Origin of the sequence: Acinetobacter sp. YH12211 (genome assembly GCF_013418015.1) — a bacterium.
GTDB lineage: Bacteria > Pseudomonadota > Gammaproteobacteria > Pseudomonadales > Moraxellaceae > Acinetobacter > Acinetobacter towneri.
Genome location: NZ_VPCW01000010.1, coordinates 1 through 57671 on the forward strand (window position 1 = coordinate 1; position 57671 = coordinate 57671).

The window sequence follows — 57671 nt, forward strand, 5'->3', positions numbered from 1 at the left end:
CGGTCTTCCGCTGTACCATCCGTCTTTTTCCTGAGTTCTGCTTCTATGGCATACAGTTTCTGAATCAGCACTAATGCCTGTTCAGCGACCTGACTTTTCCCGGTCACATGCAGTTCATGGAATTTACGACGTGCATGGGCCATGCAGCCCACCTCAATGACCTGGCCTGATTTGAAGCGTGCTTTATAACCACTGTAATCATCACAGACTAGATAGCCCTGCCAGCCTTTCAAGAACTCTGTCAACGGCAATTTAAAACTGACCCCTTTGATCTCGTATTAAGTTTCAACCTGTGGCTGAATCCCTATTCTTTTTTTATCCTTCAAACGATAACTCTCACCCGATGGAATTTAAAACTTTAAAGCCAGCATTAAAAAGTTTTATTGGTACTTTATTTGAAGATAATCCGTATCAATTCCAACCTGTTTTTCGAGGTTTTTATTTTACCAGTGCTTTACAGGAATGCAGCATCGAAAGCCCGATGACAGAAAGTATTGCACAAGAATTTCAACTGCAGCAGCTTGCAAGCCCTTTTCAGGACGAAGAAAAAAGTTCGATTGCCCCAAATCATGGTTATTTTTTACAAGGTTTGTTTTCCAATGTGATTTTGCGTGATCAACATTTGGTGAAACAACATATTAATCCTGCGAAAAAACGTCAGCGATATATGGCGTTTACTGCTGCATTACTTGGTGTTGGATTGTTGCTCAGTGTTTGGGTGTGGTCATATCGTCATAACCAACAACTCATTGCCGATGTTCAGGCAGACTTAGATCAAGTTATACGACTGGAAAAAACTTTTGGACAGGTTTTATCCACACAACTCGAAAGCTTATTAATTTTACAAGCACGTCTGCAACAGTTGGATGGGTTTTCCGAACAACGTCCACTTAAGTTCAGTTTTGGCTTATATCAGGGCAAGAAGTTACGCGAACAGCTCAAAGTTGAATATCTAAAAGGCGTTCAGCAGATTGTATTGTTGCCAACCCAGCAAAATATCGCGCAATACTTACAGCGTGTCCAACAAGATGCGGCAACACTCAAAGCGCATCATATACATGCAAAAACGCAGCAAGTTGCGAAAACTCAACCATATTTAGAGCCTTCCGTGCAAAATCCGCAAGATGCTTATAATGCGTTAAAGGCTTATTTAATGCTGACGAATCCTGAATATCGGGAGAGCAGTCATTTAAGTGATCAGATTTCACGTTTTTGGCGCACTTGGTTGGATGCCCATCGTGGAGAAATGCCACGTACGGACATGATTCAGCAGGCAGAAAAAATCCTGTCTTATGCCATGACACTCGCTCATCAGGACGATTTTCCTGTACTGGAAAGCGATGCACAAATGGTCGATCAAACTCGTCAAGTGCTGTTGTCGGTCATTCAGGGAATGCCTGCACGAGATCGGGTATATAACGAAATAAAAATGCGTGCAGCAGTACGTTTTCCTGCACTTACGGTCAGTCAAATTGTGGGGGAGCAACACAGTCGCATTGTTTTAGGCAGTCATGCTTTGCCTGGTATTTTTACGCAGCAGGCGTGGAATGAATATGTCGAACAAGCCATTGATCAGGTAGCCAATCAGCCAACGGACAGCAAAGATTGGGTGCTCAATAGTCATCAGTCGGATGATCTAACTTTTTCAGGAAGTCCTGAACAAATCCGTAAACAATTGCTGAGCTTGTATCAGCAAGAATATGTGAGTGAATGGAAGAAATTTCTAAATGGCATCCATTATGCAAAAACAGATCAGTTCAATCAGCAAGTGAAACAGCTTGATCTGTTGGGAGAGCCGCAAAACTCGCCAATTCGTAAGTTATTGTAACGTATTGCAGTGGAAACCAATTGGGATAATCCAATTGTGCAAGCTGAACTTGCTGTGCCTGAACAAGGATTTATGGCGTGGTTTAAAGACAAAGTGCTGCGTCAGTCTAATGACAAAGCTGCAGCACAGGCGACCCTAAAAGCGCAAGGTGCGATTTCCCAAGAATACCAAATGTTTTATCAATTGCTGCGTAAACGTGATGATTTACAGGATCAATCTCTGTTTGATGTGTATATGAACAACCTTGCACAGGTACGCAGCAAGTTAAATGATCTCCAAACGGCAGGGGAAATTGGACCAAGTGCAATGGCATTGTTCAAACAAACCATCCATGATCAAAACTCGGTCTTTAATACAACGCAAAAATATGTCGATGAAAAAATGATGGTGGGTTTAAAAGAGGCTGACCAACAATTATTACAAAAACTGTTGATGACACCGCTAACTCAATCTTTTGCAAGTTTAATTGTACCGACACAAGATGAAATTAATAAATTATGGCGTATTCAAGCCTATCAACCGTTTGCAACACATTTAGGTCAGAAATATCCATTTCATTCAGGGGGGACTTTACAGGCAACCAGTCAGGAAATGGGACAAATTTTTGGTGAAACAGGAAGTATTGCTGGCTTTGTCAAAGACACTTTAGATCCGTTGTTGATTCGTCGTGGTTATGTCTTAACTTCAAAAACATGGAAAGATTTAGGCTTAAATTTAAATCCTCAGTTTGTGATGGCATTTCCGCAATATGTTGCGCCAATTCATGGTATGGCAACAGGACGTTTAGATCAGCCTGCAACATCTGCTGTTTCAAATCAATCCAATTTCCAATTTTATCCATTACAGCACCCACAATTTTTATCGTATAGCATCGATATTGATGGTAAGCGAATTCAGTTTGAAAATGGAATTCAACAATGGGTCAACTTTGTGTGGCCCAATCCAGGCGCAATTCCCGGCGTGCGTATTAGTGCACTCGATTTAAAAGGTCAGTCGCATACTATTTTTGAAGCACCGGGCGAATATGGCATTAACCGTTTAATTGATGCTGCACAGCGCAAAGAGCAAAACGGTCACTTTGAAATGACTTGGGTCAGTAAAACGGAACCATCTTTATCTTTAAAAGTGAATTTCCGACTCATTAGCGGACATAGCTCGGGCAATATTGGTTCAAGTCGTGGTTATGTGGGGTTGCAGTTGGTCGATCAAGTCACCACGACCAAAGCACTTCTTGTGGTTGCTGCACAAACGACAGCAATGAGTCCCGCACAAACAGCGGCTACGCAGTCTAAAACTACAATGTCTGCACAAGTGGGAGGCGTTCCGCAATGATCAAGAGAAATAACACTTGGCAAAAGGCGTGGTGGGTATGCAAGCAGTAAAAACCGTACCTTTATATTATGGAAAAATACCTGCCCGTGGTGATTTTATAAAGTCTAAAGGGCAATCGGAACTCATTCAGCAGCTCGATCAGTGGATTAGTAATGCAATGGAACATGCCATGCAGAGCGCAGATTTTAAACAGCGTTATGCAACTTTGCCTGCTTTAGATTTTTTGATTGCCCATCCAGCAGAACCAATGTTTTTAGCTGTTAATTTAAAGGCGAGCCAAGATAGCTCGGGGCGGGCATTTCCAATGCTACTGGGTCAGTTGTTTGAGGTCGGAAATCCCAGTCAAAATTTGTTATTTGCGCCATTTTCTTACAAAGCTATTTGGACTGATTTATTGCAACGCAATCAGGTCTTAAGCAATATCTGTGATCCCAATATGTCATTTGAACTGTTGAATCAATTGCCGAATAGGGTTCAACTTTTGAGTGCAGAAGAATACCAAGACTTTTATGAAAAACACAGCACGCATTCATTGGCACAATTAATGAAAATCAGTGTCAATGACTTGGCTCAGAGTATGATTGGGTTGGGACTTTTACTGCAACCCGTCCTCAAAAATGGCACTCGTCGTTTAAACAAAGTGATGATTTTACCGCTGAATCATCCGCGATATTGCTTTGAAATCGCAGCATTTTGGATGGGCATGATCGGGCGGTTTTTAGGCGCGCATCATACTGAAATTTTGCTGGGGATACTACATTTTGAGGCACCCATTTTGATCATTGATTTTCAGGGGGCTGATGTCATGACGCTGCGCGATCTATTTATTCAAAATATGCAGGGTGAACATTGGGTTTCTTTAATTCAAGCCACTTGGATTGATGCTTATTTAGAACAAAATGCAGGTCTTGCAACATTGGAACAATTACTTTGTCAGCGGCAGTTAAATCTTAACCAAGCCTTGAAGCTGTTTAGGCAAACTTTTTTAGATAAATAAATATGAAAAATAATCAAAAACGTATTCGCGTAAGTCTACTTATTGGCTTGTGTTTTTTAGTCCAAAGTCATTTGATCTATGCAGCGCCCATTGTTATAGAAGGTGTGGTGCCAAACGAAGCAAGTAAACAAGCCATTTTGGCGAAAATGCAAGCTGTGTATGGTGAATCGCAGGTGTTAGATAAAATTCAAGTCCGTGCAGTTGCTGCACCGAATGGTTGGGATGATTCAGTCACTCGTATGATTACAGCAGAGTTAAAAAAGATTTCTCAAGGGCAGTTACGTGTGAAAGGGACTCAAGTTGATTTGAAAGGAAAAGTGAATGCTGCTCATCAAATTCAAGCCACGACAGCAAATTTTCAGGCTTTGGTACAGCAGCCTTATCGTTTGAACACACAGCTTTCGGGGAGTCAGTATGAACAAAAAATGCTGGATGCTGCGCTCAAAAACAGGATTGTTGAGTTTGAATCGGGCAGTGCAATTTTGACTGACGTAGGGCAAAAAATTCTGGATGAAATGGCTGTGGCATTGAAGCAAGTTGGCACCAAAAAAGTGAAAATTGTTGGACATACAGACAGTTCGGGCGATGCGCATAAAAATATAGTGTTAAGCCAATCACGTGCAGGCGCGGTAAAAAATTATTTGATCGATAAAGGTATTGCGATAACGCATTTAAGCACCGAAGGTCAAGGTTCTAATCAGCCTGTCGCAGACAATACAACGCCACAAGGACGTAAGAAAAATCGACGTATTGAATTTGAGGTGCTTTGATTAGTTGATATTGAGCAAGGCGGAAGTTGAGCGTCATGTCCTGATCTTTAGAGCATCTGTGTGTAAACAGATGGCATAGAAAATAAAAACAGCATCAATCATTCAGTAATTTCCACAGTGAGAGTGCTTTGTGCAATTTAAAGCACGAATCTTGAATACATTGATCTGAAATAGAGGCTTTAAATCAACATTCGGAAGTTTTACTGCCGAAACGCGCCAAGAAAACCATTTTCCATCTAGCTGATTATGGCATTTCACAGTAGAATATGCGCTCTCTTCAAGTCACATTGTGGCATGGTCCAAAAGATCAGCCCGTGGAGCCAAAATCAGCATGTTTATCGTTGCCGGTGCACCTGCACATTCATCTTTTAAGAAAACTCAACTCTTAAACCGTTTAGCGTCAATGAGTTCTGTTCAATCTTTCGATAGCCAATGGGTTTATTTATTTGACCAAGCGCTCGACGAGCAACAACAGCAATCTGCTTTACAGCTTTTAAACGATGGTGCATCTTTTGAATTACGCCAAGCTGCAAGTGATGAAGTTCAAATTTTAGTGACACCACGTGTGGGCACAATTTCTCCTTGGTCATCAAAAGCAACCGATATTTTTGCCAACTGTAATACGCCTGTACACCGCCTAGAACGCGGTGTTTTGTTTACCTTAAAAGGTATTACAGACGTTTCAAACGAAGTAAAACAAGTATTGCATGACCGCATGACCGAAAGTGTGTTTAACCACATTAACGATGCTGCAGCGTTATTTGTTGAAACTGAACCAAAACCTTTAAATAGCATTGATATTTTGGGTGAAGGCAAAGCGGCATTGGTAAAAGCCAACAGTGAGTTTGGTTTTGCCTTGTCTGATGAAGAAATTGATTATTTAACCGAAGCATTTATCAAGTTAGGCCGTAATCCGCATGACATTGAATTGATGATGTTTGCACAAGCCAACTCTGAGCACTGCCGTCACAAAATCTTTGGTTCTGAATGGACAATTGATGGCGAAGTACAGCCATTGTCATTGTTCCAAATGATCAAAAATACTTATAAAGAATCACCAACAGACGTATTGTCGGCTTACAAAGACAACGCTTCGGTGATTGTTGGTTTTGATACGCAGCGTTTCTATCCGAAAAAAGATGCTGCAACAGGTCACTACGTTTATAAATATAAGAGCCAAGCTGCCCACATTCTTATGAAAGTGGAAACACACAACCACCCAACTGCAATTGCACCATTTGCAGGTGCTGCGACAGGTTCGGGTGGTGAAATCCGTGATGAAGGCGCGACAGGTCGTGGTGGTAAACCAAAAGCAGGTTTAACAGGCTTTACAGTATCGAATTTAAATATTCCTGGTTTTGAACAGCCTTGGGAAGAAAACTATGGCAAGCCTTCACGTATGGCATCGCCATTACAAATTATGATTGAAGGCCCATTGGGCGGTGCAGCGTTTAACAACGAATTTGGTCGTCCTGCGTTAAATGGTTACTTCCGTACTTTCGAGCAAAACGTGAATGGTGAAGTAAAAGGCTTCCATAAACCAATCATGATTGCAGGTGGTTACGGCAACATTCGTCCAGACCATGTCGAAAAAGACCCAATTCAGCCAGGCGATTTATTAATCGTTTTAGGCGGCCCTGCGATGTTGATCGGTTTAGGCGGTGGCGCTGCATCTTCTGTAGATAGCGGAACCATGGGTGAAAATCTTGACTTCGCTTCAGTACAACGTGAAAACCCAGAAATGGAACGCCGTTGCCAAGAAGTGATTGATACATGCTGGCGTTTGGAAGATGCTAACCCAATCGTATCAGTGCATGACGTGGGTGCAGGTGGTATTTCGAACGCAATGCCTGAGTTGGTGAATGATCACGAACTAGGTGCTGTACTTGATTTGCGTAAGATTCCATCTTTAGAACCAGGCATGTCACCAATGGAAATTTGGTCAAACGAAGCGCAAGAGCGTTATGTATTGGCCATCCGTCCAAGTTCTTTAGAATTATTTGAATCAATCTGTGCGCGTGAGCGTTGTCCGTTTGCAGTATTGGGTGAAGCGACAGAAGCGCGTCATTTAACGGTTGAAGATCCACTGTTCAATAACAAAGCTGTAGATATGCCAATGCAGGTCTTGTTAGGTGGTACGCCACGCATGAGCCGTTCTTATGAAAGCATTGAGCGTCAAGGTGATGATTTTGATGCAGCTCAAGTTACTGATCTGAAAGATGCGATTTACCGTGTCATCAAGAATCCAACTGTTGCGTCCAAATCATTCCTAATCACGATTGGTGACCGTTCAATTACAGGTATGGTTGCACGTGATCAGTTGGTTGGCCCATGGCAGGTGCCTGTTGCAGATGCAGCAGTAACCACTACCAGCTTGCAAGGCTTTACAGGTGAAGCAATGGCGATGGGTGAACGTCCACCTGTAGCTTTATTAAACCCTGCAGCATCTGCGCGTTTGGCAGTGGCAGAATCTATTTCCAATATCATGTCAGCCAAAATTGACCAGATCAGCGACATTAAATTATCTGCAAACTGGATGGCAGCAGCAGGTCAAAAAGGCGAAGACCAAGCTTTGTTTGAAGGTGTAAAAGCCATTGGTATGGAAATGTGTCCTGCGCTAGGAATTGCAATTCCAGTAGGTAAAGACTCATTGTCTATGCGTACCACTTGGAATGACGAAGGTGTTGATAAATCTGTAACTTCACCAATGTCAGGTGTAATTACTGCATTTGCACCAGTGACCGATGTACGTAAAACACTAACCCCTGAATTGAAAAATACCGATTCAGTATTGGTACGTATTGACTTGTCTAAAGGTCAGTTCCGTTTAGGCGGTTCAATTTTAGCGCAAGTGTATAAAGCTATTGGTTCAGTAACACCAGATGTCGATAACTTTGACGAATTCAAAGCATTCTTTGCTTTGGTACAAGACTGGAATAACCGTGGCTTGATTCAAGCTTATCACGACATTGGTGATGGTGGTTTATTGGCAACTGTAACAGAAATGATGTTCGCTTCACGTTTAGGTGTGGCGTTAGAAGATCAATCTGTTGCGGCATTGTTTGCTGAAGAAATTGGTGCAGTACTACAAATCTCTAAAGCAGACTGGGCTAACTTAGCTGCTGAAGTTGCTGCATCTACTTTGAAAGATGCGATTTCGGTAGTCGGTACAGTTAATAGCACAGACCAACTTGCTGTAAATGGCTTGGTGCTTGAACGTGCCGATTTGCAAGCGGCTTGGAGTGAAGTATCACACCAAATCCAGCGTTTACGTGACAACTCAGAAACTGCTGATCAAGAATTTGCTTTGATCACAGACAAAAACCACAAAGGCTTAATTGCTCAACCGACATTTGACTTAAATGAGCCAGTTGAAGCGCCATACATCAACACACGTCGTCCTAACATGGTGATTTTACGTGAACAAGGCGTAAACGGTCATGTAGAAATGGCGGCAGCATTTGACAAAGTCGGCTTTAACACCGTTGACGTACACATGAGTGACTTGCTTGCAGGGCGTGTCGATTTAGACGACTTTGAAGGCTTAGTGGCGTGTGGTGGTTTCTCTTACGGTGACGTATTAGGTGCTGGCGGTGGCTGGGCGAAGTCAGTCTTGTTCAACCCGAAATTACGCGACCAGTTTGAGAAATTCTTTAACCGTCAAGAAACGTTCTCACTGGGTATCTGTAACGGTTGTCAAATGTTGTCACAATTAGCACCACTCATTCCAGGTGCAGAAGCGTGGCCACGTTTCCATCGCAATACTTCAGAAGTGTTTGAAGCGCGTAGCGTTAACGTCCGTGTGGAAAAATCAAACTCTGTATTATTGCAAGATATGGAAGGCTCGATTTTACCAATCGCAGTGGCACATGGTGAAGGTCGCGTCGTTGCACCAGAAGCTAATTTGGCAGCCTTGAACGCAGGCAACCAAGTGATTTTACGTTATGTCGATAGCCACGGAAATGCGACTCAACATTATCCAATGAACCCGAATGGTTCGCCAGAAGGTATTTCAGGCGTAACTTCAAAAGATGGTCGTGCAACAATTATGATGCCGCACCCTGAACGTAATTTCCGTGCGCTTCAACATTCTTGGAAACCTGAAGAATGGACTGAAGATGGTGCATGGTTACGTATGTTCCGCAATGCGCGTAAATTTATTGGTTAAGATTTAACTCGCTTAATCTATAGCAGTCAGCCACCTTCGGGTGGCTGATTTTTTTGCTGTGAATATGCAACTTTTATATAGACGTGCATGTTTCCACCTAAATGAATCGTCGGCTTGCTGTTCAACAATTCTGCATTAATCTCAACAATCATAGTCATCCTAGACAACTCAAGCTATCATAAACAAGCAAACACACATGGGATGGCGTTATGAAAATCATTGCAGATGAAAATCTGGCATATACCGATTATTTCTTTGCAGATTTGGCAGAAATAGAGCACAAGGCTGGACGCTGTCTAACGCATCAAGATGTGCAAGATGCTGATGCGCTGCTAGTTCGTTCCGTCACCCAAGTGAATGCAGCATTGATTCAACAGACCGCGCTTCAATTTATTGGCAGCGCGACCATTGGCACAGACCACCTTGATATCCCAGCCATCGAGCAGCAGGGCATTGCATGGTCAAATGCGGCAGGTTGTAATGCGCAGGCGGTGAGTGAGTATGTGATTACCGCATTGCTTCATCTCGAGCCTGAATTACTACATGCCAATCAAAACTTTAAACTTGGCATTATTGGACTGGGCAATGTCGGCTCGCGCTTGGTCAAAATGGCACAATTATTAGGTTGGGATGTCATCGCATACGATCCATTTGTGCAGTTGCCCAATGTGCAGCAATGTGACTTAGATGCACTATTACAACAGGCAGATGCAATTTCCATTCATGTGCCATTAACAGAAACTGGTGAACATCCTACTCATCATTTAATTAATGCAGCGCGTTTGGCATGTATGAAGCCTCAAGCCATTCTGATTAATTCAGCGCGTGGGCCAGTGGTAGAAGAAGCGGCTTTAATGCAGGATATTCAACATACTCAGCGTTTAGTGGTATTAGATGTTTTTGAATATGAACCTGAAATCTCTGCAGAATTATTGGACTTACTTGCTTTAGCAACCCCGCATATTGCAGGGTATAGTCTAGAAGGCAAGGCACGTGGCACACAAATGATTTATCAGGCTTTTTGTGAAAAGTTTGGTTTAGATGCAACAAAACAATTTGAAACTCAATTGCCAAGCTGTACGCAATACTTCCAAACACAAGATTTGAAAAATAGTCTGCATGCACATTTAAGCCAAATTTATGACATTGCACAGGATGATGCCAATTTACGTGCCTGTGTCAAAGCGGGCAAAGTTGAGCAGCAGGCTTTTGATCATTTAAGAAAAACCTATCCTCTGCGTCGTGAATGGGCAGCGCACGGAGGCCCGCACGCATGAGTTCAAATCTGCAATATCAGCCAACTTGCAACTTAAACAGTATGCGTGCACGTGCGCAATTGTATGCACAGATACGCCAGTTTTTTGCTGAACGTGAGGTACTTGAAGTTGAAACGCCAATTTTGTCACAGGCAGGAGTGACAGATGTGCATTTGGCTTCAGTGCAAGCACAGCGCCATGTGCAGGGCAAATTGCATACGCACTATTTACAGACCTCACCTGAATTTGCCATGAAGCGTTTATTGGCCAGTGGTAGTGGTGCTATTTATCAAATTTGCAAAGTCTTTCGTGATGATGAGCATGGACGTAAACACAACAGCGAATTTACCATGTTGGAATGGTATCGTCCCGAATTTAGCCTGAAAGAGCTCATGTTTGAGGTGACTGATTTACTCAATCTGACGTTAAAACAACGCTTTGGCGAAGTACGTCCAACCGTGTTGAGCTATAAACATGCATTTATGGATCGTTTGGATTTAAATCCTTTACAGGCAAATTTGCAACAATTGAAAGACTGCTGTCATCGTGTGGGTTTGAATCTGGATTTGGGGGATGACCGTCTAGGCTACATCGACCTGTTGTTTTCACATTTTGTAGAACCAAGTTTGGGCTTTGATGCTCCTGTGTTTTTAACTGATTTTCCGCCTGAATTGGCATCTTTGGCTAAAACCAGAACAGATGATGATGGGGAATTGGTCGCAGCCCGTTTTGAGCTATATATCGAAGGTTTAGAGCTTGCCAATGCCTATGATGAATTGATTGATGCTACTGTGCTGCGTTCTCGTTTTGAAGCCGATAATGCAGAACGCGCACAACTTGGTTTACATGTGATGCCAATTGATGAATATTTATTGGCTGCGTTGCCGAACATGCCTGAATGTTCAGGTATCGCCTTGGGCATAGATCGCTTATTGATGATTGCAACTGAGCAGATGCGTTTAGAGCAAGTGATTAGCTTTCCTGCGCAGCTTGCCTAAAAGCAAAAGACAGTTTCTTATTTCAAGAAGGATTTATTTGAGCTAAAAAGCCGTAGCTTCTATATTTTAGAAGATTACGGCTTTTCGATCAGAAATTTAGGCTGACTTAAATAGGTTAAAGGGGATAGATCAAAGAACGCATGTAATGATGTTCTATAGATTTAAATAGCCTAAGTAGTAGCAGCCAAGTGACGTGCCTTTAATTGTTCAATCGCTTTAATACGTCGTTCAATCAGCATTTCACCAATATCGGGGCCTTGGACATCGGCAGGTAAGTCTTGCGCCTTAATGCTGCGTACCACTTGAATCGCTTCCAAAATATAGCTCGCTTGCGGATAGTCACGATCTTCCAAACCTAAACGCCCACGAGAGTCACATTCACAGGCTTGTACAAAGGCTTCTACACGCTCAGGACGACGCAAGACATCCAAACGCTGTAATAAGCGCCATAACGTGCCAGGCTTTAAGCTCAATGCTTGGTGGCATTTTAAATGCTCTTTACATACAGCAAGTGCAAGTTGTTTGGTATTGGTCGGTACGCGCAGGCGTTCACACACTTCCGTTACAGGTCGAATCCCACGTTCTTCATGCATAATGTGCCGTGGTAATTCATCGGCAGGGGTCAAGGCCTTGCCTAAATCATGCAATAACACTGCAAAGCGTACATCGAGTGAGTAATTGGCACGACAGGCTTGTTGTAGTGACATCATGGTGTGCACACCACTGTCAATTTCAGGGTGATATTCAGGACGCTGTGGAATACCGAATAAAGCATCTAATTCAGGAAATAAAACTTTTAAAGCACCACAGGCACGCAATGTTTCAAAATAAACATCGGCACGTGCTTCCATTAAGGCACGTGAAGTTTCTTTCCATACGCGTTCAGGTGTCAGCGCATGTAACTCACCAGATTCTGCCAACTCTTGCATTAATAACAAGGTTTCAGGTGCAACCACAAAGCCTAAAGCATGATAACGTGCCGCAAAACGAGCAATACGCAGCACCCGTAACGGGTCTTCTACAAAAGCATTGGAAACATGGCGCAGCACTTTATTGCACAGATCTTGCTGTCCACCGTAAGGGTCGTAGACATTGCCATCACTATCCATTGCCATGGCGTTAATGGTTAAATCACGACGGATTAAATCTTCTTCTAAGGTCACGCTTGGGTCGGTATGAAATTCAAAACCGTGATAACCGTGTCCAGATTTGCGCTCAGTGCGAGCAAGTGCATATTCATCTTTGGTTTCAGGATGAAGAAAAACAGGGAAGTCTTTGCCCACAGGTTGAAAGCCTTGAGCCAAAAGTTGTTCGGGCGTTGCGCCAACGACAACATAATCTTTTTCGTGATAGGGATGCCCGAGTAAGTGATCTCGAACTGCACCGCCTACTAAATAAACTTGCATGAAAAAACCTCTATTCTTCAAGCAATCATGCTACAGAATAGAGGTTTTCTCAAGTCTATAATTCTGAGTCAGTCACTCAGAAATATAGGTTTATGCTTTAACTTGTGCTGTTTGTTGAATTTCAGCAACAGTGAGGGCAGTCATATTCACAACACGACGTGTCGTTGCAGTCGGAGTCAAAATATGTACAGGTTTTGCTGCACCTAACAAGATAGGGCCAATCGTAACATTGTTACCTGAAGTCGATTTCAACAAGTTAAATGAAATATTGGCAGCATCTAAGTTCGGCATAATCAACAAGTTTGCAGAACCTTTGAAGCGTGAGTTCGGGAAAGCAAAATGACGGATATTTTCGTCTAATGCTGCATCACCGTGCATTTCACCTTCAACTTCAAGCTCAGGTGCAATCTCACTCAAGATTTCAAAGACTTTACGCATTTTTTGTGCGCTAGAGTCTTGTTGGTCAGAACCAAAACTTGAGTGAGAAAGTAGAGCAACGCGTGGTGTCATACCAAAACGGCGTACTTCTTCAGCCGCTAAAAGTGTCATTTCAGCCAACTGTTCAGCAGTTGGGTTTGTGTTGACATAAGTATCGGCAATGAACAAGTTGCGATCTTCAAGCATCAATGCGTTAAGGGTAAAGAAGTTAGTACGACCTTCTTTTAGACCAATCACATTTTTTACGAAATCAAGGTGAATGTCGTAGCTTGAATAAGTACCACATAACATACCATCGGCTAAACCATGCTTCACTAACATTGCTGCAATGAGGGTAGAGCGACGACGTGCTTCACGCTGCGCGTATTCAGGTGTAACGCCTTTACGCTGCATGATGGTGTAGTAATCATCTGCAAATTTTTCGTAGTTCGGGTTGTTTTCCTGGTCTACTATTTCCATATTCACGCCATGTTCAAGACGTAAACCTAACTTTTTGATGTTCGCTTCAATCACTGAGGTACGACCTACAAGGATTGGTTTAGCCAAGCCTTCATCCACTGCAATTTGTACTGCACGAAGTACGCGTAAGTCTTCACCTTCTGCATAAGCAATACGCTTAGGGTCAGTTTTTGCTTGAGCAAAAATAGGCTTCATCATAAATGCCGAGTTATATACAAACTCAGACAAACGCTGACGGTATGCAGAGAAGTCTTGAATTGGACGACTTGCTACACCTGAATCCATTGCCGCTTGAGCAACTGCAGGTGCAATTTCAAGAATTAAACGCTGATCAAGTGGACGTGGAATTAAATAGTCACGACCGAATGATGCAGATTTTTCACCATAAGTCGCAGCATCTGCTTCAATGTGTGCCATGCGTGCAATTGCGTGTACACAAGCAATTTTCATTTCTTCGTTGATGGTAGTTGCGCCAACGTCTAATGCACCACGGAAAATATACGGGAAGCAAAGTGCGTTGTTAACTTGGTTCGGATAATCCGAACGACCTGTTGCCATAATCACATCTGGACGTACTTCATGCGCATGTTCAGGTAAGATTTCTGGATCTGGGTTAGCCAAAGCAAAGATAATTGGATTTTCAGCCATTTCTTTGACCATAGCTTTGGTCAAGATACCCGCTGCAGAAAGACCAAGGAACATATCCGCACCGCTAATTACATCAGCAAGTTGCGTTCCTTCAATGTCTTGCATATAGCGTTTTTTCGAGTCATCCAAACCTTCACGTTTGGTGGTGATTAGACCGCGCGAATCTGCAACAATGATATTTTCTTTTTTCGCGCCCAATGCACACAACAGGTCTAAACAAGACAGTGCGGCTGCACCTGCACCTGAAGCAACGATTTTGATTTCTTCAATCTTCTTGCCGTTAAGTAACAAGGCATTGAGTAGGGCAGAACCTACAATGATTGACGTACCGTGTTGGTCATCGTGGAACACAGGAATATTCATGCGTTCACGAAGTTTTTGCTCAATGTAGAAACATTCTGGTGCCTTGATGTCTTCAAGGTTAATACCACCAAAAGTTGGTTCTAATGCTGCAACAATATCTACAATTTTGTCTGGATCATTTTCAGCAATTTCGATGTCAAATACATCGACACCAGCAAACTTTTTAAAGAGTACGCCTTTACCTTCCATCACAGGTTTAGACGCCAAAGGACCGATATTACCTAAACCTAATACTGCTGTACCGTTACTAACGACAGCAACCAAGTTACCGCGAGCGGTATAAAGTGCAGCTGTTGAAGGATCACGTTCAATCTCTAAACATGGTGCTGCGACACCTGGTGAGTAAGCGAGCGCTAAGTCACGTTGGTTGACCAGCTGCTTACTTGGAGTAACGCTGATTTTTCCTGGTGTTGGAAATTCGTGATAGTAAAGTGCCTGCTGTTTTAATGATTGATCGTCCATCTGAATCTCGTGTGTGACAAGTTGGCCAGCGATGCTGGTGGTTTTTTTATGAATCTTATCGAATATACCATTACTTGCCCCCTTAGCACAGACGTCACTGTTTATTTTTAGAACAAACTTAGAGCTTTTGGGTCTAGTTTCAGATTAAGGAGCGATAAGCGCGCGATACTAAATTGGCTTTTAGAAATTGGGTCGCTTCACTTTCAGGCAAAGGCCTAGAGAATAAATACCCCTGCGCAATATCACAATTTAAATTCTGCAAATATTGCAGTTGTTGCTCAGTTTCAATCCCTTCAGCCACCACACTCATGCCCATGGCTTTGCCCATAGCAATCATGGCACTAACAATGGCTTCTTGTTTGGTATTCCCAATTTTAGAAACAAAGCTACGGTCTATTTTTAAACTGTCAATTGGGAAGTCTGTTAAGTAAGAAAGTGAAGAATAGCCTGTACCAAAATCATCTAAGGCGATATGAATATCACGTTGTTTAATTTCATCTAATAAAGACTTCACGGTTGTGGAGTTTTCCACTAAAGAGGATTCGGTAATTTCTAATTCTAAGCTTGCACCTGAAATTTGATAGGTATTAATCGCATCATCTAAATCTTGCAGCAATTGACCACGTTGCAGTTGTTGTGCAACTACATTAACCGATACTTGGATATGATCAAAACCTAACAGATTCCATTCACGAATTTGCTTGGCAGTTTGTTGAATTACAACCCGACCAATATCGGAAATTAAACTGGTTTGTTCCGCAATAGGAATAAATAGGTTCGGTGGAATAATGCCTTTGGTTGGATGTTTCCAGCGCACCAATGCTTCAAACCCAACTACCTGATAATTATGGAAATCAATTTTAGGTTGATAATATACAATTAATTCATCATTTTTAATGGCTTGGCGTAATTCACGCTCTAAATGCACATCTTGTTCTAGCAGTTTGGTGTTGTCTAAAGCGTAATATTTAACGGTATTACCACCCAAACGCTTGGCTTCAGACAAGGCTTGTTCTGCACAATTATTCAGATAATCCAGCTGGCGTCCATGTTCAGGATAGAGGGAAACCCCCATCGACAGGGTAATAATATGTTCTTGTCCCTGCACATTAAACGGCAAATTAAAGGCTTTGGTGATGCGTTCACAGTGCTGCTGTATAGAAGGGCGAATATGAGAAATTTCATACACAATTGCAAAATCATCGCCATTTAAGTGCGCGACAAACAGCGCTTCGGCATTGGTGATGCGTAAACGCTGCGCCACTTGACGGAGTAATTCATCGCCACCATTATTGCTTAAATATTCATTTAAAGGTCTGAAACGGTCAATATTGAGTCGAATGACCGCCAATTGCTGCAATGAATCTTGCTGCGAAATAAGATATTGATGTAGTTGATAATTATAGTAAAAGCGATTAGGCAAGTCGGTCAGTGGGTCGTAATTTTCTAAATAGGATAGACGCTGTTCTTGTAGTTTATGTTCGGTTAAATCAGACACAATCCCAATATAATTAATAATGCGGTTTTGCTCATCGGTGACGGCATTGATATGCACACGAACTGCGAGTTCTTTACCAGAGCGGAATCTTGTATTCATTTCAGCATCATATTTACCTGTGCTGAGCAATTGTTGAAGAATTTCTTCTTGCGTAATGCGTTGATGTGCTTTGTGGGACTCGACCAAATCAAACAGATATTTGCCTAAAATATGGTCGCGTTTAAATCCGCTCATTTGAGCATAGAATGGGTTGGCTTCAATATAACGTAAGTTTTCATCTAAAATAAAAATACCTTCGGCTGCCTGTTCAAGTACGCTGGCAGTGAGTTTTAAGCGCTCTTGTCCAATTCGTTCTTGGTGAATGTCACGGCGAATCCCCACCATGCGCAAAGGTTTATTGGTGACAGGATCACGCTCAATCACCCGACCAATATCATGCACCCAATACCATTGACCTGAACTATGTTGTACGCGATATGTGGCTTGATAGCGTTCAGTTAGACCCCGTAAATGTTGTTTCATGGTTTGGTGAAAGTGCGGAATATCATCAGGGTGAATCAGTTGCTGTAATTTATTCCGATGCTGTTTGGTATTCTCTAAACGAGTTTGCTGTGCGCCACCACCAAAGACAATACTGCGTTGCCGTATATTCCAGTCCCATGCTTTTAGACCTGCGGCTTCATGCGCTAAAATTAAACTATGTTGTTGATTGATTAAATCTTGGTGCGTTTGTTCTAAGTCAAAGGTACGTTCTCTTACTTTTTGTTCTAGCATTTGATTGTTAAATTGCAGTTGAAGTTCAATATCTTTGGACTTGTTCATTTCAACTTGTAATTGTTGGCAGAGTTGATCTGTCCAGCCGACTTGTTGCTCTGCGGCTTTTTTGAATTGGTCGTTCTTAAAATAGACGCTCGATAAACGACGATGCATGTGCATTGAAGTATTGGCACAAATCAGTAAGGTAATTAAGGCAAAATTTGTCGCGAGAAAAAAGAAAGCGGAAGTTTCGGAGTGAACTAAAAACTGTGCGGCAATATAGGGTGTAATCACTGGAATGAATACCCAGCAAAAATAACTCAAGCGCTGCGTTAAAAAGGTGAGGGCAAAGGTTTGACTCACAATAATTAATAAGGTCGCTAAAATAATCGCTTCATAGTTGCTCAGTTCAGGGTTTTGCTGAGGTAAAAAGTAATACAGTAAACTTACCCCAACCGCGATTGCTGTTCCGATCAAGAAACACACCAATTTTAACCAACGATGTGCTTGTTGGAGTTGATATTGTCCCGCTTTAAAGTGAACTGCTGTGAGCAGTAAACACGAACCAATGGTCAGTTCAGTGAGAATAAACCAGATATTGAGGTAGGGTGATGAATGTGAGAAAGAAATTTGATAAATAAAAAACACATACAGGCAAACAATCAGGATGCTGACCAAAAAGAATCGAATAAGCCGAATGGTATTGGTGATTTGCGCAGCATCTAAGTATTGCTGCAACAATTCATCTTGAGCGTCTGACATACTTCCCCAAAATCTAGTTAAATGATTCCAACATTTATATTTTCTTAAATAACATCACGTTCATGCATAAAATATTGCTGTTTTGTGTTTAAATTTTATGCAAATTTTTTAATATATTGTTCGAGATTAATCCTGTACTTTATAAATTGCAATGTTATTGGCAATCGATTTCTGTAAAAACGGATAAATTACTCAGCCAAGCGATAATTTAAGAGAGCTAAAGCAACCACAGGGGCGGTTTCAGTGCGTAATACCCGAGAGCCAATACACCAGTTTTGAAAGCCAACGGCATTGGCAGCACTAATTTCTGCTTCGCTTAAACCACCTTCAGGCCCAATTAATAAAGCTAAATCTTTACTGGCATTGTTTAGTACATCTACTTGATCTTTATTCGGTGCTAACACTAGTTTGGTGGCAGGAAGGTCGCTATTCAGCCAGTCCTCTAAACGTAGTGGGGCTAAAATTTTCGGTACGATATTCATGCCACATTGTTCACAGGCTGCAATGGCAATGCTTTGCCAATGATCTAATTTTTTTTGATCGCGGTCATATTTTAAGCGCATTTCACAGCGTTCAGAGGTGAGCAACTGAATGTTAGTCACGCCAAGCTCTACCGCTTTTTGAATCGCATAATCCATACGATCGCCTTTGCTCATTACTTGTCCTAATAAGGCGCTAAAGCTTGGGATGCGATTGTCTGGATTAAAACTTTTAATCTGCACTTGCGCTGTTTTTTTGGTAACTTCAACCAGTTCCACTTCATATTCACCACCTTGCCCATTGAACAAGGTGGCGGTTTCACCGACTTGTGCGCGTAGTACTTTCACCCAGTGATGAAATACTGTTTCAGTCAGTTCAACTTGCGTATCTACTGCTAATTCAGCCTCAATATAAAAACGGGGCATAGGGATTACTCGTTCAAGTCAATAAAATATGAAAAATACAGCTTAAGCCAAACCAAGATCTGTCACTAATTGACGAGTCGGTTCGGTGTTGTTCATGGTGTAAAAATGCAAACTTGGTGCACCACCAGCAATCAGGCGTTCGCACAGTTTAATAATCACTTCATGACCAAAGGCTTTGATTGAAGCTGTGTCATCACCATAGGTTGCTAATTGCTTACGAATCCAGCGTGGAATTTCTGCACCTGTACCATCTGCAAAGCGAATTAAATTGCTGGCATTGGTAATCGGCATAATGCCAGGCGCAACAGGAATATTCACACCTTGCTTTTGAATACGTTCTACAAAGTAAAAGTACGCATCTGGATTAAAAAAGAACTGGGTGATGGCAGCATTGGCACCAGCATTTACTTTGGTGACAAAGTTTTTAATGTCTTGATCAAAGTGGTCTGCTTGTGGATGCATTTCAGGATAAGCCGCAACTTCAATGTGAAAATGATCACCTGAATGTTCACGAATAAAACGCACCAAGTCAGACGCATACGGCAATTCGCCTAAACCAACTTGACCTGAAGGTAAATCACCACGCAAAGCCACAATGCGGTCAATGCCTTGTGCTTTATAAATATCAAGCAATTCAGCAATACGCGCTTTGTCATCACCAATACAAGACAGGTGCGGCGCTACAGGTGTGCCTTTGCCATTGAAGTCGCTAATGGTCGATAAAGTACGTTCACGAGTAGAACCACCTGCACCATAAGTGATAGAAAAAAACTCTGGATTTAAAAGTTGTAATTCTTGATGCACAACTTTGAGTTTTTCTGCACCTACATCGGTTTTAGATGGGAAAAATTCAAATGAAATAGGAACTTGTTTGGTCATGATTAAATCCTTGTTATAAATACTTATTTATATTTTTTCACCTCTCCTAAATCCTCTCTTGCGCTGGGTTTAAAAGCAGTGCTTTAAACTTGCTCAGGAGAGGACTTACCCTCGAATACATTCATTAAACAATGAATCATTCCCTCTCCCTATGAGAGAGGGTTAGGGAGAAGGATTAAAAACTTAGTATTTATAAGCATCCGATTTAAACGGACCTTCAACAGCTACACCTAAGTAGTCCGCTTGTACTTGAGTCAATTGTGTTAATACACCACCAAAACCAGCAACCATTGCAGCAGCAACTTCTTCGTCTAGTTTTTTCGGTAAGATTTCAACACGAATTGCCGCTTGTTTTTGATCGGCAGGAAGATCGGCAAATTTCTCTGCAAATAAGTGCATTTGTGCCAATACTTGGTTAGCAAATGAACCATCCATAATACGTGATGGGTGACCTGTTGCGTTACCCAAGTTCACTAAACGACCTTCAGAAAGCAAGATTAAATAATCGTTTTCGTTTTCTGAACGATACACTTGGTGTACTTGTGGCTTCACTTCAACCCACTTATAACCACGTAAGTAGTTGGTGTCGATTTCAGTATCGAAGTGACCAATGTTGCATACAACAGCGCCTGCTTTAAGTGTATCTAGCATTGCTGCGTCACACACGTGATAGTTACCTGTTGTAGTCACAATCAAGTCAGTATTTTCTAAAAGCTCTAGGTTGACGTCTGCTTTATTGCCTGTTTGTACGCCATTCTTGTACGGAGATACAACTTCGTAACCATCCATACATGCTTGCATTGCACAAATTGGGTCAATTTCAGAAACACGAACAATCATGCCTTCTTGACGTAAAGATTGTGCAGAACCTTTACCTACATCACCATAACCAATAACCAATGCACGACGACCAGACAATAACATGTCTGTACCACGTTTAATCGCATCGTTGAGTGAGTGACGGCAACCGTATTTATTGTCGTTTTTAGATTTAGTCACAGAGTCGTTGACGTTAATTGCAGGCACTTTTAAAGAACCATCTTTCCACATTTCAATTAGACGTTGTACGCCCGTAGTGGTTTCTTCAGTAATGCCGTGAATGCGCTCTAATAATGCAGGATATTTCTCGTGAACAAGTGCAGTTAAGTCACCGCCATCGTCCAAAATCATGTTGGCATCCCATGGTGTGCCATTTACATTAATTTGTTGTTCAAGACACCATACATATTCTTCTTCAGTTTCGCCTTTCCAAGCAAAAACAGGCACACCTGAAGCAGCAATTGCTGCAGCAGCGTGGTCTTGAGTAGAGAAAATGTTACAAGAAGTCCAACGAACTTCTGCGCCCAATTCAACTAGCGTTTCAATTAAAACAGCAGTTTGAATGGTCATGTGGATACAGCCGAGAATTTTCGCGCCTGCAAGAGGTTTTGCAGCTGAGTAGCGCTTACGCAAACCCATAAGGGCTGGCATTTCTGCTTCTGCAAGTTTGATTTCTTTACGACCAAAATCAGCTAGTGTGATATCGGCAACTTTATAATCTGTAAATGAAGCATTAACCGCGTTCATCACGATCTCCTTATAAAAAACAATTGATCATTCAGTTCGCGGATGCCGTTTCTTGCATAGCAAACGCGTTGCTATGCTGGTCGAGCCTGGCGATTTTACATTTCGTGCCTGTAAAACGTCGCAGCATCCCTCGACTAGCGCGATATTGTACTTGGAAATTGATTCAGTTCCAATCATGTTTTGTTTATTATCACTACAAACATATTTTTGAGATTGAATGATGGCTTTAGAGCTTCCTCAAGAGTTGGCAAATTTAGAAGCCAACGGCGGGATTTACGCAGTGTGGATGTTGCTACGACACTTAGGAATTGATGCCGATATTCAACAATTGATTGAAGTGTGTGGTTATACGCCAGAGCAGGGCACAACCACAATTGGTTTGGCTGTTGGACTGAAAAAGTTTGGCTTTAATGTGCAGTTTTATACTGACCCTGACCCAGATTTACAAGATGCAGAAAAGTTAAGTTATGCCGAAGCTGAACAGCTTAAATTGCCTGTATTGGCGGCAATCGGCTATCAGCAAATTCAGCACGCATTTGATGAAAATAAATTTGTAATTGTCTACTACGACACTTTAGAAGGCGTGGGCAATCACTCATTGCTATATTCTATTGATGATGCTGAAATTTGTTTCTTTGACAGTTTTGAGCCGATGCCTGCGGCTGTGTTTGAACAACAGCGTCAGCAAGAGGGCATTTGCAGACAAGTAATTGTGGTCGAAGTCTAAGTGTTATTCAAAGTCTAAGCTTTATTCAATGACGATTCAAGTCATGCAAAAATTGTCTAGCCCATCAATTGATTGGCTAGACAAATAAATTACTCCGCTGCATCGGCTTTTTGTGTCCAATATTCAGCTTTATTTTCGTCAGCATCTACACCCAAAGCATTTGCATAAATAAAAGCAAGGTCACGCATGGCTTGTACTTCGCCCAATTCTGCTGCTTGCTGTACCAATGCCACAGAGCGAGCGACATCTTGTTCAACCACATCACCACGACGGTAGTAGCCTGCCAACTCTAAAATAGCGGCAGGGTGTTGTGCATCACTGGCTTTTTTGAGCCAGACAAAAGCATCTTCAAAATGTTGTTTAGCATCTTCAGGGTCATCTTCTAGAACATCTTTGGCATATACGGTATAGCCTTCACCAAGCCAATACATGGCTTCGATATGTCCGTTTGCGGCAGCTTTGAGCGCCCATTGTTCGGCAAGTTCAATATCTTCATTAAAATCGCTTTGCATATACAGCACCGCCATTTCAAATTGGGCATCGGCTTGTCCTGCAATGGCGCGGTTCATTAGCGCAGGGGAGATTGAAACAGATTCTGACATAATGTCATCCAGCAAAATTACAACATAAGATTGTGCGATAGCCTAAAAGGTCTGCTGGGAAAAAGCCATCTTCGGTGTGATTTTTTTAAAAAATTAGGGTTAATTGATCATGCGTTTATGCAGACAATAACAAAAAATCACTTGAGCCATATCGTCAAGTTTCAATATGCTGAATGTTAAACATGGTCATAATGAGAACAATAAGATGGCAAATTTTTTAACTGCTGAACAAGCAAAAGTTTATTCAGATCATGCCAAGCTAGATATTGAATTATATAAGCAGCGTTTGGCGTCTTTAATCGAAGAGAATGCCAAGCAGGGCAATACCGCAGTTTTTACTGTGCTGCCAAAACATTTACCTTTAGAAGATATTCGAAATTTATCGGCACAGCTGACTGATTTGGGTTATCAGGTGCGCTTTGAGTTAAATGAGTTCTTTTATAGCTTTAATGTGTATTGGATTTAAAACTCAACTCTACCGACATTTCACCAAATAGTTTTAGTGAAATGTCGAGCGTTTATATTTTTTGATTTAGATTGCGTTTAAGTATTTGCAGTATGTTCTGCCAAAACTTCCAACGCTGCGCGAAAAGCTTCCTGAGTTGCAGGTGCGCCACAATAAGGCAAGCTGTGTAACAAGACTTCCTGAATTTCTTCGACACTTGCCCCGTTATTTAGCGCACCACGAATATGTCCTTTAAGCTCTGTCGGGCTTTTTAAAGCAGTTAAAAAGGCGATAGTAATTAAGGAACGATATTTGCGTGGTAACACACCTTCACGTTGCCAAGTTGAACCCCATGCATGTTCATTAATCCAGTCCTGCAAAGGTTGGGTAAATGGTACAGTGTTGTCCTGTGCGCGTTTTACAAAGCTTTCGCCCATGACTTCAGTGCGAACTTTTAAGCCATTGTCATAGTCTTGTTGTGACATTTTACTATCCCTGTTTTATTGTTTGAGCTCGGTGTATAGATTAAGTGCATAGATTAACAATTTATGGCGATGACACCATGCGCACTTGGTCGTAGACCATCAAAAAATATTCACATCTATCTATTTTTAATATATCCACAAGGTATAAAAAACCCCGAACATAAAGTCGGGGCTGTTTTAGCTTTATCGCAAATTTTGAAATAAGCGAGTGTTAAGCTTCAATGGTTTGCACGCTAATTTTTTTAGCAGGGTCGGCTTTACGACGTACTGTTGGTACAGGTTCACCATAATATTGACGGTCTGCAAAATAACTTGAACGTACCATTGGCGCAGCCCAAATATTTTTAAAACCTAACTTTTGACCATGCGCTGTATAACGCTCAAATTCTTCAGGTGTTACAAAGCGGTCAATTGGCGCATGTTCTTTAGATGGCTGTAAATATTGACCAATGGTCACATAATCTACATCGTGCGCTTTAAGATCATCTAACAGTGCAATAACTTCTTCTTCAGATTCTCCAATACCTACCATCAAACCGCATTTGGTTGGAATATCTGGGCAATATTCTTTAAACATTTTCAGCAAGTTCAAAGAGTGCTGATAGTCTGAACCCGGACGCATGGCTTTATATAAGCGTGGCACAGTTTCAATGTTGTGGTTAAAAACATCTGGCGGACATTCGGTCATAATGCGTAGTGCAATATCCATACGACCACGGAAGTCTGGCACCAAAATTTCTAACAACGTATTTGGGCTTAAAGAGCGGGCTTCTTTAATACAATCGACAAAATGTTGTGCACCACCATCTAACAAGTCATCACGGTCTACAGAGGTGATCACGGCATATTTTAAGCATAAGTTGGCAATGGTTTCTGCCATGTGACGAGGTTCTTCAGGATCTAGTGCATTTGGACGACCATGCGCAACATCACAGAACGGGCAGCGACGGGTACAAATATCACCCATGATCATAAAGGTTGCTGTACCACCACCAAAGCATTCTGGAAGGTTTGGACAAGCGGCTTCTTCACAAACGGTGTGCAATTTTTGCTGACGCAAAGTGGTTTTAATACGTTGAACTTCTTCTGGTGCCGTCATTTTGACCCGAATCCAGTCAGGTTTACGAGGCGTTTCAACCGTAGGAACAACTTTTACAGGAATACGTGCGACTTTTTCAGCACCACGAAGTTTGACACCCTGTTCTGGTTTACGGTTTGCAGACATATTCAACTTTTCCACTGTTTTTGAAAGGGGAGAGATTTAGTGTAGGCTAGATTTTACGTGAAATAGAGTCTGATTAAACCGAATCTAAGTGCAAAAGTAAAATGTCACCTTAACTTCATCATAAGACGGTTATTATAACGAAATTGTGCTTAAATTGGGTAAAAACGATATTCATATAAAAAATGTGGTTATCACGTAATATATGCACAGTAAATACAGAAAATTCAAAAGATTTACGTCATAATATAGCCCATTGAAAAGACAGATTTAAAGAAAAGGAGCGTTGAATGCCACGTAAAAAAGAGGTCGTTAGTGGAACTTTCGTGAAGTACGATGCGGTTGTTCTCGGTTCAGGCCCTGCGGGTGAAGGCGCGGCAATGAAACTTGCCAAATCTGGTAAGCGTGTTGCGATTGTAGATGTTCGTGAGCAGCTTGGCGGTAACTGTACCCATGTGGGTACCATTCCAAGTAAAGCATTGCGTCAGACAGTGTCGAATATTATCCGTTATCGCCGTGACCCAATGTTTAAAAAAATGGGCGATTGGCGTCAGTTCACCATGAAGCAAGTGTTGCAAAGTGCGCATAAAGTTATTCAGCAGCAAGTTGAAACGCACTCTCGCTTTTATGACCGTAATGAAATTGCGATTTATCATGGTCGTGCTTATATCCAAGATAAAAATACGGTCTTGGTATTTGGTGCAGATGGCATTAAAGAAACCATTATGTGTCAGCAAATTGTGATTGCGACAGGTAGCCGTCCATATCGTCCAGAAATGTTGGATTTCAACCATCCACGTGTATTTGATTCAGACAAAATTTTGGATTTGGATTTCTCGATTCAAAAAATTATTATTTATGGCGCGGGTGTGATTGGTTGTGAATATGCATCCATCTTCATTGGTTTAGATCATAAAGTTGATTTGATTAATACTCAGCACAAATTGCTCAGCTATTTGGATGATGAAATTTCAGATGCCTTGTCATATCACTTGCGTGCGCAAGGGGTGCTGATTCGCCACAATGAGCAAATTGATCATTTAGAAACTTTTGATGATCACGTGGTTTTATATTTGCAAAGTGGCAAGAAAATCAAAGCCGATGCGATTTTGTGGTGTAACGGACGTTCAGGTAATACCGATGGTTTAGGTTTGGAAAACGTAGAACTTAAACCAAACAGCCGTGGTCAATTAACGGTGAATGATCAATATCAAACCGAAGTAGAGAATATTTATGCTGCGGGTGATGTGATTGGCTGGCCTTCGTTGGCATCTGCTGCCTATGACCAAGGTCGTTGCGCGGGTGCAAATATGAGTGGCGAAGAAAATGTTGCGCCTGTGACCGATATTCCAACAGGTATTTATACCATTCCAGAAATTTCTTCGATTGGTAAAACTGAGCAGGAATTGACGGAAGAAAAAATTCCTTATGAAGTTGGTCAGGCATCTTTCCGTCATTTAGCGCGTGCGCAAATTACGGGTGATACAGTGGGTGAATTGAAGATTTTATTCCACCGTGACACTTTAGAAGTATTGGGTGTGCATTGCTTTGGTAATAATGCGGCAGAAATTATCCACATTGGTCAGGCGGTGATGAACAGCCCGAACAATACCATTAAGTATTTTGTGGAAACCACATTCAACTATCCAACCATGGCGGAAGCGTATCGTGTGGCGACCTTGAATGGGATGAATCGTTTGTTTTAAGTGATTCTGCTGACTGTAAAATAGAAAATTTAAAACACCCCATAAGATCATTCTTGTGGGGTATTTTTTTATTGACTTGCTGTAAGGAAATTTATGCATTGAGGGAAAGTTGATTTGTGGAACATTGAGCGTTAAATATCAATTATGACTGATGCCGCACTGCGTGGCGTTTCGCCATGAAAGACAGCTTCAATATTGTTACCATCAGGATCAAGTACATAAGCTGCATAATAACCAGGATGATAAGCACGTTCATCAGGTTTGCCATTGCACTTGCCGCCATGTGCCAATGCTGCAAGATAGAAAGCATTGACCATTTCACGATTTTTAGCTTGAAAGGCGAGATGATGACGCCCAGTGAGTATGCCTTGTGCGGCAGGACTTTTTACTGAGGAGATAAAAAGTTCATCTGCCCAAAAGTGATCCTTGGCTGTTCCCATAACTGGAATATCCAACACTGCCAAGATGGCGGTATAAAATGCTCGACTTGCTTCAAGGTCACTCACCACAAGATGAATATGGTCAATCAGTCTTCCACGATGCAATTGAATCTGCATAAGACGCTCCATGTCTAAAGCGGAATTTTGAATAGCAAAATAGACTTAATATTTTAGAGATTGGGTTTTAATGCGCACAAAACGCCTGATTAAAATATTCAAACAGTTGTGGCGTTTGCATCCATAAAAAAATCGACAAGCCAAAAAGGGCAGTGATTGCGAGTGTGAGCAATACTTTAAAATTCAATAAAGAATTAATCATGAATGACGTGCTCCTCATCTACCCAAAAATGTACCAAGACCGCAAACGCACTTAAAGCAATAGAAACAATCCAGATAACATTATAGTTACCTGTCAGGTCGTGATTTAAACCGCCAAGCCATCCACCAAAAAAAGAGCCGACTTGGTGTGTGAAAAACACAATGCCACTGAGCATGGTCAGGTATTTAATTCCAAACATATTTGCCACAATACCATTGGTTAAAGGCACTGTAGATAACCACAATAAGCCCATAATGATCCCGAATGCATAAATTGTCCAGATGCTTAAAGGCAGGATTAAAAAGACGATAATGGCAATACCGCGTAGTCCGTAAAGCCACATCAGCAAGTGCGGTTTCGAATAGCGACCGCCTAACCAACCTGCGGTATAGGTGCCTACAATATTAAATAAACCCACGAGTGCTAGAAAAACTGTGCCTGTGGTTGCATTAAAGCCATGATCGATTAAGTAGCTAGGTAAGTGAATCCCGATAAACACCACTTGAAAACCACAGACAAAAAAGCCCAAAGCTAAAAACCAAAAGGGTTTATGGTTTTTGGCAATCACCAAAACTTGTTTAAAGCCTAAAGCGGGTTGGCTGACTGAACTTGCATTAGGGTTTTGATACATGGGTGCTTTGAGCATCCATGCCAAAGGAACAATCAAGACAATTAAAATCGCACTGACAATTAATGCGCCCGACCAACCTACACTTTGTAATAACAATAAGGTCGATGGCAACATGATAAATTGCCCAAACGAGCCTGCAGCACTGGCAATACCCATTGCAAGGCTACGCTTTTCTGGAGGAGCAGCGCGACCTACTGCAGAAAGTAGCACAGGGAAAGAGGTTGCAGAAAGTGCCAAACCTAAAATTAAACCCACACTTAAATTTAGCAATAAGCCTGTCGAGCTGACGGCCATGAGCAATAAGCCGAGTGCATACAGTGCGCCACCAACTGCAACTACAATTTTACTACCGTATTTGTCTGCAAAAGCACCTGTGATGGGTTGGACTGCACCCCAAATTAGGTTTTGCATGGCAATGGCTAAACTAAAGACATTATGTCCCCAGCCAAATTCATGGCTCATAGGCACCAAATACAAACCAAATGCATGCCGAACCCCAAGCGATAATGCCAAAATAATGGCACTTCCAATTAACATATAAATTAGAGGTTTGGAAAATTGAGCATTCGACATAAGGCATCCACGTATGGCTAACAGCTTGTTATGGTAGTCGATTCAGCCGCAGATCGCGATAAAATAAAATTCATCAAATGATAAAATTGAGTTATTAAGATTGAAACGATTACTTTAATTAAGAAGTACAAGAAAAATAAGACGACCGTAGCCGTCTTAAATTTAGTTGAAAGTGGAAAAGTAAAATTAGAGCTTAAAAGCGCATCCCAAAACCTGCATATGCAATGATCGGATTCACTTCAATATCGGCTTTGGAGTGAATGAGTTCGCCGTGTTTAGCATCGGTCACAGTAATGGTGGTTTCGTTTTTAAGATGTGCATAAGATACAGAACCGACCGCAAACCATTTTTCATTAAAGTCGTAGGTAAAACCGACAGTGGCAACGGGCGCAAAGGCATCGGTGGCATCTAATTCAACTTTAGGATTGGCTGCACTTGGTGTGCCTTCTAAAGATGCGCCCGCTTTTTCTTCTTTAATATTGGCAATCATGTGACCTGCGGCAATCAAGTGCTGCTCAGTACGTGGATTAATTTCTAACTCATTGAAATAGGCATACATCAAACCGACGCCAACATAGGGGCGGAACTTATTTACGCCTGTTTTGCCAAAGTGATATTGAAACTCAAATGCAGGTGTCCATGCTCGGGCAGAAGCAGCAGGGCCATGTGCTGCTAAATCGGTAATGAGAATATCATTTTGTAATTCTAGCTCACCCAACGCACCGCCTAATGGACGTGCAATTGCGGAGAAGGGAGCATAAATTTTCCCTTTGCCTTGCAAATCAACTTTAGGTGGAATACCGCCTTTAACTTCAAAGGAAATATTATCGGTAAAGAAATAGTTGCTGATAATACCCAGTGTGGTGACATCATCTGCTTCTAAACCTGTGCCGGGATTATCCCATTGCTCCAAACCTGAAATTGTGGCTTGTCCACTCATGTTGGCAGGTACGGTAGGCAGTAAATTTAATGCTCCGCTTAATAATACGGGTGGCTCAAAACCGTCACGTAAATTATCTCTTACAGTTTGAGATTGAACCTCACCGACATCGGCTGTGTAGCCGTTGTGAATGGCTGTATTGACCCGAAAAGGTTGTGCTTTGCCTTGTGGCATAACGTGCAGCGCACCTACCGAAACAGAAAAGCGTTTAAAACCATCACCATCTTTTAAACTAAAATAAGGTGAGTTGGCATAACTGATGACTGGCAAACTACTCAGTGCCAAACAGCATAGTGTTTTTTTCATTGTGGAACTCCATGTCCAATTTTGCTTGTTGTTATTTACGGCATTGTTATGCAAGGCATTATGAAATGGACTGGAAAAATAAAACTGTTGTTTTTACAAGATATTTTTTTAAACTTTTGTGAATAACTGGAAAAGTGTGCAGGTGTTTTGTTAAATCCAAAACTGTTGAATACGTGAAAATGCTTGTTTTATTGGATGGCTTTAAAGTTCTATTGGTTTGAAATAAAAAGATTTTATAGAAATTGTATGCGTTGAAATTAATAAAAAAGACCAGTCGGAACTGATCTTTTTGACATACGGGTTAAATTTTTAGCCAATGACAGATTTTGGCTGCAAACACGTTATGCAGTAAAGCGTGATAAATCTTCATCAGGGCGGGCAGTCAGCACTTCCAAGCCATCTTTGGTGACCAAAATGGTGTGTTCAAACTGTGCCGATAATTTGTGGTCTTTGGTCACCACTGTCCATTTATCGCCAAGTAATTTGGTTTGCCATACGCCTGCATTGACCATTGGTTCAATGGTAAAAGTCATACCTTCTTCTAAAATCATGCCTGTGTTGGCTTGACCATAGTGCAATACTTGTGGCTCATCGTGGAAGGTCGTCCCAATACCATGACCGCAATATTCACGCACGACACTAAAGCGTTCAGATTCAACATATTTTTGAATCGCATGACCAATATCACCAATGGTTGAACCGGGTTTAACGGTTGCCATACCGCGATACATCGCTTCTTGGGCAACTTTGCATAAACGATTGGCTAAAATGGAAGTTTCACCACCCACGATATACATCATATTGGTATCGCCGTGGAAACCATCTTTAATGACTGTGACATCAATATTTAAAATATCGCCTTTCTTCAGCACTTTACTTTCTGACGGAATACCGTGACAAACCACATGGTTAACCGATGTGCAAATGGTGTGTTGGAATGCTGGACGACCCGGAGCAGCACCATAACCTAAACAGGCAGGAATAGCTTGTTGTTGATTGACAATATAGTCATGGCAAATCGTATCCAGTTCGAGCGTAGTAACGCCTGGTTTAACGTGTGCTTTGATCATCTCCAAAACTTCTGCCGCCAGTCGTCCTGCCACGCGCATTTTTTCAATATCTTCTGCGGTTTTGATGAGTCGACGAGGTGCTTGATAAGTTGTGTTCATGATCTTTAAAAACTTTTGGAAATTTGTGTGTGACTATGGTATAAATAGCCGCCCATTTTATCAAATGCTTTTTATGAATATGTTTCAAAGAGCTTGGTAAAAGGGAAATTAAAAATCCGCACATATATCGTCACATTACTCTGGGTGCCCTTTGGGGTGGAGAATGCGGATATATGGAGGCCTAACCCAAACATTTAAGGTAAAGAAAATGGCAGATTACAACGTAAGCATGCGCGACCTTCTTCAAGCTGGCGCACACTTTGGTCACCAAACACGTTTCTGGAACCCAAAGATGCGTCAATACATCTTTGGTGCGCGTAACAAAATTCACATCATCAACCTTGAACACACTGTTCCTGCGTTAAATGATGCTTTGAACTTTGCAAACCAATTGGCTAGCAAAAAGAACAAAGTTTTGTTCGTTGGTACAAAACGTGCTGCTTCTGCAATCATCCGTGAACAAGCTCAACGCGCTGGTCAACCGTATGTAGATCACCGTTGGTTAGGTGGTATGTTGACGAACTGGAAAACACTTCGCCAATCTATCAGCCGTTTAAAAGATCTTCAAGTTCAGTCTACTGACGGTACTTTTGCTAAGCTTACTAAACGTGAAGCTTTAGAGCGTAGCCGTGAAATGGAAAAACTTGAGCGCGCTTTAGGCGGTGTGAAAAACATGGGTGGTTTACCTGACGCATTATTCGTAATTGACGTTGATCACGAAGCAATTGCAATTAAAGAAGCTAAAAACTTAGGTATTCCTGTAATCGGTATCGTAGATACAAACTCTAACCCAGACAACGTAGACTACGTTATTCCGGGTAACGACGATGCGATCCGTGCAGTAACACTTTACGCTTCTTCAATGGCTGATGCGATCATTGCTGGTAAAGAATACGCTCAAACTCAAGCCAATGCTCAAGCAAAAGGCGAAGAAGCTCCTGCTTCTGAGGCTTAATGCGTTTTGACGTAAGCTTGTCATTTTTGCGACATGTGATGGTGGCAAAGTAAGCGTCATGTATGCAGACGGCCCAAGAGACACCCTCTGGGCCGTTTCTGTTAAAAAAAGAATTCATTTTCTACCGATTTTAGGAGATAAACATGACTGCAGTTACAGCAAGCATGGTTAAAGAATTGCGTGATCGTACTGGTCTAGCAATGATGGAATGTAAAAAAGCATTAACAGAAGCGGGCGGTGACATCGAATTAGCGATTGACAACCTTCGTAAATCTGGTCAAGCAAAAGCTGCTAAAAAAGCAGGTAACATTGCTGCTGACGGTGCAATCACAATCGTTCAAGAAGGCAACAAAGCGATTCTTTTAGAAGTAAACTGTCAAACTGACTTCGTTGCAAAAGACGAAAACTTTGCTGGTTTCTCTGCGAAAGTTGCTGCTGCTGCTCTTGCTGCAAACGAAACTGATGCTGCTAAAATTGCTGAACTTAAACTTGAAGATGGCGCAACTGTTGAAGAAACACGTGTTGCACTTGTTCAAAAAATTGGTGAAAACATCCAAGTTCGTCGTGCACAAATCGTTGAAGGTGAAAACCTTGCTGTGTACAAGCACGGTTTAAAAATCGGTGTTGTTGTTTCTTACACAGGTGATGCTGCGACTGGTAAAGGTATTGCAATGCACGTTGCTGCATTCAACCCAGTTGCTGTTACTGCTGAACAAGTTCCTGCTGATCTTATCGCTAAAGAGAAAGAAATTGCAGAAGCGAAAGCAGTTGAATCTGGTAAGCCTGCAAACATCGTAGAGAAGATGGTAACTGGTTCAGTTGAAAAATACTTGAACGAAGTTGCGCTTGATCGTCAAATGTACGTAATTGACAACGAGAAGAAAGTTGCTGAAGTATTAAAAGCAACTGGTACAACTGTTGCTCAATTCGTTCGTTTCGAAGTAGGCGAAGGTATTGAGAAAAAAGCAGAAATGAGCTTCGCTGAAGAAGTTGCTGCTGCTCAAGCTGCTGCAAAATAATTTTTACTTAAGGTAAAATATTTTGTAAGGAAAGCCCCAATTTATTTTGGGGCTTTTTTGTGAATATAGATTTTGGCAATATGCAATCGTGGCATAAATATTGAGATGAAGATTAAAGATATTAATTTTAAATCAGTATGTTACGAATAATTGACTTAATCGTATAGGGTGGAATCAGAACAAGAAGGTTATATGGCAAATAAAAAGAATTTAAGCATCGGCGCAATTATTGTAGTGCTAATTGCTGCATTTTTTGGCATAGATTTACAGCAGTTTCAGTCTGAAACATCAAATGCACCATCTACAAGTACTGCTCGCACATCGCAAACTGAAAAAGAGCAGTTAGACGTACAGCGAGATGCGCTGCAAGATGATGCTCAGGGTGTTCAGCTGATTGAACGTGCGTTTGAGCGCAAACAGAGCGATTTACAAGTCCGTGCGAGTGGGCAGGTCATTGCAGTGTTAGCGGATGACAACGAAGGCTCACGTCATCAAAAATTTATTTTAAAACTGAATAATGGGCAAACTGTATTGGTTGCACATAATATTGATCTTGCACCACGAATTACCAATATTGCAAAAGGTGATACTGTTGAGTTTTTTGGTGAATATGAATACTCAGATAAGGGTGGGGTGATTCACTGGACGCATCATGATCCAGCAAATAAACACGTGGGCGGATGGTTAAAACATCAAGGAAGAACCTATCAATAACGGTTCTTCCGATAACGAAAATAGGATATAGTGTTTAAATGCTCATAATGCTGTTTTTACGACGTGTTTTCCAAGAGGGTAGGATTTTACCTAAATAGGCATCCATGCACCAAATTGGGCCAATGAGAAGGAATTGGAGGTCTTTGAAGAATGAAGGCTTTTTCCCTTCAACTTTGTGACCATAAAACTGCCCAATCCACGCCAAAACAAAAATTGCGATATAAAAACCCATTCCAACAGGCAAAACATAAATCAGCCATGCCATTACCAGCATTAATGCTGCCATTGCAACTGCAAGAACCAAGTCTAAACGTGCATAAAAAATAAAACTGAGCACCAGAAGTAATGTTGTTAGTAAAGCGCTGAAATGCGCCAAGATGCCGACAATCGAAAAAAAGATCGTAGGTACGCACACCCAGTGAATTAATTTATTGGTTTTATTTTGATGGCTCTCGCTGTATTCATCTAGCCACTCGCTTACTGTCTTCATGTGCTACTCCTGTAGACCGATCATCCGTTGTTATTGTTTGACTGTCTAAAATATAACTGAGAACAGTGAGGCGGTCAAAACAGTATTCATATTTTCAAAATGAAGTGGCAACAAAATTTGTGTGGATCATCTTTGTGCAGACATGCATGGGATGACTGTAAATCTTACAGGCATTAAAAAAGCCACATTGCTGTGGCTTTCAAGTCAAATGTGAAGTCGTGTAAGCGAATCTTAAGAGTTTGGACCGTCAATACGCTCAATGCTTACTTTGGCAGTACCTGCATTGGTGATGCCCAATTGTTTTGCAGCGCCATAAGAAAGATCGAGTACACGGTTGCCATGGAATGGACCACGGTCATTTACTTTAACTACAACGCTCTTACCATTGTTTTTATTGGTTACGCGAATATAGCAGTTTAGCGGCAGGCTACGGTGTGCAGCAGTCATTGCGTTCATGTCGAACGTTTCACCGCTTGCAGTTTTACGACCGTGGAATTGACGACCGTACCAAGATGCCATACCTGTTTGGCTAAATTTACGTACAGTGTTTGATGCCACTGTATTTAACTTTTCAATCACTGAAGGCTCTTCAGCAGGAATTTCAATTTTCGCTGCAATCGTTTGACGACGGATTTGGTCGCCTGAACGTTCGGTGATTGAAAGGCTATTCAAATTTGAGAAATGTGAATTAAAACTTTGTGCTTCTTTGTTGAGTACACGCGCAGCTAGGCTAGATGACTCATTATCATTGTTGAATGATGATTGCACCATTTCAGCTTGCGACTGACTTAGGGCAACAGCTGCAGAAAGTGCAAGTAAGTATTTAAGTGAACTATGCATGGTTTGAACTCCTGAAGACAGAATTTTTAACTTATTTCGCTCTTAACTGATTGAAATAGCGGTAATCCTGTCTGTAATTTCACTTTTTCGACTACATTTGACGAAGTGGATAATATTCATCCCTTACCAAAGGTGTCTAGTCTTTATACGAAAATAATGACAAAAAGTACCAAAAAACAACTTTGTTTGATTAAAAAATAATCAATATTGTAACAATATATTTAAAAAGATGATTTTGTGATCAAATTGTTAAAAATATTTCTTGACTTTACTTGTTTGGTTTGGGTGTGGGTTTTATCGGCTGGCAATTTCAGTACCGAGTAACCATAACGCAGTTGCATACATACGGCTGCGGTTATAGGTCGTAATCACCTGAAAATTTGGGTAAGTAATATAGTAAATTGGCCCATAATTCTCTTGCAATTGAATGACATTCACCAAATCCAGATCATCTATTTGTACAATAGGATTCAGCGGTGCGATGCCTTGCGATTTTAAGACACCATAAGGTGTAGGTAAGGTTAAATCTTTGGCAATCACGCTGTCAGGATTGTTACCTGTATAACGTGCTGCAAATGCAATGGGTTGATTTCGCTGCCAGCCATGCTGTGCCAAGTAATTTGCAATTGAGCCAATCGCATCTACTGCTGAATTACGAAGGTCGATATGACCGTTGCCATCATAATCCACCCCAAATTTTGGAATGTTGCTTGGCATGAATTGAGGGTAGCCGACTGCACCTGCATAAGAGCCGACCACAGAAGAGGTTGGAATACCATCTTTATATGACCATGCAATGAGTGCAGCGAGTTCATCTTTGAAGTATTCAGCACGACGTTCGTAGCCAAAACCTAACGTTGCTAAAGCATCACGAGTAATAAATGAACCTTTATTGCTGCCAAAGCCTGTTTCTACGCCCAATATACCTAATATGATGGCTTGTGGCACACCAAACTGCTGCTCAGCACGATTGAGTGTATCTGCATACTGCTGTTTAAAACGTACACCACGCTGAATAGTGCTTTCTGCAAGGAAATTCGTTTTATAGGCATACCAAGGCTTACTTTCGCCTGGACGGTTCATAATATTGATGATATTGGGTAAATTTTTAGAACCATTCATTGCCCAGTCAACTTGCGCTTCGCTCAAGCCATAAGTTTGCATCGTTTTTTGTTTAAAACTGGCATAAGACGGATGATTTTGGAAATCATTGGCCTGACAAAAACTGGTGATAGAAAATGCACCGATCAGTAAAGAAACACGTTTTAGTTTGTTATAAAAATCAAGTTTGAACATATTGGGCAAAATTCCAAATTGATGATTTACACAACTTATTTATATGCAGTAAATAAGTTGCTACTTATATATGAAGAATAAGCCGCTATTGGGGCCAAACTGCGAAAGCGAAGTAAGCGGCTAAGATAGCATTCATGCGTGACTGGTTTGCAAAAACTTATACAAAAATAGACAAAGAATGTGTAAAAAGCGCGCAGGATTTGTAACAAAATTCAATCTAGGTGCAAAAAGTTATTCTTGATTGTGCAAAAGTTGCAGACATATCCTGATATTGCATTGCATATAAAAATGCCTGATCAAAATCAGGCATTTTGCACTTAACATGCAACAAAAGGGCTTAAAACGCATTATGAGTTAAACCCACTGATATTAATGATGGAATAAGGTGTCGTGATATTCCGCTAAAACCAAGAGTTCCTCTTTGGTTAAATTTGGGATGATTTTATCCACCGCAATATGGACAGCTTTAATTACCGCTGCTGCGCCAATATCTGCTGCTTTACGCTTAATCATGCCCAAATCGAGGGTTTTGTTAAAGTCGCTCATAAAGTGGCGTACCGTCGCTTCTGCAAACTGTTTATATAGTTCGGTTAAAGCAGCTTTGTTCACTTCATTGCCTGCTTGAATTTCGGCATAGTTGTGTTTCAGGTTGGTCACTAGACTTGCATCGAGCGTTTCACCTACACGTGCATTGCCTGCTGCATCTTTAAAGCTACTGCGCTCAGAAAATTCAATCGATTGTTTCACGACATCATTTGGCGCTTTGCTTAATAATTGTTTTAGGAGTACTGCAACGGTAGATTTGACATAGCCCGCAAGTTTTTCGGCAGTGTCGCGTTTATCGCTGGCAGGAAAACGACGTACCAACTCGGTTAAAATGGCATCAATGATTTCTTCATTAATCATTAATGCGGTTTTGTCGCGCAGTGGGTACAGCGGCTCACTTGAATTTTTTTTCTGTTGTGCAGTTTCAATTGTATTTAATAATTCTGCAGATGGAATGAATCCAAAAAATGGCATTGTTCAACCTCAATGTTGTTATTGTCGCGCTAAACGAATAGGGCGAGGCATCCATGTTAAGTCCGATACACGGCAAGGGTTAATGTCTAAACCACCACGACGTGTATAGGTTGCATATACCATCAGTTTTTCTGGTGCGAATTTTTGCCAGATGTCTGCAAACATCTGTTCCACACATTGTTCATGGAAACCATTATGCTGACGATAAGAAATAATATAAGCCAAAATACTGCGATAACAAGGTTTTTTGCCTTGATAACGGATAAAAACCGTGCCCCAGTCAGGTTGTCCTGTGACAGGACAATTGCTGCGTAATAAATGTGAGAAAAGTTGTACCTCTATATCTTCCGCTTGTTCTAAATCGAATTGCAATAAACTTGGGTCAGGATGCTGCTCTAAACGCTCAGGCGTGAGCTGATCAATACAAATACCTTCAGGTTGGCTAATTGCCAAATCATCAACCTTAAATAAAGTTAGCGTAACAGGTGCTTGTGCTGCAGCCGTTAAATCATGCTCAACAGTTTCAATGAAATTGGCTTCAGACTGAAAGCGAGTAAAGTTCATACTATTAAAGTAGAGCTTTAATGATTTTGATTCGATCAGGTTAGGTGATGAAGCAGGTAGCGTAATCCGACCAATCGCAACCTGTGGAACACCTGCGGCATTCAACCACGAAATTTCAAAAACGTGCCACCAGTCTTGCCCGAGTTGAATTCCCTCAACATCTGCATATTTTTCACGTGCAGCAGCACGTGAAATAGGGAACAAAATATCGGGTTGATATTCTGTAGGATAATTGGTGTCTTTACCAAGGAGAGATTGTTCAACACTCATTATTCACGCATTCCTGAACCACGAGAAAGTAAATGATAGGCAATACCATAAAGCACTGCGCAGCATAGTGTAATCACAGATAATGAAATCGTCACGTTGACATCACTATGTCCTAAAATGCCGTAACGGAAAGCATTAACCATATACACCACAGGGTTAATTAAAGAGAGATTTTGCCAAAAAGGGCTTAAGGCACTAATGGCATAGAATACACCACCTAAATAAGTCAGTGGAGTCAGTACAAAAGTTGGAATAATAGAAATATCATCAAATGATTTGGCATAAACAGCATTAATAAAACCGCCTAATGAAAATAAAAAGGACGTAATTAATACGGTATAAATGGTAACAAACCAATTGGTAATATAAAGGTCGGTAAAGAATAGACTCATGGTGGTGACAATAATACCGACCAATACGCCACGACTAACACCACCCAAAACATAGCCCCATAAAATGGCATGCAAAGGTACAGGGCTCATGATTAGTTCTTCAATGCTTTTCTGGAATTTTGCACTAAAAAAACTTGAAGATACGTTGGCATAGCTGTTGGTAATGACTGCCATCATAATTAAGCCGGGCACAATAAATTGCATATAGCTAAAGCCGCCCATTTCACCAATACGCGAACCGACCAAATTACCAAAAATCACAAAGTACAAACTCATGGTGATGGCTGGCGGGAGCAAGGTTTGAGGCCATATGCGCATAAAACGACGAACTTCTTTATGCACTAAGGTATAGAGTGCAATCCGTAGTTGGGTAAAATTCATTGCGCAGCTCCATCTAAATTCTTTTCGACCATTTTGACAAATAACTCTTCTAGACGGTTGGACTTATTACGCATACTGCGCACGCGAATGCCTTGTGCTTCTAAAAGTTGGAATAAATCATTTAAGGTGTGAGCTTTATCCATAGTGACTTCTAGGGTCACTGCATCAATTAAGTTGAAACGTACACCAATAATATCTAAATGAATGGGTTGAATCGGTTCAGCTAAATCGAAAATAAAAGATTCTTCACTTAACTGGTTTAAGAAGTTTTTCATGGAAGTGTCTTCTTTAATCACACCACGATCAATAATCGCGATACGACGACACAACATTTCCGCTTCTTCTAAATAGTGGGTAGTGAGAATGATTGAGGTGCCTTTATCATTCATCTCTGTTAAAAAATCCCACATTGAACGACGCAGCTCAATATCTACACCTGCAGTCGGTTCATCCAAAATAAGTAGTTTCGGTTCGTGCATCATGGCACGTGCAATCATTAAACGACGCTTCATGCCGCCAGACAGCATTCGCGCTTGAGTGGCACGTTTATCCCACAAACCCAGTTTTTCTAAATATTCTTCGGCACGTTGTTCGGCAATTTTTTTAGGGATACCGTAATAGCCTGCTTGTGTGACCAAAATATCAAACGTCTTTTCAAACTGACCGAAGTTAAATTCTTGCGGCACAACTCCTAAGCACTGCTTGGCTTGAGATGGTTGTGTATCCAGATTGTGCCCAAAAATTTCTACCGTGCCTGCCGTTTTTTTGGTGAGAGAACTGATGATGCTAATGGTTGTAGATTTACCTGCACCATTGGGTCCAAGTAGGGCATAAAACTCGCCTTCAGGAACGGTCAAATTAATTCCTTTCAGTGCTTGGAAACCATTTCGATAGGTCTTTGACACGTCCCTTAACGTCAATGCATCAGTCATGAAATTCTCACTTGAGGAATAGAGCCACTATTGTGAGCGATCTGCGCCAATAAACCAAGTAAGTTAGATGGAATTCTATGTTGCAAGTTTGGAACATTGTTTAAAGCATAAGCATAAAAATACGTAACTTATATATAGTTGCTTTACCTTCAGCAATTTTTTGTTATGATGTGCAGCGCGCGCTCATAGCTCAACTGGATAGAGTACAGGTCTCCGAAGCCTGTGGCGTGGGTTCGAGTCCCGCTGAGCGCACCATTTCCTTGTTTTATCCCTTCCGATATTGTCTTAAAATCATTTAAAATAAATAACTTACGTAACTGGGTTGTCCGATACTATCCAAAGGCGTTTTAGGATACCGTAATCTTTTACGGTATTTTTTACGGTACATTCCATTTCTGACAAAAATATACCGTAAAAATGCCTAAATTAGTTATCAGTCTGACTGACTCAAAAATTAAGTCTGCAATATCAATGCAAAAGAAATCATTTGAAAAGAATATTAAGCTTTCAGATGGTGGTGGCCTTTATCTATTGTTAGATAGAAAAGGTAGGGCATATTGGCGTTTTGATTATATTCGCCCAATCTCTAAGAAAAGAGCCACTATAGCTATCGGTATTTATCCAAGTTGTACATTGGCCAGAGCTCGCGCAAAACGAAGTGAGTTTAGAGAACTGCTTGCGCAGAATATTGACCCAGCAATTCAAAAGCAAGATAAACAGTCCCAATGTCGAAATAATAGTTTTAGATCAGTAGCAGATGAATACCGTAAGACTGAAGAGCTGGAACCAAGTACACAACGTCGGAATCAGTTTATCTGGGATAAGCTTTATGTTGCTATTGGTGAGTTCCCCATTGATTCGATAACAGCCACTCAAATTTTGGAAGTATGCCGTCTTTATGAAAGACAAGGTAAGACTGACTCAGCAAAGCGAATGAGAAGTAAAGCATCTCAGGTGTTTCGGTATGCGATTGCTTTGGGTTTATGTCAATTTAACGTTGCTGACCAAATTAGCGGTATTTTGAAGGTGGGTAAAACTAAGCATCGAGCGGCTATTACTGATGAGCAAAAGCTAGGACAACTATTAAAGAATATTAATACACATGCAGGTCGTGGGGATATTGCTATTGATTATGCAGTCAAAATCTTACCCCATGTATTTGTGCGTCCTGGAGAATTACGTGCAGCAAAATGGGCAGATATCGATTTTAAAAATAGAACATGGAGTTATACACCGCCAAAGACCAAAAATCAGACAGCCCTACAACATATTGTTCCTTTGTCTGATCAAGTCTTGAAGCTGTTCCAAGAATTGTATTGCATTACTGGATATACCGAATATTGTTTTGTGTCTATGCGAGATAAAACGAAAACCATCAGTGAATCAACTATTAATAAACGATTGAAACAATATGGTTTTGAAAATGGTGAGACAACAGGGCATGGCTTTAGAGCTACGGCAAGAACTTTATTAGATGAAGTTTTAAAATTTCCTATTGAGCGTATAGAGCAGCAGCTTGCTCATCAGGTTAGGGATATGCACGGAAGGGCATACAACCGTGCAAAGTATTTGGAAGAGCGCAAAGGCATGATGCAAGCATGGTCTGATTATTTAGATCGGTTGATGCATAGGACTATGGATTGATTAGTAAGCTTGCACCTGTGCGACAAAAACAACATTCATGCTGCATATAACCGAGCACAGTATTGGGATGAACGAGTAATGATTATGGAGTGGTATGGGGAGAAGGTGCAGGAATGGATGAAGTAAGTCACTCAGTATATGTAAAAAAACCACGCCTGATGGCGTGGTTTTTTATACCTAACATTTCTGTATTGCTTAATTATTAGTGTATTAATAAATATATTTATTGCTTATTTGCTATGTGTGAAAAATGATTTAATTTACCTAAAATATATGTGATAAACCTGTTTTAAAGTGTTTTTATAATTTATATTATCAACAACTTAGATTATTGAAATAGTTGTATTTATAGTATGAAGCTTTCAAATTACAATAAATTATTAGGTTACATGTATTCTAAATCTATGAAGGATACGTTCTCCTCTCAAGAACCCAAGGCAGGTTGTGCATATAAAGAAACAATTAATTTATTGGTAAATATTTTGCAGTGGTGTGAACAGATCGAAACGGAGTTTCGGCACTTACATTGCGGTGAGCAAACGAATCAAGTAGGCCGATATAGAAGTCAGCAGCTTCTATTGGGTATAGGAAAAGCGCTAGATCAACTTTATGTAATGCCTAACTTTGATCAGCTACAAATGGGTCTAAAAAATAAAAGACTAACTGAATTCGGTCGAATCTTTGATAGTTTTGTCCATAGGACTGCTAAATCAACAAATCTAAAACAGCAGCAACATTTCCTGAGGCAGGAACAATTCAGACAATTTTATGCTGGGAGTTGGCAGAATGATTTCTTGAAAATATGGTATGAACATTACATTGATAATTTAAGACGATATGGCATACCAGCTGAAAAATTCTCAGAAACGAAAAGTTTAATACTAAGTGATTTAGACGAGCTGCTTAAGATAGGTAAAAAATTACATGTTTTAAGTACTGTAATTCGAATTGATAGCAATAATGCAGATGATGAAATTGCAAAACTTCATAGCAAGAGATATGAGCTTTTAGGGCAGATCTCAGTTGAGGGGTTATTACGTAATTATTATATTTGCTTGAATGGTCACAATAATGGCTTAGACTACTTCTGTATATGGGTATTTGAAACAACATCTGATTACACGGAACATAGAACAATAAGTGAGATCAAAACACAGTGCCATGAGCTTCTAAAATCATATGACTTGAATATTGATGTCAGTATTATGAATTGGAATGATAACTTTAATTCAAGTAGTGAAGTCTTCAATAAGCAATTTAATCTATGCCTTTACGATGAAAAGAATAAAGCTATATTCATTGAGAATTGTTTAGATTTTCTTGTGAGATTGGATCAGGACTTTATGTTCAAGTCTACAAGTGATGACATTATTGGGCGGGAAAATCACGAAATTAATTTTAATGAAAACGTGCATATCATTATACAAAAGTTCAAAAAGCACCCTAATCCACATCGTGTATTAGGTGATTTAACTCAATATGCTTTATTCGACTTGTGTTGGGTACAAAATCATTTAAATGCTCATAGTAAAGACTATTTAAAGAATATTATTTTGCAATATCAAGAAAACTTGTCATCTTACGCAACATTTAAGCTAACGGAAGAAGAACTTAAGCTTCTAGAAAAAATTGAAATTTTTATGTTATCGGTCAAATATTCGCGATCCTTGCAGTCTAATGAAATGCGAGCGCAGCAAATAGTTGAAAGAACGCTATTTCAATTTGTAGATTTGCTTATGCAACATGATTCTATTATTACGTTGGCAACTCGAATTGGGGGCGTTTATCGGTCAAGGCTATTGCATTATTTTTTCGAGCAGTTTGGAAATTATGACTATCAGGATTTTTTGTCATTTCCTTTTGATCATACACGAGCCAATTTTTATAAATCTAAAATTGAAGACTTTAAGTACTATGGGGGATTATTTCAAACAATGCATAGTCCCATAGCTATTACGTTAGGGCAAAATAAGCATATCAATATTCCAAGGCATGAGCAGCGAGTCGAGAAAATCCAAAATTATTTGAGAGGGGCTTTTAAGCGCGATTGCGTTTTAATTAGATGCTCACTTAGCTGTGAGATGAAGAACGGCTTCATGAAACAAAAAGGGCTAAGTTCTGCTTTATATCAGATGTTGCATGCGGGGAAACGGAGAGCACCATTATCTAAGCTCAGGGCGTATGTAGGGGCATGGGTTGAAAATGATACAAGCCAAGTGTCAGATAAAAGACGATTCTTTGCCGATATTGTTTTTGTATTTGATCGTGAAGTACTGAATAATTATTCCAATTTAGCGGATGTCATTAGTGAAAGATGGCAGGAAACGCTCACGAAGGCTAGTGAGGCATTTCAACCGCCATTAGATTTAAAGGCTTCGTGCCGAGTTAAAAAAATATTTAATTCCGTAGAAGAGTTGGCATATCAAGAGTTGCTAGTAGAATCAATTGATAAACCACTAAAAGATATTATTATCAATAACTTGGCTCCCTACATAGTATATAAAGATCTGTTAGATAATACATTTTATTCAGATACTCCTAAATGGCTTATCAGAGGTACGTTACCTCGTAAAAAAAAGCGAAAGCCTAGCACTAAATCAAATAAAGCTGATGCTTGATACTCACCGCATAACTTTTTTCAAAAGTAGGCTCTATCGATTATGCTTGTAGATCAATAGAGCTTTAAATATTGTGAAAAAAATTGAAAATACTGGTTGAACATGTTGTTTGGCTAACAAATATTCAAATTTTTAATGGCAGGTTATTAATATTATTAAATATATATCATATAGAGATTAATAATCTTAGTAATCACAAGCATATAGATTAAAGTGCAATCTAGCTAGAATTTATATTTATACAGTTTACCCATGTCATATGGAGCTATTTCCATATTGAGTATTAAACATGAGTAAACCAATTAACGAGTCTAAATTAACAATTCAACTAGAAGTTGTAACTGAGCTTTGGATTAGAGCAGAGAATCAACCTCTAGATTTCTACGAGGAGTTTGCAGAGTTAGTAATACAGTTTGATGAGATTTATCGTACAGGCTCTCAGTACTTTGGTTATATCAATGCATGGTGTGATTGGTTAGATGAGTATGATATTGATGATTTAGATTTTGATGAAGTCGTCGATGAGTTGAAATGTGAATCATTTGATTACTATCAAGATTACTTTAAGAGGTATCAGAGTAGACAGCTGAAAGATCTCCGTAGGCATCGTGAGAACGAAAAACGTAATCTAGAATCTTTATCGAAAAAATTAGGTAGAGCTCTTAGTCGGTATTCAAAGTCAGAAGTAGTGAGAATAGATATTGCATATTTGCAGAGCTGTCACAGTATCGTCGATATCCAAATGTTCTACCAAGATTTAGAGGAATTGCGTAAAGCGATATCTAAGCGTAAAGATCCGTTTCATGACTTAGTAGATTTTGCATGGGCTTTAGAGCAGGGTGAAACCAAAGGTTATCATTGCCATTTGCTGTTGATCTTTAATGGACATCAACGTCAAAAAGGATGGGCTATAGCGGATAAGGTCGGGAAGTTGTGGAAGCAGATTACTAATGATGAGGGTTGTTATTTCAACTGTCATGATCCAGAGCAAATAGCCAAGTATAGAGAGCTTGGTATTCTTGGTATCGGTAGAATACATCGGGATAATCCAGTGGAAGTTCGTAACCTTCGTAATGCAGGTGCTTATCTAGTAAACCCTGAGAAAGAAGCCCAACATTTAAGAGTGAAGCTCAGTCCAAAAATGCGGACATTCCAATGATTTGAAAAAAATCTCAGATATACATCATCTAGATGAAAACGAGTTTTTGAACTTTGCAAGGCTTGCCAATCGGTAAGCCTTTGTCATTTCTGGAGATGTATATTATGAGTTTAATTTGTCCTTACTGCCTATCTGATCAAGTCATCCAAGTGGTGAATCAACAAGTGAATGGTTCTGATTCTACAGGTCTAGCCGCATCTGCATCGTTTGCCACCATCGGTGCATCCATTTCAAAGGGTTTGCCACTGCCTGTATCTCCATTCATTGGTGGTATTGCAGGTGCAGTCATTGGTGGCCTATTTAGTAGCATGTTTGATGAGTCGAAAAAGCCGATCACCCTGACCTACTATCACTGCAATCACTGTCAGCAGAATTTTCGTTGAATCATCATAGGAGATAAGAACGATGGCACATCAAATCGAACAAATCGCCTATGTTGGCGAAACCCCTTGGCATGGCTTAGGGAATCAACTCAGTCCTAATCAACCCCTTGAAGTTTGGGCACAACAAGCAGGGATGGATTGGCGTATCGAATCATCTGATGTTAGTTACATGGCTCAGAATGAACGTGGTCAAAGCATCATCATGCCGTTTGAAGAACAGCGTGTCCTGTATCGCTCAGATACACATGCACCCTTATCTGTGGTCAGTCAGCGTTATCAGGAAGTACAACCGAAAGAGATTTTGGAGTTCTACCGTGATCTGACAGAACAATCAGGCTTTGAGCTTGAAACTGCAGGCGTGTTGAAAGGCGGTAAGAAGTTCTGGGCTTTAGCACGTACAGGACAAAGTACAGCATTGAAAGGTAAGGATGTCAGTAACGGCTATATTCTGCTTGCTTCTGCGTGTGATGGTACTTTAGCAACTACAGCACAATTTACCAGTATTCGAGTTGTGTGTAACAACACGCTTGCGATTGCTCTGAAAGGTGCAACTGCGAGTGCAGGTGTAGTCAAAGTACCGCATAGCACCAAGTTCGATGCAGAGAAAGTGAAACAGCAATTGGGTATTTCAGTGCGTGCATGGGATGAACACATGTATGAAATGAAACAGCTCTCGCAGCGTAAAGTCAGTCAACAGGAAGCGAAGGCTTACTTTCATGCTGTATTCAACAATAGCACCATGTCAATTTCTGATCCTGAAGAGAACATCATTCAGTTCTACCGTCAGGTGGCAAGTAACCCACCACAGCAAAATAAAACTGAACCAAATGGAAGAGCTATGACCAAAGCACTCGACATGTTTAATGGTCAAGGGCGAGGGGCAGATCTTTCATCTGCTAAAGGTACGGCTTATGGCTTACTGTGTTCGATCACGGAATTCGTTGATCATGAACGTCGTGCCATGAGTACAGATCATCGTCTCGATTCAGCATGGTTTGGTGCAGGTGCAGGTCTTAAACAACGTGGACTAGAACAGGCTTTATCTTTGATAGCCTAAGCTCATGAAACCCTAACCCCGCAAGTCTCAACAATCGCTGAGTACAGTACACATGTAACGCTCTCTACTTTCAACTCACAATCAACAATCTAAATCAGCATGAATATTGCCATACCCGACCTCGTGTCGGGTATGGCTTTTTTACGCGCTTCTTTTTTACAAAAACTGAAATTTATAAGGATAGAACTATGAATCAAATTGCACCGATTTCAAATCAGACTGTACAGACAGGTGTACAAACAGCATTAAATCCATTAACCACAACCAAACGAGCAAGTGCTGCAAAACGCTTGGTCAACACCAAAGATATGGCATATCAAGATTGGCTTGAAGTCCGTAAACAAGGCATTGGCAGTAGTGATGCAGCGACAGCCTGTGGCTTAAATCCGTATATGTCGATGCTAGAACTGTGGCTGATTAAAACAGGTCGACAAACTCACTCCATTGAAGATGAAAGCACAGGTGTTGCACCACTATATTGGGGCAAGCAACTTGAACCTTTAGTGGCTGAGTATTACAGCATGCACACTAATAATAAGGTGCGTCGAGTCAATGCTGTGTTACAGCACCCTGATCCTGATAAACATTTCATGTTGGCAAACTTGGATTACTCCGTTGTCGGAAGTGATGAAGTTCAGATCCTTGAGTGTAAAACAGCAGGGGAACACGGGGCGAAGCTTTGGCGTGATGGTGTACCACTGTATGTGCTTTGTCAGGTACAGCACCAATTAGCTGTGACAGGAAAACAGGCAGCCCATGTGTGTGTATTGCTTTGTGGGCATGAAACCAAAATATTTAAAGTCACTCGTTCTGAATCTGTGATTCAGCACATCATTAATGCAGAACGTTACTTTTGGGATTGTGTGGAAAAGGACACGCCACCTTCAGTGGATGCTAGTGAATCCGCAGCCAAAGCCATTCAGCAGTTGTATCCAATCCATGTGCCACTAACAGTTGAAGATCTATCACAGAATGAAACAGCCAACCTCATGTTCGATAAGCTGATCAAACTCAAAGAAGAGATTCAGCATAAGCAAGAACGCTTCGATGAGCTGAAGCATCAAATCCAAATGATGATGAAGGATGCAGAGCGTGCCACGTTTAGTCGTGGTTCGGTGGTTTGGAAGAAAGCCAATGACAGTGTCAGCTTGGATACCAAAGCATTGCTCAAGCATCAGCCTGATCTCATTGAACAATATCCACTAAAAAGACAGGGCAGTCGTCGCTTCAACATCTATATCGATTAAGCCCATCTCATTCACTTCATCAAAAATGCACAAAAATCGCTCCCCGCTCTCTACATCATGTGTAGAGAGCAAATCGGTCGCGATCTTTGCAGCTAAAACTCAGCTTTTCAACATTTGGGTAACTTATTTAGTCCGTGTTCTGACCTACATAGAAGCACCCAAATCTGTAAGGAATTAAATATGGGAGTATCACCATGATCAAAGGTCTAGCAATCACACCGCCTACACTAGGGCGTATCAGCATTGGACGAGTCGTGGAAAAGAGTGGCAAACGTCTACCTGAAAAAGATGACCAATTCACTATTACCTCACAAATTCAAAATAAAGATGGATGGGTTAAACATCCCTTAGATGAACAGCTTCGAGCCAATGCACCGAATCAGAAACTTCGCTCGATCCCTGTCAGGATGATCTTTAATGATCCTGATTTGAATTTACGGGCAGAGTACACCTTATTTGATCGTCAGACTGGACGACCTATCTGTGTAGGAGATGGTCAAACTTGTCAGCGTTTAACCAACCAAGGCGTTGAACAGCACCCGTGTCCTTCACCTGATTTGTGTCCATTAGCTCAGGGCGGGCATTGCAAGCCTTATGGACGTTTGCACGTGAACTTAGATGAGTCGGATGAATTTGGCACATTCATTTTTAGAACGACAGGCTTTAACAGTATTCGGACTTTGGCAGCTCGTTTGAGCTATTACCATGCAGCATCGAATGGTTTGCTTTCGTGCTTGCCACTGCAACTGACATTACGAGGTAAAAGTACGACTCAAAGCTATCGTCAGCCTGTGTATTATGTGGATTTAACATTAAGAGAGGGGATTGATTTGCAGTCTGCTATTCATACTGCACGTGAGATAGATCAGCAAAGTAAGCAGGCAGGATTTAATCAAGAGGCGCTTGATCAGATGGCACGACAGGGCTTTGCTAATGCGAAGTTTGAAATGGATCTAGAGGAAGGATTGGATGTAGTAGAGGAGTTTTATCAGACAGAGGAGCAACAGCAGTCAGTTGTTCAAAATGAGTCTTTTAATATTCAACAGGGTTTAAAAGGCTCAGTGACTGCGTTGAATTGAATCGGACAGGGTAAAACCTTACGGGATTGCCGTATCTCATGAGCGAGTTGCTCGAAATCATGAGATCGGAGTAAACACCATGAGTACATTTGTAGGACAAACATTCCAGATGAACCAGCTGATTAGTATCAAGCAGGTCGTAGAGTTAGTTGGCGTTGGACGTTCAACTATCTATGAAATGATGGATGAGAATTCACCCTACTACGATCCGACCTTTCCAAAGAAAGTCAAAATCACACAAAACCGTATCGGTTGGTCAGCGTATGAGATCCATCAATGGATTGAAAATAAGTTGGCGAGCCGTGAATAGAAAGGGAGCTTTTGCTCCCTTATTTTTTAGTCTGGTAGGGTAATACAAGATTTAAATATTTGAATGAGAGGCTGTAAATTACCATAGAAGCCTTCAATATTTGCCTCTACCCACTGATCTTTTGAGTTGATTTCTGACCAATCAATACCATAGCCGCAGTGAGCAATCAGATGTTCAAAGAAAATACGTTGGGTACGCCCATTACCTTCACGAAATGGGTGAATGACATTGAGTTCACAGTATAAATCAGCAAGTTTCGGTATGAGTTGTTGAAATTCTAAATCTTGAAAGTAATGCTGTTCTTGGAGCGGTTTCAGTAATTTATGAGTTTCAGCTTCAATACGGGAAAATGTACAAAATCGAGTATTGCCTTTAGAAATATCAATTTGCCGAAGTTGTCCTGCCCATTCGTACACATCACTAAATAGTTGTTGGTGAATAGATTGTAGGTAGGCTAAATCATAGGGTGGTTCTGAATATTCAATCAAGCTACTTGAGAAGGTTGTCAGCTCAAGTTCTGCTTGTTCTAAAATCTGCTCATCATGAATGTTTAGCTTATTTTTTAAAATGCTTGTACCAGAATAGCAATATAAGCTATCTCCTAGTTCCCCATATTTATCCATAGGCAAAATTCTTGATCAGCTTTCAGGCTGTGCATATTGTTTATATTTTTGCAGAATCTGGGCTTTGCTCAGTTGAGTCGCATTACCAGTAGATGCAATGATTCCTTCAAGTTTGAGACTAGCTTGATAGTTTTTCAGACGTGTCTTTTGAATATATATTTTTTTTTGTTCAGAGGTCTTCAGCATTGTGAGGCTCCATTAATTTAATCACTAGAATGAGTATAGCAAAGAATAGCCAATCAGAGCAGATTGTACCTTTGATGGTACAGTCATAGTGATTGGGGAATTGGTATTAAATATTTTGACTTAGATACTTCAAGCTATGCAAATGTATAAATAGTAGAGAGTAATAGGTGCTTTTGCGCTCTTTTTTGTTTCCAATAGAATAATTTTTTTTCACGGATAAGGAGTGTTCACGTAAAGCAGAGAAATAGGCTTATGTATAAGATGTTAAAAATAGCATTAATTTTAAAAATTAATAAAAACATTATGTTGATTTGACTTTGTGGTGAAAGAAAAGTAGTTTCCGTTAATATTTATTTTCTTTATTTGATAGGTTTTTATAAAAAAATATAAATGGTTTTACAAAAACAATTGACATGTTAGTTTGGTGAAGCTACTATCTGATCATGGATTTAAAAATAGTTTTATTGAAAACAATTTTGAGGTAGCTATGAAACTAAATGAATTATGCTCGAGTATTATTGTTGGTATCAATAAGTTTAATGATACCGAAGCTGAAAATTTTGTCGAGGCATCTTTGCTGACAGGGCAGAGCCTGAATGACAACGGTTTTCTTCATGTAAATACTGATACAACAAAAACAGTATTTGTTGATCAAGACCTGATCGAAAAAAAGAAGCTAAAAGCAGGTGATATTGTCTTCTTAGCAAAAGGAACAAATTTACGTGCAGCTATTGTGACACCTGAACAGGAACAATTAAATTTATTTGCTCCTGCAACCTGTTTAGTAATCAAGGTTAATACCAGCCTTGTATTACCCGAATTTTTAACTGTGTTCTTGAATAGTGAATATGGTCAAGCGGTACTCACTAGCCTAAATAAAGGCACAGTAATTATGAATATCCCTGTCAGTGGTTTAAAGGATATTGAGATCAATTTACCAGAGTTTTCTAAGCAAGAAATTATTGCGCAAGCATTTTACCAACATCATCGGGCATTGATGTTATTGGAAGAGATGAAAAAATCGCACTTAAAAGTGATGGAAGCAACAATCCAGAAGCTGATTGCTTAGGAGGCTATGACAATGAATATTTCAAAAGATATTTTTAAATATGTAGATTTACTACGTGGTGATATGCCTGTACAGGATTCAGTGCAGCTGTTTTCCGTCATCGCTTTCATGGTAAAAAATGATATAGATGGTATCAGTAATTTATTACGCTTAAATAAACAAGACACTGTTGAACAACTGAAATTAAAGATAGCATCAGATGAAAGGTTGCACTGGTTTAATTCGAATTTATTTACAGTTGGCAGCACACAATTACAAGAAATTATTCAGTTTTTTGTAGAACTTCGTCATTCTAACCTAGATTATGAGATTCAAGTTTTAACGATGCTGACTAATCTATATCTTTCTCTAAAGTTAGAAAATATAGACTCTGAGGTGGTTACCAATATATTTAATAAGTTGGTGGGTTCATGCAAGGGCAAAATCTTATACGACGGAGCCTGTGGGCTTGCGCTTACTCCGATAGCATTGCAAGCTGAGAAAACAATTTTACGAGATATTAATACCACTGCTATAGGTATTGCTTCTATCTTAGCGAATTTAGCTGGAATTGAAGTTAATATTAAACGGTCTGATTCATTGGTTGAAAATGAAGCCTCACATGGTGTTGATCTTGTTGTAAGTAATCCGCCTATTGGTCTACGAGTACAATCGCAATTAGTGTCAGGTAATGAGTACCTGAAAGAGCAATTCATTCAGGCAAAAATTCCATCAAGTGCATCAGAGAGTTTATGGATTCAACAAGCACTTTATCAGCTCAATGATCAAGGAAAAGCATATTTACTTATTATCCCGGGTTGGTTATTCCGAGGGGGGTATGATGCTGAACTACGTGAAAAGCTAGTTGAAAAAAATTTGGTTGAATCTGTAACGCTTTTACCTGCTGGTACGCTTTTAAATTCAGCGGTAGAAATGAGCTTATTAGTTCTGAATAAGGCGAAAGACTCACATGACATTCGCTTGGTTGATGGTCGAAATTTAGGTGTCAAAAAACGAGGCAAACTTGTACTCACTGATGAAGAAACTCAACACATCGTCAATTTAATTAATGGATGTGATACCGAGTCGAATTTGGTGAAAGATGTTTCGATTCAAGAGGTTCGATCTAAGAAGTATAGCTTGCACTGTTCCGAGTATTTTGAGCATGAATTAAAGCTAGCAGAACTTAATTTGGATGAGGAATTGAAAGCATTGAGTGCTTTGCAAAATGAATATTCAATCACTCAAGCAAAGCTCACTCAGTTGCTGAGCCAAATTTAAGGGAGAGATGTCATGTACGATACCAAGCATGTTCAGAAACGAGCACAACAGCGTGGCATTACCAAAGACATGATCAACTTTACTTTAGATTATGGTGTCATCCAAGGCGATCGATGGTTCCTGAATCGTAAGTTATTGAATGAGACAATTCATGAACTTGAAGCACAATTGAAAGTTGCCAAGCGACTTAGAGATAAAGGTGGTGTAGTTGTGGTCGCAGATGGAGAAGCTTTGCTCACGACCTATGATTTCGATAGCCGTAAGATGGCGTATTAAGGTTCAGTTCAAGAATATTAGGTTCAAAAAGATTTCAGATCAATGCTTAGCGACAATAAATGTCGCTAAGTAGAAAAATCGTCATTTTCTAACGACTCTTCAAATATAGAATAGGGTTAGATAAATGCAAGTTATTACAAAATATATATTTTTAGGTTAATACATGGATCATTCAGTTCACAACAAATTGGTTTCTTTTATCTGGTCAATTGCGGACGACTGCCTACGTGACGTTTATGTACGTGGTAAGTACCGTGACATCATTTTACCAATGGTGGTATTACGTCGTTTAGATACCTTATTAGAACCAACCAAAGCTGAGATCTTAGCTGAAGTCCAAGACCAACAAGCCGAGCCTGATTTTGTAGAATTGGATGATTTACCACTACGCCATATTTCAGGTTATGTGTTTTACAATACCTCGCAATGGACGCTTAAAAGCCTATTTGAAACAGCGACTAATAATCAGCAAATTTTATTAGCAAATTTTGAAGACTACTTACGTGGCTTTAGTGACAACGTTAAAGAGATCATCGACTGCTTTAATTTATTTGCTCAAATCCGCCACATGGCAAACAAAGATGTTTTGCTGGACGTATTAGAAAAATTTGTATCGCCATACATCAACCTGAGTCCATTTGAAACGCAAGATCCGAACGGCTATAAGCTCGGTGGTTTGTCTAACCTTGGTATGGGTTATGTCTTTGAAGAGCTGATTCGTAAATTTAACGAAGAAAATAACGAAGAGGCAGGTGAACACTTTACCCCACGTGAAGTAATTGACCTGATGACGCACTTAGTCTTTGACCCCATCAAAGACCGTATTCCGTATGCCTTGTCTGTGTATGACCCAGCGTGCGGTAAGGGTTACATATATAGTTGACATCGTAAGTATTACAAGCAATACTATGGACATATCTATTTAGATGAATCTTCTCAGTGACTAAAACATCAAATATAAAATTAAACCTACATACAATTAAAATTGATGATCAACGAGTAGAGTTTCTTAAATCTAATAACACATCAGATTATGACCTACCGCAAATATATTGGAATAATAATAAGGCATGGGATGAAGCAAACTTATTTGCTTATGATTTACTCGTAAATGAAGATTTAAGCTTAAAGACAATAAAGTCATATATGTTCCATTTACATGCATATGCCGCATGGTTAGAAAATAACAATATTGATTGGAAACATTTTCCAGAAATGAGAAGTGAACGTTGTTTGATTTTATTTCGTGGAGATCTAATTAAAAAAAGAAATTCTTTAGAATTACGACCTTCTACTGTTACTCATAGAATGAGAAGTATTATAAAATTCTATAGATGGGTTAAAGAAAAAAACTTAATTGATATAGATTTTCCAATGTGGAAGGATAAAACTTATACTAAAAAAATAGTAAATAGATTTGGGTTTGAAAATACATTAGAGATAATATATGCAGATGTATCTATTCCATTAGTAAGTCAAAATAATAACATTGGATTGGAAGGTGGAATATCTCCTATTAATCCCAGAGAAGTACCAAATATTATTAATGTGGCAAAAAAACACAGTAGTATAGAATTATATCTTATGTTGAAGCTGGGCTTTTACACTGGAATGAGAATTGGAACTATTTGTGATTTAAAGGTTGCAACTTTGGAAAACTCTATATTACTAAAAAATAAAAGTATGAGTACTATTCATGTAGGGCCAAATTCTTCACCACCAGTGAGTACAAAATATTCAAAAGATGGTGCTATTTTAATACCAACAGATTTAGTTCATGAGTTAATTGAGTATTGTTATAGCACTAGACGCTTAAAAAGAGTTGGAAACGCTGTAGATGAAAATTCTGATTTAATATTCTTGACTAGAAATGGTGGGAATTACCTAAATCTAAATAATAAATCAATTAATGTTTCGATGCATAGATTAAGAGTTTCAGGTTTAAATTTAGGGTATGATGTTTTTAAGAGTTTTCATTTTCATCAAACACGTTCAACCTTTGCAACAGTATTAATGGAATATTGTTTAAAAAAAATGTCAGCAACCAATGCTATACAGTTAGTTAAAGATGCCTGTATGCACAAGGATGAGTCAGTAACTTTTAAGTACATAAAGTTTTTAGAAAAATCAAAAAATTTAGAAAAAATATCAAACGAATATACTAATGTTTTTTTAGGAATCGAAAATGAATGATAAGATTCCAAAATTAATTATTGATAATATTATATATGGTTCTCACGAAATAAAATGGGATCTGTCTATACTGCTTTATAAAGATGCTGTATTAGAATCTAGAAGATTAGTGGGTGAGCTTATAGAGAATGGTGATTTTGGAAAGCCTATATTTGAACGTTTAGGATTTGTTGTTAAAATTTATGAGTATTTTTGTTTTATTATAAATAAAGGTATGGCTGTTAGTACAATTAAGTCTGAGCTAGAGAAAATATTTCTATATTTTAAATGGTGTGAAAAATTAGAAAGGAATATAAATGAAGAGACTTATGAGAAAAACTTTATTGATTGGGCAAATTCAACTTTAGAACAAGTTAAATTAGGAAAAGTAAAAAGCTATCCAAATTATAAAAAATGTTCTGTTGTTGCAAGAGTTTTAGCTAGGTCAATGGGTATAGATATAGCAAAACCTGGCACATATCTGATGAATAAAACTAGATTGGTTAGGTATGACGAAAAATTATCACTTACCACTCATAGTGATGAGTTGGATTTTAATAAATTTGGGTGGTTTTTAAAAGATATCTCAGATGGCTTATCCTTAGATGTTGTGCGTGGAATTTTACCAATACGATTAAAATTAAGGAATGGTAAGGAGTTAGTGTTAAAAGGGAATTTAATGGATGAAAATATTGAATTTGATAAGTATAGATATTTTTCTGATAAAAAAAATGTTTTAGAAGCAAGACGAGCATTATATCCTCATGAAAGTTTATTGGATAAACATAAACGTTCAAAAATTTTAAATTTGAGAATTGAAACTGAACTTTTCATATTTATTAATCAAACTGGTATGAATCTATCACAAGCTCGTAGTCTCAAGATAGACGATTATAGATGGCAAACTGATAACGAGTACTATTCGGTTTTTAAGGTTTATAAGGGACGTAGACAGGGTGAGGCTTCATTTAAATGTTTTAAAGAATATAGGGTCATACTTCAGCGTTATCTAGATTGGTTGAAAAGTATTGGATTTAATTCTGGTGATAGTTTATTTCCTTATTTATATAGAGGAATTATTAAAGCTGATAAAAATAATGGCTCACCAGAATTAATCAGGGATATATGTTCTGAACTGGATATAACATATTATAATATATCAAAAATAAGGAAATTTAGAAGTAACTGGTTTGATGAAAAAATTGAAAGTGTCGATGATATTGAAGAAGTGATGTCTCATTCAGTCGATACATTTAATAAAAACTATAAGAAAATAAATTTTGATAAAGCGATTAATGAAATCTCTAATTTTCATAATCAAAGTATTGAATTTTTAAAAAGTTCAGGTGCAGGTTTATGTTCTTCTAATAAAACCCCTCCTATTTCTATCGATGATGATTTTGATATTAAGCCCGATTGTTTAAGTCAAGAGGGCTGCTTATTTTGTGTATATCATAGAGATATCTTAAGTTTTGATTATTTTTTTAGGCTAGCAACTCATGCTTATATAAAAGAAATCGAATTGAGTATTAATCCTGCAATTGAGAGTCATCCTGCTAAGTTGGTTATTAATAAAATAAATGAAAAGCTTGATGCTTTAAGTAAAGTAAGTATCAAGGAAAAAAAATCGGTATTGAAAGCTAGGTCAGAAGTTAGATCTGGTAATTATCACCCTGAGTGGGCCGATTTAATAGAAATTCTGGAGAGAATGAAATGACTGAATTTTTGTATTCTCTGCGTTTAGATTCAGATTTTATTAGTGAAGAATCACCAAATTATAAATTGGATGCTTGGCCACCTCACGGTGATACTCCTGTAACATGTGATAGTAATAATAATATTGTGTCAATATTTAATGACAATATTTGGGATTTCACTGCTTATTGTAATAAGAATGTTAAATTCAATTTTGGTGATGAAAGTCAAAAAAAAGGCTATATAATTGATTGTAAAAATATTTATTTATTTAAAGTTATAGCTGCATATTGGTTATGGGGGGCTGGTTCTGTTAAAACGATTCAGAATTTGATGGTAAAATTAGCTAAATTAAAGCCATTAATTTATGTGTGTTCAAAAAACAATATATTAATATCAGATCTTAATAATCATGATTATGTTTTAGAGGAAATTGCTTCAATATATAAAAGTCAAACAAGTAGGTTGTTAAATTTATTGAAAAACTTGTATGCTGATAGTAGTGAAATTGGTTTTGTTCTATTAGATTATAACTCTATAAAAAAATTATCAAAATATTTTGATGAAGATTATGTTACACAAACGCCTTACATTCCTTATAGAATCTGGTCATATCAGATTTTAAGATTTGAAGAGTGCTTAAAAGATTTTTTAAATCATAAGAATGAAATTAAGCACTTATTTAATTCTATGATGGATATTTATCAATCTAGATCATATAAAAGATCTAACAGAAAAAAATTTTTAAAATATATTCAAGAATTAAATTTATCTAATGTATTTGAAAAGTGGGTTGAAATTGATTCGAGTGGTATTTCAATTAGAAATTTTTCAAGATATTTGAGTTTAATTAGTTTTTCAGCTATCGCTTATATTGTGAATTATTCTCTTATGAGGATTGATGAAGCATCTCAATTAAAATATGGTTGCTTTATTGATAAAGAAATAAATAATGAGAAATATT

At 39.7% G+C, this 57671-nt stretch carries 49 protein-coding genes, 1 tRNA gene and 3 pseudogenes (1 of these 53 running past the window's edge); 28 read left to right on the forward strand and 25 right to left on the reverse strand.

All coding sequences use genetic code 11. From position 1 onward, the window contains the following. Nucleotides 1-239, reverse strand: a pseudogene (locus tag FTU98_RS07050) (transposase); the annotation flags it as partial. 101 nt (nucleotides 240-340) lie between these two features. On the opposite strand from FTU98_RS07050, the pseudogene FTU98_RS07060 reads away from it, so the two are divergent. From FTU98_RS07060 to purL, 4 genes and pseudogenes are all read left to right on the forward strand, one after another. Next, nucleotides 341-3160 (forward strand): annotated as a pseudogene (locus FTU98_RS07060) (ImcF-related family protein); the annotation flags it as partial. 37 nt (nucleotides 3161-3197) lie between these two features. After that, the gene (tagF, locus tag FTU98_RS07065) at nucleotides 3198-4157 is read left to right on the forward strand and encodes a type VI secretion system-associated protein TagF (protein WP_180050812.1); all 960 of its coding nucleotides are present in this window, start codon (nucleotides 3198-3200) and stop codon (nucleotides 4155-4157) included. A 2-nt stretch (nucleotides 4158-4159) separates the two neighbouring features. Further along, on the forward strand, nucleotides 4160-4927 hold the full coding sequence (locus FTU98_RS07070) for an OmpA family protein (protein WP_154320504.1): 768 nt from the start codon (nucleotides 4160-4162) through the stop codon (nucleotides 4925-4927). Nucleotides 4928-5258: 331 nt separating this feature from the next. After that, nucleotides 5259-9095: a phosphoribosylformylglycinamidine synthase gene (gene purL, locus FTU98_RS07075; protein ID WP_179988931.1), complete on the forward strand. Its 3837-nt coding sequence runs from the start codon at nucleotides 5259-5261 to the stop codon at nucleotides 9093-9095. A 26-nt stretch (nucleotides 9096-9121) separates the two neighbouring features. On the opposite strand, the gene FTU98_RS13945 is transcribed toward purL, so the two are convergent. Then, a complete protein-coding gene (locus FTU98_RS13945; RefSeq protein WP_004972740.1) occupies nucleotides 9122-9247 on the reverse strand; it encodes a hypothetical protein in 126 nt (41 codons plus the stop codon). Nucleotides 9248-9304: 57 nt separating this feature from the next. Between FTU98_RS13945 and FTU98_RS07080 the strand changes: the two genes are divergently transcribed. Both FTU98_RS07080 and epmA read left to right on the forward strand, forming a co-directional pair. After that, nucleotides 9305-10372, forward strand: coding sequence for a 4-phosphoerythronate dehydrogenase (locus FTU98_RS07080; protein WP_179997273.1), 1068 nt, complete (start codon nucleotides 9305-9307; stop codon nucleotides 10370-10372). Further along, nucleotides 10369-11349 carry an EF-P lysine aminoacylase EpmA gene (gene epmA, locus FTU98_RS07085; protein WP_179997274.1) on the forward strand — a complete coding sequence of 327 codons (981 nt, stop codon included), beginning with the start codon at nucleotides 10369-10371 and terminating at the stop codon, nucleotides 11347-11349. The genes FTU98_RS07080 and epmA overlap by 4 nt, the downstream gene beginning before the upstream one ends. Nucleotides 11350-11519: 170 nt before the next feature. On the opposite strand, the gene FTU98_RS07090 is transcribed toward epmA, so the two are convergent. From FTU98_RS07090 to ahcY, 6 genes are all read right to left on the reverse strand, one after another. Then, nucleotides 11520-12755 carry a multifunctional CCA addition/repair protein gene (locus FTU98_RS07090; protein WP_180050815.1) on the reverse strand — a complete coding sequence of 412 codons (1236 nt, stop codon included), beginning with the start codon at nucleotides 12753-12755 and terminating at the stop codon, nucleotides 11520-11522. Between the two features lie 90 nt (nucleotides 12756-12845). After that, nucleotides 12846-15125: an NADP-dependent malic enzyme gene (locus FTU98_RS07095; protein ID WP_004972754.1), complete on the reverse strand. Its 2280-nt coding sequence runs from the start codon at nucleotides 15123-15125 to the stop codon at nucleotides 12846-12848. A 139-nt stretch (nucleotides 15126-15264) separates the two neighbouring features. Further along, the gene (locus FTU98_RS07100) at nucleotides 15265-18141 is read right to left on the reverse strand and encodes an EAL domain-containing protein (RefSeq protein ID WP_180050818.1); all 2877 of its coding nucleotides are present in this window, start codon (nucleotides 18139-18141) and stop codon (nucleotides 15265-15267) included. 188 nt (nucleotides 18142-18329) lie between these two features. Then, nucleotides 18330-19046, reverse strand: a complete 717-nt coding sequence (locus FTU98_RS07105) for a 16S rRNA (uracil(1498)-N(3))-methyltransferase (RefSeq protein WP_180050823.1) — start codon at nucleotides 19044-19046, stop codon at nucleotides 18330-18332. 42 nt (nucleotides 19047-19088) lie between these two features. Further along, nucleotides 19089-19925: a methylenetetrahydrofolate reductase [NAD(P)H] gene (gene metF / locus FTU98_RS07110; RefSeq protein WP_004972760.1), complete on the reverse strand. Its 837-nt coding sequence runs from the start codon at nucleotides 19923-19925 to the stop codon at nucleotides 19089-19091. 183 nt (nucleotides 19926-20108) lie between these two features. Next, nucleotides 20109-21491, reverse strand: coding sequence for an adenosylhomocysteinase (gene ahcY, locus FTU98_RS07115; RefSeq protein WP_004972762.1), 1383 nt, complete (start codon nucleotides 21489-21491; stop codon nucleotides 20109-20111). A 220-nt stretch (nucleotides 21492-21711) separates the two neighbouring features. Here ahcY and FTU98_RS07120 point away from each other — a divergent pair, with 220 nt between their 5' ends. Beyond that, entirely contained in the window at nucleotides 21712-22218 is a 507-nt protein-coding gene (locus tag FTU98_RS07120; protein ID WP_178319510.1) for a cysteine peptidase family C39 domain-containing protein, read from the forward strand. 89 nt (nucleotides 22219-22307) lie between these two features. Here the strand turns inward: FTU98_RS07120 and FTU98_RS07125 are convergent, their stop codons facing one another. Further along, on the reverse strand, nucleotides 22308-22820 hold the full coding sequence (locus tag FTU98_RS07125) for a tetratricopeptide repeat protein (RefSeq protein ID WP_004972766.1): 513 nt from the start codon (nucleotides 22818-22820) through the stop codon (nucleotides 22308-22310). Between the two features lie 205 nt (nucleotides 22821-23025). Here FTU98_RS07125 and FTU98_RS07130 point away from each other — a divergent pair, with 205 nt between their 5' ends. Further along, on the forward strand, nucleotides 23026-23286 hold the full coding sequence (locus tag FTU98_RS07130; protein ID WP_004972768.1) for a hypothetical protein: 261 nt from the start codon (nucleotides 23026-23028) through the stop codon (nucleotides 23284-23286). A gap of 77 nt (nucleotides 23287-23363) precedes the next feature. On the opposite strand, the gene FTU98_RS07135 is transcribed toward FTU98_RS07130, so the two are convergent. Together FTU98_RS07135 and lipA are read right to left on the reverse strand one after the other, a co-directional pair. After that, complete coding sequence (locus FTU98_RS07135; protein ID WP_004972770.1) at nucleotides 23364-23750, reverse strand: carboxymuconolactone decarboxylase family protein; 387 nt, start codon at nucleotides 23748-23750, stop codon at nucleotides 23364-23366. A 211-nt stretch (nucleotides 23751-23961) separates the two neighbouring features. Continuing rightward, nucleotides 23962-24975 (reverse strand): lipoyl synthase, encoded by a 1014-nt coding sequence (gene lipA, locus FTU98_RS07140; RefSeq protein ID WP_004972772.1) that lies wholly within the window; start codon nucleotides 24973-24975, stop codon nucleotides 23962-23964. A 287-nt stretch (nucleotides 24976-25262) separates the two neighbouring features. Between lipA and sthA the strand changes: the two genes are divergently transcribed. Further along, nucleotides 25263-26678: a Si-specific NAD(P)(+) transhydrogenase gene (gene sthA, locus FTU98_RS07145; RefSeq protein ID WP_042068765.1), complete on the forward strand. Its 1416-nt coding sequence runs from the start codon at nucleotides 25263-25265 to the stop codon at nucleotides 26676-26678. A gap of 131 nt (nucleotides 26679-26809) precedes the next feature. Here sthA and FTU98_RS07150 read toward each other — a convergent pair whose 3' ends face one another. From FTU98_RS07150 to map, 5 genes are all read right to left on the reverse strand, one after another. Then, a complete protein-coding gene (locus FTU98_RS07150) occupies nucleotides 26810-27235 on the reverse strand; it encodes a VOC family protein (protein WP_136144686.1) in 426 nt (141 codons plus the stop codon). Nucleotides 27236-27302: 67 nt separating this feature from the next. Then, complete coding sequence (locus FTU98_RS13950; RefSeq protein ID WP_019836563.1) at nucleotides 27303-27437, reverse strand: hypothetical protein; 135 nt, start codon at nucleotides 27435-27437, stop codon at nucleotides 27303-27305. Beyond that, a complete protein-coding gene (locus FTU98_RS07155) occupies nucleotides 27430-28641 on the reverse strand; it encodes an MFS transporter (RefSeq protein WP_136144687.1) in 1212 nt (403 codons plus the stop codon). The genes FTU98_RS13950 and FTU98_RS07155 overlap by 8 nt, the downstream gene beginning before the upstream one ends. A 193-nt stretch (nucleotides 28642-28834) precedes the next feature. Beyond that, nucleotides 28835-29887: an OmpW family protein gene (locus FTU98_RS07160; protein ID WP_180050826.1), complete on the reverse strand. Its 1053-nt coding sequence runs from the start codon at nucleotides 29885-29887 to the stop codon at nucleotides 28835-28837. Between the two features lie 341 nt (nucleotides 29888-30228). After that, nucleotides 30229-31056 carry a type I methionyl aminopeptidase gene (map, locus tag FTU98_RS07165; protein WP_004972787.1) on the reverse strand — a complete coding sequence of 276 codons (828 nt, stop codon included), beginning with the start codon at nucleotides 31054-31056 and terminating at the stop codon, nucleotides 30229-30231. A 208-nt stretch (nucleotides 31057-31264) separates the two neighbouring features. On the opposite strand from map, the gene rpsB reads away from it, so the two are divergent. From rpsB to FTU98_RS07180, 3 genes are all read left to right on the forward strand, one after another. Continuing rightward, the gene (gene rpsB / locus FTU98_RS07170) at nucleotides 31265-32011 is read left to right on the forward strand and encodes a 30S ribosomal protein S2 (RefSeq protein WP_004972791.1); all 747 of its coding nucleotides are present in this window, start codon (nucleotides 31265-31267) and stop codon (nucleotides 32009-32011) included. Nucleotides 32012-32154: 143 nt separating this feature from the next. After that, nucleotides 32155-33030, forward strand: a complete 876-nt coding sequence (gene tsf / locus FTU98_RS07175; RefSeq protein WP_004972793.1) for a translation elongation factor Ts — start codon at nucleotides 32155-32157, stop codon at nucleotides 33028-33030. Between the two features lie 192 nt (nucleotides 33031-33222). After that, nucleotides 33223-33744: a DUF3465 domain-containing protein gene (locus tag FTU98_RS07180; protein WP_004972795.1), complete on the forward strand. Its 522-nt coding sequence runs from the start codon at nucleotides 33223-33225 to the stop codon at nucleotides 33742-33744. Nucleotides 33745-33778: 34 nt separating this feature from the next. On the opposite strand, the gene FTU98_RS07185 is transcribed toward FTU98_RS07180, so the two are convergent. The 7 genes from FTU98_RS07185 to FTU98_RS07215 all read right to left on the reverse strand — a co-directional run bounded on the left by FTU98_RS07185 (nucleotide 33779) and on the right by FTU98_RS07215 (nucleotide 39929). Continuing rightward, entirely contained in the window at nucleotides 33779-34234 is a 456-nt protein-coding gene (locus FTU98_RS07185) for a DUF962 domain-containing protein (RefSeq protein ID WP_004972797.1), read from the reverse strand. A 231-nt stretch (nucleotides 34235-34465) separates the two neighbouring features. Next, complete coding sequence (locus FTU98_RS07190; RefSeq protein WP_004972798.1) at nucleotides 34466-35074, reverse strand: septal ring lytic transglycosylase RlpA family protein; 609 nt, start codon at nucleotides 35072-35074, stop codon at nucleotides 34466-34468. Nucleotides 35075-35368: 294 nt separating this feature from the next. Next, a complete protein-coding gene (mltB, locus tag FTU98_RS07195; protein ID WP_180050829.1) occupies nucleotides 35369-36370 on the reverse strand; it encodes a lytic murein transglycosylase B in 1002 nt (333 codons plus the stop codon). Between the two features lie 369 nt (nucleotides 36371-36739). Then, nucleotides 36740-37390, reverse strand: coding sequence for a hypothetical protein (locus FTU98_RS07200; protein WP_070152374.1), 651 nt, complete (start codon nucleotides 37388-37390; stop codon nucleotides 36740-36742). Nucleotides 37391-37408: 18 nt separating this feature from the next. Next, the gene (queF, locus tag FTU98_RS07205; RefSeq protein WP_004972810.1) at nucleotides 37409-38224 is read right to left on the reverse strand and encodes an NADPH-dependent 7-cyano-7-deazaguanine reductase QueF; all 816 of its coding nucleotides are present in this window, start codon (nucleotides 38222-38224) and stop codon (nucleotides 37409-37411) included. After that, nucleotides 38224-38997 (reverse strand): ABC transporter permease, encoded by a 774-nt coding sequence (locus FTU98_RS07210; RefSeq protein ID WP_096902393.1) that lies wholly within the window; start codon nucleotides 38995-38997, stop codon nucleotides 38224-38226. Before FTU98_RS07210 ends, queF begins: the two co-directional genes overlap by 1 nt. After that, on the reverse strand, nucleotides 38994-39929 hold the full coding sequence (locus FTU98_RS07215) for an ABC transporter ATP-binding protein (protein ID WP_154320519.1): 936 nt from the start codon (nucleotides 39927-39929) through the stop codon (nucleotides 38994-38996). Before FTU98_RS07215 ends, FTU98_RS07210 begins: the two co-directional genes overlap by 4 nt. A 179-nt stretch (nucleotides 39930-40108) precedes the next feature. Between FTU98_RS07215 and FTU98_RS07220 the strand changes: the two genes are divergently transcribed. From FTU98_RS07220 to FTU98_RS07260, 9 genes are all read left to right on the forward strand, one after another. Next, a tRNA-Arg gene (locus FTU98_RS07220) sits at nucleotides 40109-40184 on the forward strand. Nucleotides 40185-40346: 162 nt separating this feature from the next. Then, nucleotides 40347-41573 (forward strand): integrase arm-type DNA-binding domain-containing protein, encoded by a 1227-nt coding sequence (locus tag FTU98_RS07225; RefSeq protein WP_179990311.1) that lies wholly within the window; start codon nucleotides 40347-40349, stop codon nucleotides 41571-41573. Between the two features lie 353 nt (nucleotides 41574-41926). Then, complete coding sequence (locus FTU98_RS07230; protein ID WP_179990309.1) at nucleotides 41927-44191, forward strand: hypothetical protein; 2265 nt, start codon at nucleotides 41927-41929, stop codon at nucleotides 44189-44191. A 289-nt stretch (nucleotides 44192-44480) separates the two neighbouring features. Then, nucleotides 44481-45350 (forward strand): inovirus-type Gp2 protein, encoded by an 870-nt coding sequence (locus FTU98_RS07235; protein WP_180050834.1) that lies wholly within the window; start codon nucleotides 44481-44483, stop codon nucleotides 45348-45350. A gap of 104 nt (nucleotides 45351-45454) precedes the next feature. Next, nucleotides 45455-45733, forward strand: a complete 279-nt coding sequence (locus tag FTU98_RS07240; protein ID WP_179990634.1) for a hypothetical protein — start codon at nucleotides 45455-45457, stop codon at nucleotides 45731-45733. Nucleotides 45734-45755: 22 nt separating this feature from the next. Beyond that, a complete protein-coding gene (locus tag FTU98_RS07245; protein ID WP_180050837.1) occupies nucleotides 45756-46790 on the forward strand; it encodes a DUF932 domain-containing protein in 1035 nt (344 codons plus the stop codon). Nucleotides 46791-46978: 188 nt separating this feature from the next. Continuing rightward, entirely contained in the window at nucleotides 46979-48037 is a 1059-nt protein-coding gene (locus tag FTU98_RS07250) for a YqaJ viral recombinase family protein (RefSeq protein WP_180050841.1), read from the forward strand. Between the two features lie 194 nt (nucleotides 48038-48231). Next, complete coding sequence (locus FTU98_RS07255; protein WP_179990639.1) at nucleotides 48232-49116, forward strand: hydrolase or metal-binding protein; 885 nt, start codon at nucleotides 48232-48234, stop codon at nucleotides 49114-49116. Between the two features lie 79 nt (nucleotides 49117-49195). Then, nucleotides 49196-49426: an AlpA family transcriptional regulator gene (locus tag FTU98_RS07260; RefSeq protein WP_092766047.1), complete on the forward strand. Its 231-nt coding sequence runs from the start codon at nucleotides 49196-49198 to the stop codon at nucleotides 49424-49426. A 26-nt stretch (nucleotides 49427-49452) separates the two neighbouring features. Here FTU98_RS07260 and FTU98_RS07265 read toward each other — a convergent pair whose 3' ends face one another. Further along, the gene (locus FTU98_RS07265) at nucleotides 49453-50049 is read right to left on the reverse strand and encodes a putative adenosine monophosphate-protein transferase Fic (protein WP_180050844.1); all 597 of its coding nucleotides are present in this window, start codon (nucleotides 50047-50049) and stop codon (nucleotides 49453-49455) included. A gap of 15 nt (nucleotides 50050-50064) precedes the next feature. Next, nucleotides 50065-50235 (reverse strand): YhfG family protein, encoded by a 171-nt coding sequence (locus FTU98_RS07270; RefSeq protein ID WP_154320570.1) that lies wholly within the window; start codon nucleotides 50233-50235, stop codon nucleotides 50065-50067. A gap of 424 nt (nucleotides 50236-50659) precedes the next feature. Between FTU98_RS07270 and FTU98_RS07275 the strand changes: the two genes are divergently transcribed. The 7 genes and pseudogenes from FTU98_RS07275 to FTU98_RS07305 form a co-directional block, all read left to right on the forward strand. After that, nucleotides 50660-51304, forward strand: a complete 645-nt coding sequence (locus tag FTU98_RS07275) for a restriction endonuclease subunit S (RefSeq protein ID WP_179990645.1) — start codon at nucleotides 50660-50662, stop codon at nucleotides 51302-51304. Between the two features lie 12 nt (nucleotides 51305-51316). Then, on the forward strand, nucleotides 51317-52564 hold the full coding sequence (locus tag FTU98_RS07280; RefSeq protein ID WP_180050847.1) for an N-6 DNA methylase: 1248 nt from the start codon (nucleotides 51317-51319) through the stop codon (nucleotides 52562-52564). 12 nt (nucleotides 52565-52576) lie between these two features. Continuing rightward, entirely contained in the window at nucleotides 52577-52840 is a 264-nt protein-coding gene (locus FTU98_RS07285) for a DUF4258 domain-containing protein (RefSeq protein WP_180050850.1), read from the forward strand. A gap of 163 nt (nucleotides 52841-53003) precedes the next feature. Beyond that, nucleotides 53004-53708, forward strand: a pseudogene (locus FTU98_RS07290) (type I restriction-modification system subunit M N-terminal domain-containing protein); the annotation flags it as partial. Nucleotides 53709-53779: 71 nt separating this feature from the next. Then, on the forward strand, nucleotides 53780-55033 hold the full coding sequence (locus FTU98_RS07295) for a site-specific integrase (RefSeq protein ID WP_180050853.1): 1254 nt from the start codon (nucleotides 53780-53782) through the stop codon (nucleotides 55031-55033). Continuing rightward, on the forward strand, nucleotides 55026-56729 hold the full coding sequence (locus FTU98_RS07300; RefSeq protein ID WP_180050856.1) for a hypothetical protein: 1704 nt from the start codon (nucleotides 55026-55028) through the stop codon (nucleotides 56727-56729). Before FTU98_RS07295 ends, FTU98_RS07300 begins: the two co-directional genes overlap by 8 nt. After that, nucleotides 56726-57671, forward strand: the beginning of a protein-coding gene (locus FTU98_RS07305) for a hypothetical protein (protein WP_163170011.1). 1013 nt of this gene lie beyond the right edge of the window; 946 of the gene's 1959 nt are visible here — the first part of the coding sequence; the start codon lies at nucleotides 56726-56728; the stop codon falls past the right edge of the window. The genes FTU98_RS07300 and FTU98_RS07305 overlap by 4 nt, the downstream gene beginning before the upstream one ends.

Bases quoted from the DNA above. Each gene is read 5' to 3' on its own strand.
- tagF (WP_180050812.1), top strand. From the start codon at position 3,198: ATGCAAGCAGTAAAAACCGTACCTTTATATTATGGAAAAATACCTGCC.
- FTU98_RS07070 (WP_154320504.1), top strand. From the start codon at position 4,160: ATGAAAAATAATCAAAAACGTATTCGCGTAAGTCTACTTATTGGCTTG.
- purL (WP_179988931.1), top strand. From the start codon at position 5,259: ATGTTTATCGTTGCCGGTGCACCTGCACATTCATCTTTTAAGAAAACT.
- FTU98_RS13945 (WP_004972740.1), bottom strand. From the start codon at position 9,247: ATGATTGTTGAGATTAATGCAGAATTGTTGAACAGCAAGCCGACGATT.
- FTU98_RS07080 (WP_179997273.1), top strand. From the start codon at position 9,305: ATGAAAATCATTGCAGATGAAAATCTGGCATATACCGATTATTTCTTT.
- epmA (WP_179997274.1), top strand. From the start codon at position 10,369: ATGAGTTCAAATCTGCAATATCAGCCAACTTGCAACTTAAACAGTATG.
- FTU98_RS07090 (WP_180050815.1), bottom strand. From the start codon at position 12,755: ATGCAAGTTTATTTAGTAGGCGGTGCAGTTCGAGATCACTTACTCGGG.
- FTU98_RS07095 (WP_004972754.1), bottom strand. From the start codon at position 15,125: ATGGACGATCAATCATTAAAACAGCAGGCACTTTACTATCACGAATTT.
- FTU98_RS07100 (WP_180050818.1), bottom strand. From the start codon at position 18,141: ATGTCAGACGCTCAAGATGAATTGTTGCAGCAATACTTAGATGCTGCG.
- FTU98_RS07105 (WP_180050823.1), bottom strand. From the start codon at position 19,046: ATGCCCCGTTTTTATATTGAGGCTGAATTAGCAGTAGATACGCAAGTT.
- metF (WP_004972760.1), bottom strand. From the start codon at position 19,925: ATGACCAAACAAGTTCCTATTTCATTTGAATTTTTCCCATCTAAAACC.
- ahcY (WP_004972762.1), bottom strand. From the start codon at position 21,491: ATGAACGCGGTTAATGCTTCATTTACAGATTATAAAGTTGCCGATATC.
- FTU98_RS07120 (WP_178319510.1), top strand. From the start codon at position 21,712: ATGGCTTTAGAGCTTCCTCAAGAGTTGGCAAATTTAGAAGCCAACGGC.
- FTU98_RS07125 (WP_004972766.1), bottom strand. From the start codon at position 22,820: ATGTCAGAATCTGTTTCAATCTCCCCTGCGCTAATGAACCGCGCCATT.
- FTU98_RS07130 (WP_004972768.1), top strand. From the start codon at position 23,026: ATGGCAAATTTTTTAACTGCTGAACAAGCAAAAGTTTATTCAGATCAT.
- FTU98_RS07135 (WP_004972770.1), bottom strand. From the start codon at position 23,750: ATGTCACAACAAGACTATGACAATGGCTTAAAAGTTCGCACTGAAGTC.
- lipA (WP_004972772.1), bottom strand. From the start codon at position 24,975: ATGTCTGCAAACCGTAAACCAGAACAGGGTGTCAAACTTCGTGGTGCT.
- sthA (WP_042068765.1), top strand. From the start codon at position 25,263: ATGCCACGTAAAAAAGAGGTCGTTAGTGGAACTTTCGTGAAGTACGAT.
- FTU98_RS07150 (WP_136144686.1), bottom strand. From the start codon at position 27,235: ATGCAGATTCAATTGCATCGTGGAAGACTGATTGACCATATTCATCTT.
- FTU98_RS13950 (WP_019836563.1), bottom strand. From the start codon at position 27,437: ATGATTAATTCTTTATTGAATTTTAAAGTATTGCTCACACTCGCAATC.
- FTU98_RS07155 (WP_136144687.1), bottom strand. From the start codon at position 28,641: ATGTCGAATGCTCAATTTTCCAAACCTCTAATTTATATGTTAATTGGA.
- FTU98_RS07160 (WP_180050826.1), bottom strand. From the start codon at position 29,887: ATGAAAAAAACACTATGCTGTTTGGCACTGAGTAGTTTGCCAGTCATC.
- map (WP_004972787.1), bottom strand. From the start codon at position 31,056: ATGAACACAACTTATCAAGCACCTCGTCGACTCATCAAAACCGCAGAA.
- rpsB (WP_004972791.1), top strand. From the start codon at position 31,265: ATGGCAGATTACAACGTAAGCATGCGCGACCTTCTTCAAGCTGGCGCA.
- tsf (WP_004972793.1), top strand. From the start codon at position 32,155: ATGACTGCAGTTACAGCAAGCATGGTTAAAGAATTGCGTGATCGTACT.
- FTU98_RS07180 (WP_004972795.1), top strand. From the start codon at position 33,223: ATGGCAAATAAAAAGAATTTAAGCATCGGCGCAATTATTGTAGTGCTA.
- FTU98_RS07185 (WP_004972797.1), bottom strand. From the start codon at position 34,234: ATGAAGACAGTAAGCGAGTGGCTAGATGAATACAGCGAGAGCCATCAA.
- FTU98_RS07190 (WP_004972798.1), bottom strand. From the start codon at position 35,074: ATGCATAGTTCACTTAAATACTTACTTGCACTTTCTGCAGCTGTTGCC.
- mltB (WP_180050829.1), bottom strand. From the start codon at position 36,370: ATGTTCAAACTTGATTTTTATAACAAACTAAAACGTGTTTCTTTACTG.
- FTU98_RS07200 (WP_070152374.1), bottom strand. From the start codon at position 37,390: ATGCCATTTTTTGGATTCATTCCATCTGCAGAATTATTAAATACAATT.
- queF (WP_004972810.1), bottom strand. From the start codon at position 38,224: ATGAGTGTTGAACAATCTCTCCTTGGTAAAGACACCAATTATCCTACA.
- FTU98_RS07210 (WP_096902393.1), bottom strand. From the start codon at position 38,997: ATGAATTTTACCCAACTACGGATTGCACTCTATACCTTAGTGCATAAA.
- FTU98_RS07215 (WP_154320519.1), bottom strand. From the start codon at position 39,929: ATGACTGATGCATTGACGTTAAGGGACGTGTCAAAGACCTATCGAAAT.
- FTU98_RS07225 (WP_179990311.1), top strand. From the start codon at position 40,347: ATGCCTAAATTAGTTATCAGTCTGACTGACTCAAAAATTAAGTCTGCA.
- FTU98_RS07230 (WP_179990309.1), top strand. From the start codon at position 41,927: ATGAAGCTTTCAAATTACAATAAATTATTAGGTTACATGTATTCTAAA.
- FTU98_RS07235 (WP_180050834.1), top strand. From the start codon at position 44,481: ATGAGTAAACCAATTAACGAGTCTAAATTAACAATTCAACTAGAAGTT.
- FTU98_RS07240 (WP_179990634.1), top strand. From the start codon at position 45,455: ATGAGTTTAATTTGTCCTTACTGCCTATCTGATCAAGTCATCCAAGTG.
- FTU98_RS07245 (WP_180050837.1), top strand. From the start codon at position 45,756: ATGGCACATCAAATCGAACAAATCGCCTATGTTGGCGAAACCCCTTGG.
- FTU98_RS07250 (WP_180050841.1), top strand. From the start codon at position 46,979: ATGAATCAAATTGCACCGATTTCAAATCAGACTGTACAGACAGGTGTA.
- FTU98_RS07255 (WP_179990639.1), top strand. From the start codon at position 48,232: ATGATCAAAGGTCTAGCAATCACACCGCCTACACTAGGGCGTATCAGC.
- FTU98_RS07260 (WP_092766047.1), top strand. From the start codon at position 49,196: ATGAGTACATTTGTAGGACAAACATTCCAGATGAACCAGCTGATTAGT.
- FTU98_RS07265 (WP_180050844.1), bottom strand. From the start codon at position 50,049: ATGGATAAATATGGGGAACTAGGAGATAGCTTATATTGCTATTCTGGT.
- FTU98_RS07270 (WP_154320570.1), bottom strand. From the start codon at position 50,235: ATGCTGAAGACCTCTGAACAAAAAAAAATATATATTCAAAAGACACGT.
- FTU98_RS07280 (WP_180050847.1), top strand. From the start codon at position 51,317: ATGAATATTTCAAAAGATATTTTTAAATATGTAGATTTACTACGTGGT.
- FTU98_RS07285 (WP_180050850.1), top strand. From the start codon at position 52,577: ATGTACGATACCAAGCATGTTCAGAAACGAGCACAACAGCGTGGCATT.
- FTU98_RS07300 (WP_180050856.1), top strand. From the start codon at position 55,026: ATGAATGATAAGATTCCAAAATTAATTATTGATAATATTATATATGGT.